The sequence below is a fragment of the Polynucleobacter sp. MG-28-Ekke-A2 genome, assembly GCF_035012985.1.
Classification (GTDB): Bacteria; Pseudomonadota; Gammaproteobacteria; order Burkholderiales; family Burkholderiaceae; genus Polynucleobacter.
Window position 1 is genome coordinate 1 of record NZ_JAYGQU010000010.1, and the last position, 54,497, is coordinate 54,497.

Genomic DNA, 54,497 nt, shown 5'->3' on the forward strand with positions numbered 1-54,497 from the left:
GAATACATCCACTACTACAACCATGATCGAATCAAGCAAAAGCTAAAGGGATTAAGTCCGGTGCAATACCGAACTCAATCCCTCGTGCTAACCTAACTAAACTGTCCAACTACTGGGGGTCAGTTCATTCGGGTGGCTTTTACTTTTTCTATACTTCTATTTATTACTCAATCCAAGTAACAAACTCTTCTTTAGGCTTCCTGACTTTTTTCAAGTTAAGTAACCAGTCTTCGTCTGCCTTTCTATATCCTAGCGGCAGCATGACAACACTGCGTAAACCTTTTGCTTTGAGGCCGAGGATTTCATCGAGGGCTGCAGCATCAAAGCCTTCCATTGGCGTGGAATCTACCTGCTCGTAAGCTGCTGCAATGAGGGCAGTACCAAGTCCAATATAAGCTTGCTTTGCAGCATGTGTGTAGTTGGTTTCAGCATCTCTTGCGGTGTAACCACTAAGCAGCTTCTGGCGGTAGATGTCACCAGCTTCGCTTTTGAAATTGCGCAGCTTCTCGGTCATATCAAATGATTGATTGATTCGGTCTGCCGTGTAGGTATCCCAGGCAGCAAAAACGAGCAAATGCGAAGAGTCGACTACTTGGGTTTGATCCCAGGAGATTGCTTTGATCTTTTCACGAATCGCTTTATTGGTAATCACAAGTACTTCATACGGCTGTAATCCACTAGAGCTGGCAGTTAAACGAATAGCCTCCAGTATTTGCTCTACCTTATCCTGCGGTACAGACTTTGTGGAGTCCATTTTCTTGGTGGCATAGCGCCACTGTAATTTGTCAATTAAGCTCATTTTGATTTCCTTGGATTTAATATAGCGATAGATGGCACAGTGTAATTTATAACGGGGGCTAGTGCTAAACGAGCTAATATGTAGCCATTCAATCTCAAAAGACCGGAACATGAATCAAATTGAAATTATTCGAGATGTCAGTGATGTGATGGATGCGCTTGGCGTCGCCGTGGTGTCAATCGGTGTCTTATGGGGCCTCTTCTGTTTTGCAAAAGGCCTGATTACTCAGACGGCCGATATTGCTTATAAAACCTTTCGCATACAAATCGTGCGCTCGCTCATTCTGGGGCTCGAAGTCTTAGTTGCGGGTGATGTGATTCGGACGGTAGCCATCAGTCCAACGTTGACTAGTGTGGCGGTATTGGGCGCCATCGTTTTGATTCGTTGCTTCTTAAGCTGGTCCCTGACTTTAGAGATTGATGGCCGCTGGCCATGGCAAGCGCCTAGATCAGGTCAATCAGAATAAGTAATATTTGTCTTTAAACGAGAAAGGGAGTCGATAGACTCCCTTTTGTTTTGCTGCCGATTGATTATTGCTTAAGCAGCAACTGCTTCTTCTGGCTCAGTAACCGATGAGCGAATGAGGTAATCAAATGCCCCTAGCGAAGCTTTAGCGCCTTCACCCATTGCAATAATAATTTGCTTGTATGGTACGGTGGTGCAGTCACCAGCAGCAAATACACCCGGTAACGAAGTTTCGCCTTTGGCATCAACGATAACTTCGCCATGCTTGGAAAGATCAATGGTGCCTTTGAGCCAATCAGTGTTAGGTAACAAGCCGATTTGGACAAAAATACCTTCCAGATCAATTGTGTGCTCAGTATTGTTGGTGCGGTCTTCGTAGCGCAAGCCGTTGACCTTGCCATTGGCGCCCAATACTTCTTTGGTGAGTGCGCTCATGATGACAGTTACGTTTGGCATGCTAGCCATCTTTTTCTGCAACACTGCATCCGCACGCAATTTATTATCAAACTCGATGAGCGTTACGTGGCTAACAATACCTGCCAAGTCAATAGCAGCCTCAACGCCAGAGTTACCACCACCAATCACCGCTACACGCTTGCCTTTAAATAAGGGGCCATCACAGTGAGGGCAATAGGCAACTCCTTTGCCGCGGTATTCTTGTTCGCCAGGAACATTCATCTCCCTCCAGCGAGCACCGGTGCTGATGATTACGGACTTGCTGGTAAGGACTGCACCATTGGCTAATTCCACTTCAAGACCATGATTCGTTTTGCGCAAGGCATTGGCGCGCTGCAAGTTCATGATGTCGACTTCATAGCTCTTCACGTGTTGCTCAAGTGCTTGAACCAATTTAGGTCCTTCCGTTTCTTTTACGGAAATGAAGTTTTCAATACCCATGGTGTCCATAACTTGTCCACCAAAACGTTCAGCCACAATGCCAGTGCGAATACCTTTGCGTGCTGCATAGATCGCAGCAGCGGCACCTGCAGGTCCACCGCCAATGACTAAAACGTCAAAGGACTCTTTGGCAGAAAGTTTTGCAGCTTCTTCTTTAGGGGTTGAGGTATCTAATTTGGCCACAATCTCTTCAACACTCATGCGGCCTTGACCAAATACTTCACCATTCAGAATGACAGTAGGTACAGCCATGATTTGGTATTGATCTACCAGGCCTTGGTAAAGCGCGCCGTCCACCATCTCATGGGTAACATTTGGATTGAGGGCTGCTATTAAGTTCAGCGCCTGAACAACATCAGGGCAGTTGTGGCATGACAATGAGATGAAAGTCTGAAAGTTGAGCTTGCCATCTAATTTAGTAATGCGATCAATCACCTCTTGTTCTACTTTGGCTGGGTAGCCGCTAGCCTGCAAAATAGCCAAGATGAAAGACGTCATCTCGTGACCCATTGGTAAGCCAGCGAAAGTAATGCGGGCGTCTTGATCAGCCTTGCTGACGGTAAAGCTAGGAATATGCTCACTCTTACCGTCAGTTTTTAAGCTGATCTTGTCAGACTGCTCAGCTACTTCATTTAAGAGCTCAAGCATCTGCTTAGAGCTGTCGCTGTCATCTAGGCTGGCTACGAGAACGATCGGGCTAACAATCTTTTCAAAGTATACCTTTAACTGAGATTTGATATTGGTATCGAGCATGATGATTTCCTTGGGTATTTTTTTAGGTGAGTCTATTGGGCAGGATCTGGTCCTCTCCAATAGACTCTCCGAAGAGAGTCTATGGATTACTGATTCAACTTAGATTTTGCCTACGAGATCCAAAGATGGAGTCAATGTTGCTGCGCCTTCTTTCCACTTAGCTGGGCATACTTCGCCTGGGTGTGCTGCTGTGTACTGAGCGGCTTTCAACTTACGCAATGTTTCAGAAACATCACGAGCGATTTCATTTGAATGAATCTCTGCTGTCTTGATGATGCCTTCTGGGTTGATAATGAATGTGCCACGCAATGCCAAACCAGCTTCAGGAATATGAACACCGAAAGCGTTTGTCAATGTGTGTGTTGGATCGCCAACGAGTGGGAACTTTGCTTTTCCAACAGCAGGAGAAGTCTCGTGCCACACTTTGTGTGAGAAATGAGTATCGGTTGTTACGATATACACTTCAGCACCCATTTTTTGGAATTCAGCATAGTTCTCAGCTGCATCTTCAATTTCTGTTGGGCAGTTAAAAGTAAAAGCTGCTGGCATAAAAATCAGAACTGACCAGTGCCCCTTGAGGGACTCATCAGTAACGGTTACAAACTTGCCGTTGTGGAAAGCTTCGGTTTTAAAGGGTTGAACTGCGGTATTAATAATGGACATACTGTGCTCCTAGTGTTGGTTAATCAATTTCTTTAATAACTACTGCAACTGAATGAATTTTGAACCTCAGTTGTTTATTTGTCTAATGAATAAATTAGATCTTTATGATCGAATTTATAGATAACTACTCATTTGGGGGCGTATTGGGTGCTAAAGGTGTCTTGGCTAACACTTTTGACTCTAATGTTTAGGTTTTTTATAGCTTTTAGAGTCTTGCAGGCTAATTTTCGGCTTATAGTGCTTTTAATGGCCTAAAAAGCTTATCTTTACTGAAATTGGAGAAATGACATGAGTTTTATCAAACAAGGGTTAATAGCCTTATCCATCGCAGCGATTGCGCTATTAAGTGCCTGCGTCACCGAAGGGAAATACAACCAATTGGACCAGGCGTATAGCCAGCTCCAACAGGCCTATCAAGGCGATGAAGTGGAAATTCGCCAATTACAAGGTGAGTTGCGCATCACGATCCGGGACAAAATCCTGTTTCCAGAGGGCGGTTATCGCTTGAATGCTAAAGCTGAACAGGTATTGGCAAAAATGGCGCCAACATTATCGGGCTTTAAAAATACCAAGGTAGTGGTTCGCGGATATACAGACAATGTGTCAATTGGTGCTGAGTTGCGCAATCAAGGAATTACTACCAATCTCGATCTGTCATCGAAGAGAGCGGATAACGTAGTTGACTACCTCATTCGTAAGGGCGTAAGTCAGGGTCTTATTTCTGCGCAAGGCATGGGTGAGTCTAATCCAGTTGCTTCTAATGCAACTCCAGAAGGTCGCGCTCAGAATCGTCGCATTGAAGTTACTTTGGTTGGCCCAGGTAATTAATTCGTAGCTTATATAAAAGGATAAACAATGAAATATTTATTAAGACTTTGCGCAGTAGTAACAGTTGCATTGGGATTAGCTGCTTGCTCGGGTACGCCTGATGTCAAAACATCTTCAGCAGATTTTATTAAAGTAACAAATGGTATTTTGACTAGTAGTTATGGCAAGACTATTTATACCTTTGATAAAGATCAGGCAGGCTCAGGCAAGTCAGAGTGCGTATCAACCTGTGCGACGAACTGGCCCCCAGTCTATGTGGAGCAAGGCATTAATCTCTCCGGTGACTTTTCCTATATCAGTCGTAACGATGGTCAGAAGCAGTTGACCTATAAAGGCAAGCCACTGTACTTCTTTGTTAAGGACAAAAATCCTGGCGATAAGACGGGTGATAACGTCAATAATGTTTGGCATGTTGTAGCGCCGTAATCTGCAAAATATTTAAAGAGCTAAATGTAATTAATGCCACCTTAGGGTGGCAGCGCCTTTTTATGAAATTATTTTTATTGCTCATCATCAGTTTTTTTGCTTCAGCAAGTTATGCAGAGGACTTACTGGTTCCCCTCTCAAAATTTGATAATGATTCTCAGCAACTGACGAACAGCAAGGTGTTAGAGTTTTGGGGTTATCACAATTACGACGGTAACGATAACTATCAAAATATTTTGAAGTTGCGCTACTACAATCCCTTGGAGGCAGGTGATTGGCGAGGGCGTATACGTCTCGATAGTTCTTACGCATCCAATTACAACTCCATTTCGTCCGCCAATAATTCAGGGCAATACAGTGCCGGCAACACCATGGTTACTATCTGGGGGCAGGATCGAACTTTTCTTAAGCCATTGGGTGCTTTGGTTGGTGGTCGCGTTGTATTTCCATTTGGTAATAACGGGCAGTGGGCGGTTGGTCCGCAATTAGGGTGGTCATTTATTCCTGAGGTCGATAGCCTGTTGGGTGTGACCGATTTCTCGCCCCTATTGCGCTATATGTACGGCTTTGATACTAAAAACAACAGTCAGACCATTAACCCCAATCAACCTGCATTGGTCAGAAACCTGCAAATATTCCCAACTATTGGCTTCCAGCTATCTCCAAACACAATGCTGCGTTTTTGGGATGAAAACGGTGCGGTTTACAACTCTGCTGGAGGGGGCTGGTTTGTGCCGATTGATGCTATGGTGACCCATCGCCTCACTAAAGACTGGGTATTTGCAGTGGGTGCTAGTAAACAAGTGGTTCAAAGTTATCACCAGTACGACTGGTCTACCTATGCGAAGATCTCCTATAACTTCTAGAGCGCAGGTCTTTTACGGTTAAGCCTACAGACTATAATTAGTTCCAAAATTAGCATTAATAACACTCCTTTGCAACCACATATCCAATAGAACGTTTATGAATAAGAAAATTCTTGCATTTCTAATAGCTACATCTTCAATCTTCATTTCTGTAAGCGTTGCTCATGCAGAAGAGAGTCTGTCACCACTTCCAAAAATTTCAGATGAGTGGCGCTTTGAGGTGACTCCTTATTTATGGGGAGCTGGAATCTCTTCTACGCTCTTTTATAACGATCGCTATCTCAATACCGCAAAGCTTTCTACAAGTAACGTACTTGGAGATCTCAAGTCCGGCGGTATGATTTCTGCAGAAGCGCATTACGGTAACTGGGGCATCATGGGTGACCTCGTTTCAGCAACTTTGCAAACTACAGGTAGCAATACTGTAGTGGTTCCGACTCGCAAATATGGGGGCGTTCCGGTTCAGGCTGCCGATAAAGTAACGATGCAGCAAAATATTATTACTGGTGCCGCTACTTATACTGTTCTCAATAACCAAAGCATATATTTAGATGGCTTGGCGGGTGTGCGTGGAATTATGGCAACTGCAACAGTTGCCTTGAATTTGTCAGCCGATGGAGTGTCTGCTGGCGCCGTCGACTCTAAATCAGTTTCTACTGCCGATCCAATTGTTGGTTTCAAAGGTCGTTACCGAATTGCCGACTCTACTTGGTATATCCCTTTTTATGCTGATATCGGCGGCGGCGGCGGCACGACCAACATGACTTGGCAGGGCGTTCTTGGGGTGGGTAAAACATTTGAAAAATGGGTTGATGTATCTCTTGCCTACCGCACCATGTACTACGACATGAAGGGCGACGGCCTGCTACAAAAAACTACCTTTAAGGGCCCGCAGTTAGCCGCAACCTTTAAGTTCTAATTTTCAATTCATCATAAATAAAGCATGAGTCATACATTAAAAATAGCGATTATATTGGCAGCACTTGGAGTTATAACCACTTCAGTTAATGCTCAAGAAATTCCAGCACGTGCAGGCACAATTGCTGCTGAGAAATCGGGCGAAGTAAGTGTTTCCGCTAACCCAGCAGTAAACAGCGTTGATATTGCCAAGAAATTGGCAAATCCAATCGCTAATATGATCTCTGTGCCACTGCAGTATGAATTTAGTCGTGGCGTGGGTAAAAACCAAGGCGGCTCAGAGCAGTCGCTCCTATTTCAGCCGGTAGCTCCATTTAATTTGGGCGGTGGGGATGTCTTTATCGTGCGACCAATTGTTGCGGGTGTGAGAGAAGTTAGTGTTCAAGATGCTTCAGGCAAGTCATTCTCTGGCTATGGCATTGCTAGCGTAACTCTCGAGTCTTTCTATGCGCCTAATACCAACTCATCTTGGATTTGGGGTATTGGCCCCTATGCTCAATCACCATCAGGCAATAGTGGTAAGTTTGGCTCACAGCAAACTGGTGCTGGTGTGACTGCTGTAGTTTTGAATCGTGAGGGCCCATGGACTTATGGCTTGCTTGGTTATCAATCATGGAATGTGGGTGGTAATCCAACTTTTGGCACACAAAATAATTTGTATGGACAGCCTTTTGTGGCCTATACCAACAAAGAGGCTTGGACTTATACGGTGAATATGGAAGCGCTTTATAACTACGATGCTCACCGTACCTCTAACCCTCTTTACGCTGGCGTCTCTAAATTAATGGTGTTTGATGGTGTCCCTGTTTCTTTCGGTGCAGGCCCAATGTATTACGTGAGCAACACCCCTGGCGGTCCATCTGGTTGGGGTGCTCGTGCAACAGCAACACTAGTTATTCTGAAGTAATTCACTGTAGAAGCTATAACTTATAAAAGATGGAAAGTAAATTATGAAACAAAAAATGTTTAGAAAAGTATTGGCTGCTTCAGTTTCAGTTACTTTGGCATTTGCTCCATTGGTGAGCAATGCCTGTACTAGTTTCTTACTCAAAGGGAGTGATGGCGGCTATGTTTATGGCCGCACAATGGAATTTGGTTTGCCTTTGAATTCTCAGTTAACGACTATTCCAAGAGCTTATGCCCATCAGGGAATTGGTGTTGATGGTAAATATGGTTCAGGCCTGAATTGGAATTCTAAGTATGCTGTAGTCGGAATGAACGCACTTGGCTTGCCTGAGCTTGTCGACGGCATGAACGAAAAGGGCCTCATTGGAGGCGTACTTAACTTCCCTAATAGCGCTGCTTACCCAGCAGTAACTCAAGCTGAGTCATCCAGTAGCATCAATTCTGTTCAGGTGCTCACTTACGTGCTGACAAATTTTGCTACTGTTGATGAAGTGAAGGCTGGTCTACCAAAGATTAAAGTCAATGGCGCTAAGTTAGCTGTTTATGGAAATCAGACTCCACCGGTGCACTATACATTGCACGATGCCAACGGTAAAAGTATCGTAGTAGAGTACTCCAAAAATGGATTATCTCTTATGGATAATCCAACGACTGTATTAACAAATGACCCTCCGTTTCAGGACCACCTCAATAGCATTGGAAACTATGCCAATCTCTCTAAGGTAGAGAAGCCACCACTAGTCATTAATGGAGCTACTTACGCAGCACCGAGTTCTGGCAATGGATTGCATGGTCTTCCTGGCGACTTCCTGAGCCCAAGCCGTTTTATTCGCGCACTATTTCTATCCAACTCAGTGCCAACAAACTTTACCAACGCTCAAATGGACGGTGCTGCTTGGCACATTCTAGGAAGCTTTGATATTCCTCCTGGATCAGTGACCTTGCCAGCTAGTAATCCTTATGGTGGCGGCACTGGCGGTTATGAGGTAACTGAATGGAGCATTGTGGCCAACAATAAAACCATGGTTTACAACGTCAAGATGTTTGAAAACAATAATACGTATGCATTTGATTTGAAAAAAATGGATGTGAATGCTAAAGAAATAAAGTATGTCAAATTAGCTCAGCCTAAGATTTTGGTTCCAGTGAATTGACTGATTTAAGTTAAGACATCTGATATTGAAAAGAGGCTCGCTTGTCGAGCTTCTTTTTTTAAAAGATTGATGATTGCAATTGAAGCATAGTTAGTATTTTATAAATGAAGGTTTGATAGAGGCCCCCAGTAAACCTAAAGTCTAAAATTATTTATGCCGGTGTATTAGGTCTTTTCTCAAGTCTAGCTTCAGCGGTTCAGTTGCTTGATCCACCATCAACACCTAAGGTCACTGATATCACTGTGTTTGTGGCTAAAAAAATTGTCACGATGGATCCGGCGATTCCGAATGCAACCGCTGTTGCTGTTGCGGATGGGCGTATTTTGTCCGTAGGCTCTTTGGAGGATATGAGGCCTTGGACAAGCAAGTACCCTACGCAAATTAATCGGGATTTTGCTAATAAAGTGATGTACCCGGGATTCATTGAGCCACATGCACATCCTTTGTTGGGCGGTATTTTGTTCAACAAACCATTGCTGACACCATCGCCAATGCCAAATCCATGGGGGGCAGTATTTCCTGGGGTTGCTAATTTACAGTCAGCAATGACACAGCTCAAAAAATACTCTGATGACATCAAGGATCCGAACAAGACTCTGTTGGCATGGGGCTTTGATGTGGTTGCTATGGGAAAGATGCCTGACCGCCAACTTTTAGATCAGGCTTCTAGTACCAGGCCAATTGTTGTTTGGGACGCTTCTGGTCACGATATGTACGTCAATAGCGCTTTCATCAAGTTCTATGGCATCACACCTGACAAAGTCAAGAATGTGAAAGGCATAGGTATTGATAAAGATGGTCAATTGAACGGTCAGTTTTTGGAAATTCCTGCAGTAACTTATATTTTGGGTATTGCTGGAAAAGATATTCTCAATCCGAGTGAGATTCCGACTGACTATTTATATATGAGCGATCTCATGTAGCAAGGCGGAATCACCACTTCTGGCGACTTAGCTTTTGGAACATTGAATATTGATATGGAGCTCAAGATTGCTAAGGCTTTTAGTCAATCCTCGGCAGGTGCTTTACGAATTGTTCCGGTCGTTTACGCGGAGCCTTTTATTCAGAAGTATGGTGATAAGGCGATTGCAGAAGCACAGGCCCTACAACAGCAAGATAACGACCGTTTGATATTCCAAGGCGTGAAGTTTTATAGTGATGGCGGTTATTTGCCAGAGACCATGCGCATGCAACATCCAGGTTATACCGATGGCAGCCTAGGATCATCAAACTACAAGTCAGCTCAAGACTTTGCTGCTGCAATGAGGCCTTGGTGGGATGCTGGCTATCACATTCACATTCACAGTAATGGCGATATTGGTAATCAAAATTCGATTAATGCTTTGCAGTTAATGATCGATGCCAAGCCGAGATTTGATCATCGTTACACAATTAACCACTTTGGCATTCCATCGACTGCAATGGTAATGAAGATTAAGGCTCTTGGCGCAGTAGTCAGTGCCAATATTTCTTATATTTCCGAGCGCGCTAAATTGGAGTATCCAGCCTTAGGTATGGATCGTGTGTCTTATGCGACTCGACTAGGTACCTTAGTTCGTAATGGTATTGTTACTTCCATTCATTCGGACGCGCCTGTATCTGCCCCTGTGCCATTAAAAGAGGCATGGACTGCAGTAACTCGTAAGGATGTGTATAGCGATGGCAAGGTGTGGGCTCCAGCGGAGGCGGTAACCGTCTCTGATGCGATGAAGATGATTACCATTAATGCTGCTTACACATTGGGTGTAGAAGATAAGGTCGGAAGTATTGAGGCCGGTAAGTTCGCGGACTTTGCAATTTTGGATGCCGATCCGCAAGCTATTCCCGCAATTAAAATTAAGGATGTTGGAGTGTATGCGACAGTCTTAGGCGGTAAAGTCATCCCTGTATCAGAAACCAAGAAGCCCAGACCCTTAGATTAATACCCTCAATTGAGACTGACTATTTAAACCTTATCAATCACCTAAATATGACCAATACACATCATTCTTTTTTGAAATGCTTTGCCTTAACTTTGCTAGCGGCATGCTTTCTAGCTGGCTGCCAATCGACCGGTCAAAATGGCAAGCCACTCACTACTGCAGAGATTATTCAAAAGCGTGACGCTACATTAAAGATGTCAAAGACGGGTCTTGATGCATTGATCAAGCAAAAACCGGATGTTCAAAAAGAAATTGATCAGGCGGCTGGATATGCAGTCTTTACGACTACCAATGTCAATATTGTCTTGCTGGTAGTAGCCCGTGGCGAGGGTGTCCTGTTTGATAAGCGTCGCAAAGAACCTATTTTTATGCAAGCGCTCAAAACAGGTGAAGGTTTGGGGGCTGGCTATCAAGATCAGTACCAAGTGGCGATCTTTAAGACCCCGGGTGCTATCGATCAGTTTTTGTTGACTTCGATTGATGGTCGTCGTGGTGGCATCGATGTAGATGCAAATTTTTCTGCTGGTTCTGGTGGTACGATTCGCTCCTTTAATCCCGAAATTACCTTCTATACAGTGGGACTCTCAGGATACGATTTACAAGCTAACTATGGCGGCACGCTCTATTTAGTAGATCAACAGATTAATAGTGCGGCTACTCTAGACAGTCTTCCAAAGAAGAAGCCCGACTCAAAGTAAGAAATAGAGTGTATTGATCTCTAAATGCTGATGGAGCCCCAGCTAGTAATAGCCGGGGCTTTTCTTTTGCCTGTATCTGGTAGATCTACTGGTTTTTCTCTATAGAAACCCGCCTGAACCAGAGTAGATTGGTATCTGGGATTACCCATCTGAAAGGTTGATATGAGCAAGAAATCACTTGATATGAATGCAATGCCAGGACAACAAAGAGCTATTGATGCGACTAAGGCAGCTGGGCGCGTGGCGATTGAAAGTGCTCAGGCAATCGCACAGATTAATCAGCAGGCGACACAGGAATTAGCCGGCATGATTCAGAAGAGGGTATCTGAGCTAATGAAAACTCAGAACCCTCGATCTGCATTTGAATTTGTTCATGCCGAAGTGCTGCAGGATGCTGCTAAAGAGATCTCTCAATATCACAACCAATTACTTCAGGTGCTTAAAAGCGGTAATCAAGAGCTCGCTGATATTGCTGAAACCATGATTCAAGAATCTAAGGCAGATTTAATTCACTTTGTAAATGATGCAACGGATAATGCGCCGCTTGGTAGCGAGGCTTATGTCTCTGTATTCAAAACCTCATTTAACAACGCATTGCAAAATTTTGAACTGATTCGCGCTGCAATGGCGGACTCATTTACAAATTTTGAGAAGAACGTCGAGAATGTTGGCAATCTCGCCAGCCCAAAAAGCACCTCAAAAAAGAAGGACTAGAGATTTAATATTGCTTCTGAAATCGCAGGGCGGTCTTAATGGTCTGAAAGTGAATATCCACCGTAGATATCATTTCCTTTCCGTAGCCGCCCGCCATTGAAAACGCGATGGGTAGTTGTCTATCCAAGGCATACTGAAATACCGCCTCATCCCGTAAGCGCATTCCTGCTGTACTGACATTCAGCCTTCCTAGGCGATCACTTTCATGGGGGTCTGCACCAGCTAAGAAAATGAGGCAGTCTGGCTTGAAGCGTGAATCCAGTTGATCTAGGGATTGGCGCAGGGCATGTAAATAGGTGTCATCTTCGCAGCCATCCTCTAGACCCAAATCAAGATCGCTCTCTTCTTTTTTAAAAGGAAAGTTATTTTCCCCATGAATAGAGAGGGTGAAAATAGAATCATCATTTTGCAGTATCGATGCAGTGCCATTTCCTTGGTGCACATCTAAATCAATCACTGCAATCTTCAGGGATGAGCTAATCTCTTTTTGTAAAGTGCGGGCTGCAATAGCGGAATCATTAAAAACACAAAACCCACTACCAGAATCTCGATATGCATGATGGGTGCCGCCCGCAAGATTGGCGGCAATACCTTCTCGTAAAGCAGTTTTGGCTGCCGCAACCGTGGCGCCTGCTGAACGACGTGAACGTTCCACCATCTGCCCACTCCATGGAAATCCAATCTCTCTTTGCTCTTGCGGAGAAAGTCTTCCTTCAATGACTTTAATGAGATAGCTTGGATCGTGAGCGAATAGGATTTGGGTATCTGTTGCGGGCGGTGCTTCTACAAGCTCAATATTTTTTTCTCCACTCACCAAATCACGTAATCGAGAATACTTTTCCATCGGAAAGCGATGCCCCTCTGGAAGTGGCAATAAAAAATGGTCGGTATAAAATGCCTTCACGCTTTTACATTTCCCTTGAATATTCTTTCAGGATATTCAAGGGGACAGTCTCTAGGGCTTTGATGTGAGTGCTTTCAAGTTTGATGGATGGCGCGCATTGGGCATTGAATGCCTCTACCCAGCGATTGATACATAGGCACCATTGGTCACCAGCCACTAATCCTGAAAATTGATACTCTGGTCTTGGGGTGATGAGGTCATTTCCTTTTTGCAGGCTAAATTGTAAAAATTCATTTGTCACAATGGCACAAACTAAGTGACTACCCACATCCTCTTCATTAGTTTTGCAGCATCCATCCCTAAAAAACCCTGTTAGGGGATCGAAAGAGCAAGGAATGAGGGGTTCACCGAAAACATTCAGCGCAACTTCTTTTTGCATAGCAACCTTAAAAATATCCGTGTCAGCCAGTTTATTGAATAAGCCGTAAACTTGCTGAACAATGACCCAATTAGAAAAGCTCACCTTGTTTTACGATGGCGCTTGCCCGTTGTGCCAGGCGGAGATTCTCTTTTTATCGGGACGCAATCAGCACAATCTATTGGGCTTTGTCGACATTAACTCAGAACAGTATGAACCTCAAAAGGTGGGGGTATCCTGTGAGGCTGCATTGGCAGCGATGTATGGCCAGTTTGCTAGCGGCAAATTGATCCAAGGCGTCTCAGTTTTTCCTGAGGCCTATCGTCGTGCAAACTTACCTCGTATGGCCTGGCTCTTTTCAAGAAAGCCACTTCAACCATTCTTGAAATTGGCATATCTCTTTTTTGCTAAGAATCGGCATGTGATATCTAATCTCTTTGGGCCAGTAGCGTTACGTTTAGTGAAGACTCGTTCGAGGGTGTCACAGAAATGAAGAAAGCCTATCCTCTTCTCATCGCTGCTCTACTGAGTTGCTTGGCATCGCTCAGCTTTGCTCGCGATCCATTGGAAGTGCCACCATATTTAAGCACTGCAAAACTACAAGGAAGCGGTCGACTGACTTGGTGGGGCCTACATATATACGATGCTTCTTTTTATAGGGTGGGCTCACTATCCTCATCTGAGTTTGCATTGGATATGCGCTATCAAAAATCCTTCTCCGGTAAATCGATTGCCAATCGGAGCGCAGAGGAAATGAAGCGCACTGGCGTACCTGATGATCAGGCTGCCCTTTGGGGTAAGGAGTTGGCGTCATTCTTGCCTAATGTTGAGTCAGGGCAGACTTTGACTGCTATCTATTCCCCTAAGCAAGGAACCGTTTTTTATCATGATGGCAAACAAATCGCACAAATACCTGGGGCAGAGTTTTCAAAGGCATTTTTTGGAATTTGGTTAGATCCTAAAACAAGCGCCCCTAAACTGAGAACAGAACTATTAGGACAGACCTGTCCGCCACCACTTTTTAATGAGGCTTGTTAAGTCATGAAATCCCCTTTTACACGCTTGATGTTCATAATATTTTGTGGAGCGCTTTTAGTATCATGCTCTTCACCTCAGGTTTCTCAATATGCGGCTGAGAAACCGGCTTTAGACCTGAGTGAATACTTTTCTGGAGCGATTGATGCCTATGGCATCTTTACTGATCGAAGTGGCGAAGTTAAAAAGCGCTTTACTGTACTGATCAAAGCAAATTGGACGATAGTTGAAGGTAAAAAAGTCGGAACTTTGGACGAACGTTTTGAATACTCTGATGGCACAAAGCAAACGCGCATCTGGACGCTAACTGAGCAATCTCCGGGTAATTACATTGGTAGGGCTGATGATGTGGTGGGTGATGCGCAAGGTCAGCTTGCCGGAAATGCGCTTAACTGGACCTATACCCTTGCTTTGCCGGTGGATGGCGCTATATATAACGTGCAATTTAATGATTGGATGTACTTAATTACCCCCAAGGTAATGCTCAATAAGGCCAAGATGAGTAAGTTTGGGATTGATTTGGGTGAGGTGACTTTGAGCTTCTACAAGCGCTAAGCAAAAGCACCGGATTTGTGTCACACTTTCTTGGAAGTCGCCTTTGGGCGCCTCATCCAAGGAGATCCAGATGAATCATAAAATCAAGCAAATTTCAATTGCTTTATCCGCTGTGGGAATGTTGTCATTAGTGGCATGCCAATCGATGGAGCAAGGCGCCGGGCAAAAAGCCAGCGCTAGCCTTGATTCAAGGTCAGGCTCACAAGCCAAGGGTGAAGTGGTATTCATTTGGCAAGGAGATGATGTTCTCATCAATGGTAAGTTTTCTGGATTAAAGCCAAACTCAGAGCAAGGCTTTCATGTTCATGAAAAAGGCGATTGCTCTGCTCCGGATGCAACCAGCGCAGGTGGTCACTTCAATCCTGAAACAAAATCTCATGGCATGCCAAATAGCGGCATGAATCATGCAGGAGATCTGCCCAACATTAAGTCCGATGCCAATGGCAACGCAACTTACACTGCTAAGTTACATGGATTTGCTGTAAATACAGGCCCAACTGGAATTGTTGGTCGCTCTGTGGTTGTGCACAGAGACCCGGATGATTACAAATCTCAGCCTGCAGGAAATTCTGGCCCACGTATTGCGTGTGGCTTGATTAAGTAATCGCATCTATTCATTAAATTAGTTTATACAGGGCATTTCATGAGAATCGAAGATACCGATCCAGCGCGACATGCAGGGATTGAATATCCAATGGAGGTGGGTGCTCCAGTATTTGCGCCCATTAAAGTTACTGAGGAAAAAGATAAGGCTGTTAACGTAGCTCGCCAAAATGCCAAGCTTGAGTACGATCGCATTATGGAGCAGGCTGAAGTCTTGATGAAGCAGGCCAAAGCATTACAAGCAAGACTAGACGCTACGGAGATGGTGCATAGCGCTAAATTTGGCTTTAATCCTATTCACGGAAAAATTTACCATCTCTACTTTGACGGTAGAAATAACACTAATGTATTGATTCAGAATGGTCCAAAAGAATGGAGTTGCGGAATTCCAGACGGTTGGACTTATTCGATGGCAGTAAAGAAGTTGGGTGACAGTACTTGGGCGGTAATTGAAGAGGATTCTGTTGGCGCCCTTACTGTATGATGTTTTTCTCTATATAAAAATAATTGGGTGATCTGTGACAAAAGCTCGAGTCGTTAGTCTTACTGAACTAGGTAGTGCAGACGTAATCAAAGTGATTGATAAAGAATTGCCACCACCTGCAAAAGGTGAAGTGCAGCTCCGTCAAACTGCCATCGGATTTAATTTCATTGACGTATATCAGCGCTCAGGCATTTATCCATTAGAGATGCCTACGGGCCTTGGGCATGAGGCTACAGGTGTAGTTGAGGCTTTGGGCGAAGGCGTCACTGATCTAAAAGTGGGTGATCGCGTCGTTTATATGAATGCCGGGATTGGCGCTTATGCAAGCGCACGTAATGTAGCGGCTGACAAATTGGTTATTCTGCCCAGCACTATTTCTGATGAAGTAGCCGCAGCCGTTTTCTTTAAAGCAATGACTGCGCAATATCTTGTACAGAAAACCTATCAAGTAAAAGCGGGTGATGTAGTGCTGGTGCATGCAGCTGCTGGCGGCGTTGGTCAGATTTTGGCTGGTTGGGCAAAAGCATTGGGTGCATTTGTTGTTGGCACTGTGGGTTCGCCAGCAAAGTTTTCTGCTGCTAAGGAAGCGGGTTGTGATGCTGTTGTTGATTACTCTCAAGCAAATTGGGTTGAAGAAGTGCTTAAAGCCACTGGTGGAAAAAAAGCCAATGTAGTTTATGACTCTGTTGCTAAAACTACTTTCTTAGGCTCTTTAGATTGTGCTGCTCCTTTTGGAACAGTCGCTTTGTTTGGCGCTGCTTCAGGCCCAGCTCCAGAAATTCAGCCAGAGATCTTAAATAAGAAGGGCTGTCTGTTTTTAACTAGACCTTCTGTATTTCCACACAACGCTACTGCAGCTTTGTTAAAAGAAAACGCTAAAGCAGTATTTGATGCCATTGCCAAAGGGCATGTCAAAGTACAAATCGGCGCTAAGTTTTCTTTGGAGCAAGCCGCTGACGCGCACCGTGCTGCTGAGGGACGAAAAGTTTCAGGCGCCATTGTGATGATGCCATAAGCTTAAGTGTTCCTATGTACATAGGCCCCGTTTATGCGGGGCTTTTTTTATGCATCAATCAGACGTAAGATAGAAGTATGAAATCACTTTTAAAAATACTGATCGCTACTCAACTAATTTTATTGAGTTCTTTGTCCTTCGCACAAATTCCTGAGACACAGCATTCACAGGGAATTTCTTACATCACTGGTGGCGTAGGTGAGAGTGAGATGGTTGCGATTTTGGCTGATGCAAAGCAATGGCCATTGCTATTAGAAATGTCTCAAATAGAAAATGGCAGAGGAGTCTGGATCTTCGGAGCAAGTATCAAAATCATGAGTTCTCAAAAAAAGTTCATTTTTGATGCCCAAGCAGATGGACCTTATATGCTGATTAATCTTGAGTCTGGTGACTATGTGATCGAGGCAACTTATCAAGGGGTGGTTCAAAAGAGGGTGCTTTCTATTAAATCCGACTCACCACAAAAAGTTTCTCTTTTCTGGAAATAATGCCTTGAAAATTGACGCTTTGCGTCATAAGCCTAAACATTCAACTTGGTCTATAGTTTCTTGATTACTACAATCATCAGGAGATGAATGAATGAAATGCTTTTCAACTAAAAGCGGTTTGGGTGTATTACTTTCAGCAATATTAGTTTCAACAGCCTCACTCAGTAATGCGCAGAATTCTCCAGCGGTCGGTGCTCAGGGTAAGGCTGAGGCGCTATGGCTTGGACAGGCAGGTTTCCGGATTAAATCTCCTCAGGGAAAAATGATTCTGATTGATCCCTGGATTACTGGCGGACCCAAGACGCCGCCGATCTATAAGAATGATTTGGCAGCAATTGGTCCGATTGACGTATTGCTAGTCACGCATGCTCACGTTGACCATCTTGGTGATGCGCCAGCTATTGCTAAGATGAATAACATCAAGTTATATGGTCCGGCTGATATGGTGACGTAACTACTTTGGGAATTCTGCCAGCAGACTTGGGTTATCGCTTTAATAAAACGGGTCGCGTAACACCTGCGCCTGGAATCAAGGTTACTGCAGTTCAAGCAGAGCACTCTTCTTTATTGGTTTGGAAAAATCCGGCTACAGACAAAATGGAGTCACATCCCGCCGGCGAGCCTATGGGCTTTATTATTGAGCTTGAGAACGGTTTTAAGATTTGGCACATGGGCGATACCGGCTTGTTTAGTGACATGAAATTTATTGGTGAACACTACAAGCCTGATCTAGTGATGGTTCCGATTGGAGGAAATTTCACAATGGCTCCTGATGATGCTGCCTTTGCATTACGCACATGGATTAAGCCAAAGATGGTGATCCCAATGCACTACAACTCTAACCCGATGACTAAAGGTACGTTAGCCGAGTTTCAGGAGGCTATGAAGGGTAGCAATATCAAAATTATTCCGATGACTGAGGGTGAAACAGTTCAATTCTGAGGAATATCGAAGAATGAGCCTAAACCCCACAGAATTTGTGGGGTTTTTTATTGGATTTACTTGTATTTAGTTTGTATTAGTACTAAACTAGTTCTAACTAGTACTTTAAATAGGATTTATGAACTTTTTACCCGCCCTGAGAAACCTCGTTTCTTCATATCAAGCATTTGAGCGTTATTCAGCTCCGCATATAGCGGCAATGGGTTTAACAATGACCCAGTTTGATGTGATTGCCACATTGGGAAATCAATTGCCAATGACCTGTAAAGAGTTGGGAGAAAAAACATTGGTTACTAAGGGCACTCTAACTGGTGTCTTAGAGCGATTGGGGGCCAAAGGTCTTATTCTTCGAGAGACAAATTCTGAAGATGCCCGTAGTCAACTCATTGGATTAACACTAGAAGGTCAGTCTGTATTTGAAAAAGTATTTCCGGAGCATTTAGAGTATCTAAGTAAAGCATTTAAAAAATTATCGTCAGATGAATTAAAGCAGCTCGAAGAATCACTCAAGTTGTTGAAAGACATCTTTTAATCAAGTTGAAAATTTGAAGGAGAATGTAATGACTAAAGTAGCTGTCGTATTTCATAGTGGATATGGACACACCGTAAAGCAGGCTGAGGCTATTGCTAAAGGCGCTAATGGAACATTGATTGCCATTGACGCTGAGGGCAATATTACTGATGAACAATGGGCGACAATTAATGATGCTGACGCGATTGTGTTTGGCTCTCCAACCTATATGGGTTCGGTTAGCTGGCAATTTAAGAAGTTTGCTGATGCTAGTTCTAAGCCATGGTTTTCACAGCAGTGGAAAGACAAAGTCTTCGGTGGTTTTACGAATTCAGCAACGATGAATGGGGATAAGCATTCAACCTTGCATTACTTCTTTACTTTGGCTATGCAGCATTCTGGCCTTTGGGTTGGTACTGGATTGATGCCTTCGAATTCGAAAGCAGCTAAGCGTGATGACATTAACTACGTAGGCTCATCTGCAGGTGCAATGATGCAAACACCATCGGATGCAAGTGCTGATGAAGTGAATGCGGGTGATTTAGAGACTGCAAGGCTGTACGGTGAGCGCATTGCAAAAATTACCAAGCAGTTGCGCGGCTAATGAATAAAGTCAGATACACCTCAATTGCCATCATCTTACATTGGGTGATGGCGCTTTTGATATTTGCAACATGGTCAATTGCAATTGCTGTGGCTGATATGCCATTAAGCCCAGTCAGAATTACAGGAATCAGCTGGCACAAATGGCTTGGTGTCACCATATTCTTTTTGGTGGTGCTACGTTTGTTGTGGCGCGCAATTCAACCTGCTCCTGCATTAAACATCGCAATGCCAGCATGGCAAGAGCGTGCAATGAAGCTAACCCATCTTGCACTGTACTTACTAATGCTTCTGATTCCGATTGTGGGCTGGTTAATGAGTTCCGCTAAGGGCTATACCGTCAACTACTTTGGCTTATTTGAATTGCCGGATTTGGTAGATAAAGATAAGGCACTTGGCCATCAGCTGAAAGAGATCCATGAGTTTCTGGCTAACGGCTTAATGGCTTTGGTTGGGCTTCATATTTTGGCTGCACTAAAGCATCAATTTATCGATAAAGATGGCTTAATAAGCCGCATGACCTTTGGAGGCTCTACCCATGAAAAGTAAATTCTCATTACGTTTTGAGATATTGGCACAAGCTTTATTAGCTATGCTATTTATTGGCGCTGCAAGCTCAGCTTATGCGGTGGAGTATTCATCTATTGATGCCGCGAAAAGCAAAATTACTTTTACAAGTAAATTGATGGGCTCAAAGATCTCTGGAAGTTTTGGAAAATTTTCAGGGAAGGTTGTATTTAACCCGGACGAGCCAGAAAAAGCGAAGGCCAATCTCATCATTGAGATCTCTAGCTTTAACGCTGGTGGAGAAGAGTTACAAGAAGAAGCAAAAGGAAAAGACTGGTTTAGTACAAAGCTCTTCCCAACTGCAAGCTATGTTACTGACTCTGTTAAGTCCACAGGCCCTAATAGTTTGGATGCCCATGGAACCCTAATCATTAAGGGTAAAGCAGTACCACTGTTGATTTCTGTCAAGTATCAGCCGCAAGGCAAGCAGATGGCCTTTGATGCCAGCTTTCAGGTACTGAGGTTAGATTTTGGCTTAGGTGCTGGAAATTGGGCAGATACTTCCGCGGTTGCCAATGAGGTGCCAGTCAATGTTCACTTAGTCTTAAATCAAAAATAGTTTTACAAATTAACTTATCTAAACTCATTTTTACTAACTTAGTTATTCAATTTTTAATCAGGAGAATTACATGAAATCAAAATTACTTATCGGTTTATTTGCAACAATTGGTCTTAGCTCTGCTTTTGCTGCGCCAGTAACTTATGCTACTGATGCTAACCATACCTTTGCACAGTTTGAATATAACCATTTAGGATTCTCTAAGCAGACTAGCCGCTTTAATGCAGTTGCTGGAACTGTAACAATTGATCAAGCCGCGAAAAAAGGCAGTGCAGATATCACTATTGATACGAAATCTGTTGATACAGGATCTACTTTGTTTAATAGCCATATTCAAAGCGAAGACTTTTTATCTACCACTCAATTTCCTACTGCTAGCTTTCAATCAAACGATATGATTTTTAAGGGCGACAAACCCGTGGCTTTAAAAGGTGTGTTGACATTGAAGGGTGTAAGTAAGCCAGTTACTCTAAATATCACTAATTTTGAGTGCAAAAAACATCCAATGTCAGGCGTTGATTATTGCGGTGCCAATGCCGAAACAAAAGTTAAGCGCACAGAATTCAATATGGGTAAATACGCGCCGAACGTAGGTGACGATGTAACCATCATGATTGCTATTGAGGGCTCTAAAAAGGAGTAATTCCTTTTGTTGGGCTGATGTCCTCTGAAAAACCACCTACGGGTGGTTTTTTTTCTTGGTTGACTCGGCTTATAATTACATAAGTAATTGAATTAAATGGGATTATTCCTTTAACTCCACTTTTGCTGGTTTGACAGCTCTTAGGGGCTCTTGGACAATGCTATGGGTGGTTGATTCAAGCCCCAAGCCCTCATGACAGTCGATACTCATTCCTCCTCCAATACACCGCATTTGATGCTCGAAGCTCGTAGGCTGACTTGTATTCGTGGGGAGCGACAATTATTTCAGAATCTGAATCTCATGGTAACGGCTGGAGAGTGCCTGCATGTGCGCGGCGAGAACGGGGTTGGGAAAACCAGCCTACTGAGACTCCTGACGGGACTCTCTAAACCAGATGTGGGAGAAGTTCTTTGGAATCATCAGTCAATCGCCAAAGATCCCTCTACATATCATCGTGAACTTTTATTCCTGGGGCATCGTGATGCTCTTAAAGAAGATCTCACTGCATTGGAAAATCTGCAGTTGTATGCAGTGCTTGATGATATTCAATTGCCACACGATAAGGCCCTAGCAGCGCTCTGGCGTTTTGATTTGCGTGGGCGTGAGAGCTTGCCGGTCAGTTTTTTATCTGCTGGACAAAAGCGTCGGGTCTTAATGGCTCGCATGTTGACACGTCAAGCCAAGTTGTGGATCTTAGATGAGCCATTTAATGCGCTTGATATTCATGCCGTACAAGATTTACAAGGATTAATAGCGGAGCATGTGGAGCAAGGTGGTTTAGTCGTGCTGACTAGCCATCAAGCGGTGGATCTTCCGCGTGTGAGGGCGCTAGATCTATGAATGCTCTGCTCGCAATCATTCGCCGTGATTTGCTCTTGGTCATGCGCCGCAAAAGCGAGGTACTTACGGCTCTCTTCTTTTTTGTTGTGGTGACTAGTTTGTTTCCATTGGGTATTGGTGCGGATTCTGCTTTGCTGCGTAAGATTGCTCCAGGCGTTCTTTGGGTTGCAGCCCTGCTATCCACACTATTGGGGTTGCAGCGCATGTTTGCCGCAGACTACCAAGACGGCGCTTTAGAGCAGCTTGCCTTGTCGCCGCAGCCTATGGTCTTGTTAGTAACTGGAAAAATTATTGCCCATTGGATTGTGAGTGGACTACCACTCGTGCTCTTGGCCCCGATTATTGGCATTCAGTTTGATCTGGATGCCAGTTCTTTGTATGTACTGATGGGAACTCTAGTATTAGGTACCCCAGTGCTATCCTTACTAGGCTCCATAGGTGCAGCGTTGACCTTGGGTGTCAGAGGTGGCAGCGTGTTATTAAGTTTATTGATACTGCCGTTATATATCCCAGTTCTTATTTTTGGTGCTGGCGCCGTATATGCCAATAGTGTGGGCTTGGATGCCTCGGGCCATTTTTCATTGCTGGGCGCGTTATTGATTTTGGCTTTAGCATTTGTTCCTTGGGTAAGTAGTGCTGCTGTAAAGATTGCAATTGAATGAATCCGATAAATACTTTTTCTAATCACCGCTTAGTTAACTGGTTTAAGTTATCTAGCCCCAGCACTTTTTATCCGGTGGCGGGTAAGCTCACCCCATTCTTCTGGGCCTTGGCTTTTTTATTTGGCGCCGCTGGTTTGTGGGTTAGTTTCTTTGTTGCGCCGGTGGACGCTGTGCAGGGGCAGGGCTATCGCATTATCTTTATTCATGTACCCGCATCCTGGATGTCGATGTTTATTTATTTAGTCATGGCCACATGGGCAGGACTAGGACTGGTCTTTAATACGCGTTTGTCTGCCATGATGGCGCAGGCTCTTGCCCCTATAGGTGCTTGGATGGCATTTTTATCTTTGTGGACCGGGGCATTTTGGGGTAAGCCCATGTGGGGTGCCTGGTGGGTTTGGGATGCTCGGCTTACTTCAGAATTAATTCTTCTCTTTCTGTATTTGGGCTTTATTGCATTGCGAGCTTCTATTGATGACCCTCGCCGTGCCGATAAGGCGAGCGCAATTTTGGCTTTGGTAGGCGTTGTAAATGTACCGATTATTTATTTCTCAGTGAAATGGTGGAATACCTTGCATCAAGGTGCCTCCGTTTCACTCACAAAAGCCCCGGCGATGGCACAAACTATGCTCTGGGGTATGTTGTTGATGGCTTTATGTCTTTGGATGTACACCGTTGCAGTCACCTTAATGCGAGTGAGGGCAATCATTTTGGAACGTGAAGCCCATGCTGATTGGGTGAGACAATCAATTGAGGTGAAAATCTGATGTGGAATAGCCCTTCTGAGTTTTTTGCCATGGGCGGCTACGCACTGTATGTGTGGAGTAGTTTTGGTGTTTGTGTGCTGATATTGATATTGGAGCCCCTCATGGTGCGTGCTCGCTTTAGAGCAATCGTACGTCGGTTGAGGCGAGAGCAATTAGCCAAGCAGTTTGATAAAGAGATTAGTAAGTGAAGCCTAGATATAAACGTGCATTAATGATTATTGCAGCGCTGATCGTAATTGGTGTAGCTGCACTCTTAATTTTGAATGCACTTAATAGCAATATTGCTTTATATGTCACTCCAAGTGAAGTGTCAGCAGGCAAGGCGCCTCAAAGCCAGGCTTTTCGAATTGGTGGCATGGTGAAAGACGGCTCTTTAAAGCGCGATGGTCTAACCGTGCACTTTGTGATTACTGATCTGGTGAAAGATATTCCAGTAGCATATACAGGCATCCTTCCTGATTTGTTTAAAGAAGGTAAAGGTGCCGTGATCCAAGGTCGCATGAATGCCAATGGTGAATTTATTGCTAGCGAAGTACTGGCTAAACATGATGAGAACTACATGCCTCCTGAAGCCAAGCATGCCTTAGAGCAAGCTCAAAAAAACGGAACGAATAAATGATTCCTGAGTTTGGGCATTACGCACTAGTTCTGGCGCTTTGCATTGCTCTCATTCAAGGGGTTTTGCCCTTGCTGGGCGCGCACTATGGCCGACGCGACTGGTTGGTGCTGGCAAGACCTGCTGCGCAAACGGTCTTCTTATTATTGGCGATTGCTTTTGGAATCTTGGCTTGGAGTTTTTACGCCAATGATTTTTCTGTGCTTTATGTTGCTGAGCACTCTAATTCACAGCTACCGGTGATTTATCGATTAGGCGCAGTATGGGGTGGACATGAAGGATCGCTCTTGTTGTGGATTTTCTTACTGGCTACCTGGACCATTTTGGTTGCTCAGCTTTCTAAAGCATTAGATGACTTTATGGTGGCGCGAGTAATTGGTGTTTTGGGGCTGGTCACTAGTGGCTTACTCCTGTTTGTTTTAACAACCTCAAATCCGTTTGAGCGTTTATTGCCAGCCGCTCAAGATGGCCGCTCATTAAATCCACTCTTGCAAGATCCGGGCTTAGTATTTCATCCGCCAATGTTGTACATGGGTTACGTCGGTTTTTCAGTGGCTTTTGCATTTGCGATTGCCTCCTTATTGTCCGGAAGATTGGATGCAGCTTGGGCTCGTTGGTCACGTCCTTGGACAACCGCTGCCTGGGTTTTCCTGACCCTCGGTATTGCTTTGGGTTCATGGTGGGCTTATTACGAACTGGGTTGGGGCGGGTGGTGGTTTTGGGACCCTGTTGAGAATGCTTCGTTTATTCCTTGGCTCGTGGGTACTGCCTTATTACATTCTTTAGCAGTTACTGAAAAGCGCGGTGGCTTTAAGAGTTGGACTGTGCTCTTGGCGATTACCGCCTTCTCTTTATCGCTACTAGGAACCTTCTTGGTACGTTCAGGCGTTCTGACCTCAGTTCATGCATTTGCAACCGATCCAAGGCGCGGCATCTTTATTCTGATCTTCTTATCACTCGTAGTTGGTTCGTCCCTGGTGCTGTACGCATGGCGTGCGCCTAAGAGTTCGATGGGCGGCAAATTTAGTTTGAGCTCCAGAGAAACATTGATTTTGCTTGGTAATGTCTTTTTAGTGGTTTCTGCCGGATCTGTTTTGCTAGGCACCCTATATCCATTGCTAATTGATGCTTTGCATCTAGGTAAGATTTCTGTAGGCCCTCCTTATTTCAATAGCGTATTCGTTCCCATCATGGTGCCATTGCTGGTATTGATGGGTATCGGCCCATGGGCAAGCTGGAAGCAGAGTAATTTAATTGGCATCATTAAGCGTTTATGGATTGCAGGCGCAGTTGCTCTGATTGCAGGCGTTGGAATTCCCTTAATCATGGGGCAATTTACTTGGCTTGCAGGCATGGGCTTCATGTTAGCTTTTTGGGTCATGGCTTCGGGCTGCATGCAAATCGCTCGCCAAGCTAAAGCAGGAAAACCAACCCGTTCCTTTATTGGCATGCAAGTAGCGCATCTAGGTATTGCCGTTTTTGTTATTGGCGTCACAATGGTCGGCGCTTATCAGGAAGAAAAAGATGTGCGCATGTCCGCTGGCGATACAGTAAGAGTTGGCGGGTATCAAATCCAGCTTCAGGGCGTTAGCGCTGCTCGCGGTCCGAATTACCAGGCAATACGTGGCACATTCCTGCTATCTAAAAATGGCAGCGAACAGATCAGTCTTTATCCAGAAAAGAGAAGCTACTTTTCATCGACGATGCCGATGACTGAGGCAGCGATTGATGCTGGGCTCACCCGCGATATCTATGTATCGCTAGGCGAGGAGCTGAATGACCAATCCTGGGCAGTACGTGTTTACTATAAGCCTTTTGTGGATTGGATTTGGGGTGGTTGCCTGTTGATGGCATTAGGTGGCGTGTTGGCTATGTCGGATAAGCGCTATCGACTGAAGTTAAAGAGCAAGTTCGCATGAAAGCAAAATTTTTAATCCCCCTGATCTTGTTTGTAGGCTTGGTAGTCTTTTTGGCTATTGGCTTAAATCGTGATCCACATGAGGTCCCATCGCCTTTAATTAATAAGGCCGCTCCTGCGTTTGAAGTGCCTCAATTAGCCGATGCTAATAAAACATTTTCACCGGCAAGTATGAAGGGTCAGGTATGGATTCTGAATGTTTGGGCATCCTGGTGTGTAGCTTGTCGTGAAGAACATCCGGTGTTGGTTGAGCTTTCCAAGTCCCAAATAGCGCCAGTGATTGGTTTGGACTACAAAGATAATCGTGAAGATGCTGTAGCGATGCTGGCAAAACAAGGTAACCCTTACACACTCTCCGCCTTTGATGGCAATGGACGTGTTGGTATTGATTATGGTGTCTATGGGGTGCCTGAGACTTACATCATCGATAAGGCAGGAGTGATTCGCTTTAAACACATTGGCCCATTAACAGTGGATTTATTGAATCAAAAAATTTATCCTATGTTGAGTGAGTTAAAGAAATCATGAGGCGAATTTTATTAATCGCCGTTTGCGTATTTAGTTTAGGCAACGCGTTTGCTAAAGATGCTGCACCACTCGCGGATGATCCTGTAACAGAGCAGCGCCTCATTAGTATTTCAGAAGAAATGCGCTGCCTAGTTTGCCAGAACGAGTCTTTGGCTGGCTCACGTTCTGATTTAGCAAATGATTTGCGTCGTGAAATTCGGATATTGATCAAAGAAGGTAAGAGCGATGATCAAATCCGCTCGTTTATGGTTGAGCGCTATGGCGATTTTGTACTGTATCGCCCGCCAGTGAAGCCAGTGACCTGGTTGCTATGGATTGGCCCATTTGTTATTTTGGGTCTGGGTATTGCTGGTTTATTAATCTATTTAAGACGTAGAAATAGTAGTCTGCCTGATATCACGCTGACTGATACTGACAATCAAAAAATTGATGCACTTTTAAATGCAAGCGATAAGAAAGAGGGATGAAATAAGTGACTAGCTTTTTGATCCCTGCTTTTTTACTCCTGGTTCTGGTGTTAGTGCTATTGCTGCGCCCCTTCATCTTCCCCGCAAAGAGCTCTGCGACATCGCGTCGTCAGATGAATGCCACCATATACCGAGAAGAGTTGGATAAATTAGAGGCCGAACATACAGCTGGCGTAATTACTTCTACTGATTATGAAATTGCGCATGCTGAAATGCGTCAGAGACTCTTTCAAGACACCATTGAAGAAGATGACCGAGAGGTTGCGGGCTTTTCAAAGAAGACTGCAATTGGGCTGTGTATCTTTATTGTTTTGCTCTCCTCGGCGCTGTATTTCTCCTTGGGGGATGTTGTTCGAGTAGCCCGTAACAATTCTGAAAAACCAGTCACCCAGGAAGGTATCGAAAAAATGGTGGCTGAATTTGCCATCAAAATGGAAAAAGATCCTGGCAACTTAAAAGGCTGGGCGATGTTAGCTCGCTCCTATCGAATCTTGGGCCGTGATGAGGATGCTGCCAAGGCATACGCACGTGCTGGTAGCTTTATTGATTCTGATCCGCAATTGTTAGCCGACTATGCAGATGTATTGGCAAGCAATGCAAATGGGAGTTTTGTTGGGAAGCCTTCGCAGTTGATTAATCAAGCCTTAAAGCTGGACCCCAATAACATGATGGCACTTTGGCTTTCTGGAACCGCATCTTATAACGCTAAAAATTACAAGGCAGCGGTGCAGTCCTGGGAGAAGCTTGCGCAACAACTTCCGCCCAATACGGATGAGGCGCGTGCTATTCAAGGATCGATTGCTGAGGCGCGCTCTAAAGGTGGTCTGACTGCTTCAGTGCCGGTTGCTCCAACCGGAAAAGGCATTAGCGGCAAGATTGAATTATCTGCTGACCTGAAATCTAAGATTAAGCCTGGCGACATTGTGATGGTAATTGCACGTAAACCTGGTGAGCGCATGCCTGTTGCTGTCTTGAAGGTGCCTGCAACTGACTTTCCAATGAGCTTTATATTGAATGATTCATTAGCCATGAATCCCAGTGCGCCTCTCTCTCAATTATCTGAGGCGAGTGTCGAGGTGCGCATTTCTAAGACTGGGATGGCAAAACCGGAAGTGGGGGATTTAATTTCTTCAGTGCAGACAATTAAAGTCGGCACAACTAATGTTCGCCTACTAGTCGACCAAGTTCGCCAGTAACGTTTTAGCCTCTACCCACAAATGGCATATTGGTTGCCATAATCGTCATCGATAGAATATTACTTTCTAGTGGCAGTTGAGCCATGTGCAGCACTGCCTCGCCAACATGATTAACATCCATACGTGGCTCTACCTTAATGGATTGATCTGCCTGCATGATTCCAGCAGCCATACGCTCAGTCATTTCTGTGGCGGCATTGCCGATATCGATTTGACCGCATGCGATACTAAAAGGGCGTCCATCTAATGCAATAGTTTTGGTTAAGCCGCTGATGGCATGTTTAGTTGCCGTGTAGGGTGCTGACATTGGACGAGGTGCATGTGCAGAGATCGAACCGTTATTAATAATTCTGCCACCTTGTGGAGATTGCGCTTTCATCATACGAATCGCTTCCTGTGAACACAAGAACGCACCACAGAGGTTGGCATTCACTACATTCATCCATTGCTCATAACTCAGGTCCTCCATTGGTATGGCAGGGGCTCCCATACCAGCGTTATTGAAGAGCACATCAATGCGACCAAATTTATTGCTAAGTGCTGTAAATAGCTTTTTGACTTCATCGGGTTTGCCGACATCGCAAGCAACCGCTATACAGTTACTTTGATTACCACCAATATCAGTAATAGCCTTTTCTAATTTATCTAGATTGCGTCCAGTAAGGACCACTTGATAGCCTCCCTTGAGGAGGGCTTTGGCAGCTGCCCGCCCAATACCAGTTCCTGCACCGGTGACTAGGGCTACCTTGGTTTTTGCTGAATTCATCATGTTCTTTGGGGCTGCTTAAAAGTATCATCTTATCGTGATTTATTAGGCTTGATTTGAAACCTTTGCCTATTGCTTTGCTCGGGGCATAATGCAAAAAACAAAGAGATTTCCATGAATTTCATCAAAAGACAAATTTATAACCCCTTGGCCCTAACAGCAGTCTTTTTTGTCCTGTTAACCATCCTTTTTGGCGTATTGTGGGTTTTAGTCCCGCCACCACCAAAGTCAATCGAGATGGCTACAGGTTTTCCTACGGGGCTGTATTACCAGTTTGGTGAGCGTCTAAAAACGGAAATAGCTAAAGAGGGTGTTGATCTTAATGTGCGATCTACTGGTGGGACCTTAGATAACTTAGCTCTTTTAAATGACCCCAAGTCTGGGATTGATTTTGCAATGGTGCAGGGTGGGGTCGCCAATCTGAATGAATATCCAAAATTAGTATCGATTGCAGGCATGTTTTACGAACCTACTTGGGTTTGGTATCGCGATGCTGCATTTAAAACTGATGGTGGTCAACTCACTATCTTGAAACAATTAAAAGGCAAGAGAGTTTCTATAGGCAATGAAGGAAGTGGTACTTTAGTGCTCGCTAAAGATTTATTGCGAGTTAGTGGCATTTCTGAAAATGAGATTAAGCTGGAAAAACTTAAGCCAGATGATGCTATCGAGAAATTAAATAATGGCCAATTAGATGCCGTATTTATTGTGGCTGCAGCTGAGGCGCCGATTTTGCATAAGTTTTACTCTGTACCCGGTATTCGTTTGATGAGCTTTGACCAGGCAGATGCTTATACCCGCAACTTAACCTACCTATCTAAAGTGATTGTTCCTAGAGGTTTGTTGAGTATTGAGTTTGATCAGCCACGTCAAGATATTCAGGTAATGGCCCCTACTGCTACTTTGGTTGCCTATGATAATGTCAGTCCGGCCTTGGTATCGCTTTTGCTTGGGGCTTCCTACGATATTTTGAAAACCTATTCTCGCCTACAAAAAGTGGGTGAGTTTCCATCTAGCTCAGGCTTGGATTTCCCCTTGCATGTAGATGCAGAAATCTATTTAAAAGATGGGCCTTCATTCTTACATCGCCACTTACCATTCTGGACAGCGGTGTGGGCTGGACGTTTTGTCAAAATTGTCATTCCATTATTGGTTATTCTGATTCCGCTATTTACTTATATTCCGTCGACTAAGAACTTCTTCTTACGATTGAAGTTGGCTCAGGTATATGAAGAGCTCAAGGTGATTGAGAAGAATGCCCAAAATCCAGCGCTAAAAGAAAAGAATTTCAAAGATCTTGAGGATATAGAGAGGCGCGTTGGAAATATCAAGGTATCCATGTTGGATGCTAAAGAGCTATATGATCTCAAAGGGCATGTAGGTGAAGTCCGTCACCGCCTGAATTTGGTTCATTAAAGGGATCTGGAGATGAATAGGCTAATTCAACATCTATTTTTGGCTTTAGGCTTGCTTGCCTCTATTGAAGTTCAGGCACAGACCTACCCAAGCAAGCCTATATCCATGGTGGTTCCTCAGGCAGCGGGTGGCACTAATGATATTGTTGCGCGTTTAATTGCGCCATCATTTGGTGAAGCTATTGGCGCCTCGATTGTGGTTGAAAATAGACCAGGTGCTGGCGGTAATATTGGTACCCAAAGTGTTGCACGCTCACCTAAGGATGGCTATACCTTACTGCTTACCATTAATAGTGCGCAAGCTATTAATCCTTCTTTATATAAAAATCCTGGCTTTGATCCTGTAAATGATTTTGTGCCTTTGTATTACATTGGGGCAACGCCTTATGTATTAGTTTCTCCACCGGGATCTCCTTATAAAACATTGGTGGATGTTGTGGCTGCGGCTAAGAAGAGGCCTGGAGAATTGTCATATGCCTCAGCAGGTAATGGCACGATTAGTCACTTATTAGGCGCTATGCTTAATGCGAGCGCTGGCATTGAAATGCAACATATCCCTTACAAGGGGGTAGCCCCCGCAATTAATGATGTATTAGGTGGACAAGTACCACTGGCATTTGCGAGCTTACCCTCTGCACTCAATTACATTAAAGCAGGGAAGCTTCAGGCGATTGCGATTAGCTCTGCGAAGCGTTCTAGTGCTGCGCCTGAAATTCCAACGATTGCAGAAACTTATCCTGATTGTATTGGTGAGGTATGGGTAGCCATCTTTGCCCCTGTTGGCGTTAGTGCGGATGTAATAAAGAAGGTACAGGCAGCGATGGAGAAGGCCCTATCTAAATCAGAAGTGCGTGAGAGGCTATCTGCACAGGGCTTGGATCTTGCACCCGTTCCAACTAATAAGTTGAGCGCTTTACTAAAGGATGAGTTGGCTAAGTGGGCAAAAATTGTGAGGGAATCTGGAGCGCAGTTGGATTAACGCTTTTTTGCTGCTTGACCTAAAATAGACCCATGACAATTACTGGCGTTGCGCCTACACTGACCCCCTTAAAGCAGATCGATCAAGCTTTGCGTGATGACGGCTTTGCTGTGGTGTCTGCTGAGACGGTTGCTGAGTTTAGTAATGTAGATCTGTCCAAGCTTCAAGATCTCACGAAGTATTGGGAAAACTTGCCCCGCGATCCTTATTTAAAAGATGGTGGGCGCTATCGCTTTCGTCGACATGCTAGCTATGAGATTAAAGGTGATGAGCTCACATTGGTTCCACATCGTGCACACTGGCAATCACTGGATTACAACGCATTGCATGGTGGAATTGAGCGCTGGTTTGAGCCTATTCAAGGTGAGTTATTAAGTAATACTGCTTGGCAATCTGTCTTGCTCGGGCTTGCGCATATCTTGAATAGCCAAAAGCCTGTGAATACTTGGTTTGTTGAAGCACATCAATTTCGAATTGATACTACTGATGGTATCGGACGTCCAACGCCTGAAGGTGCTCATCGCGATGGTGTTGATTTTGTAGCAGTCTTCTTATTGGGTCGAGAGGGTATTAAAGGTGGCGAGACCAGAATATTTGATACCTCTGGCTCCGCAGGATTGCGTTTCACCCTCATTCAACCTTGGTCTCTTTTGTTAATGAATGATCAACGCATGATTCATGAATCAACCCCAATTCAGCCATTAGCAAAATATGGTTATCGAGATACCTTGGTTCTCACTTACCGCTCTAATGGTTTTCAAGACTCTCCAAATCGAAGTCAGCAATAAGCCTGCTCATTTACTCTGGCTCCATGCCAGCTTCTTTAATCGCTTTGGCCCACTTAGCAGTTTCTAGTTTGATCTTTTGGCCAAGGGCTTCAGGCGTTCCTGGCTGAGTTTCAAAACCATTTGCAGAGAGTCGATCTGCCAAATCTTTTGATTTAGCCGCATTGTTGATTGCTTGGTTTAGTTTGAGAATAGCGTCCTTTGGCATGCCTGCAGGCCCAAATGCCGCAAAGAATGAGATGAGTTCATAGCCTTTGATACCTAATGCTTCATTTACCGTAGGTAACTCTGGAATAGCTGGTGAGCGCTTCAAAGAAGTGACGGCTAAGCCGCGGATTTTGCCTGCTTGTACTTGGGGCAAAGAGACTCCAAAGTCGGATGTGAACATATTCACCTGACCGCCAATTAAATCAGTCATAGCATTGGGGCCGCTCTTGTATGAGACCCCAATCATTTTGATATCAGCAAAGCTTGCCAGCATTTCTGATGAAACGCGCTGTGATGTACTTGCATAAGCAAAAGTCATTTTTCCTGGATTGGCTTTGGCTAGAGAAACAAACCCATTGAGTGATTTAGCAGGCACATCATTATTGATGGCAATAATGAGTGGAGCAGATCCAAAAAATCCAATGGGAGCAAAGGCGGTGTCTTGGTTATAGGGTAAATTTTTAACCAAGCTCTTAAGGGCGGCATTGGTGCTATTGGTTCCGAACAGAATCGTATAGCCATCTGCGGGGGCCTTAGCCACAAAATCTGCACCAATTAGGCCATTTGCGCCAGGGCGATTTTCAACAACTACGGGCTGTCCTAGTGACTCAGACATCTTTGCCGCAAAAGCACGTCCAATTTGATCGGTTGTGCTGCCGGGTGCAAAAGGAACAATCGCTTTAATGGGTTTGGAGGGGTAGCTATCCGCTGATGCTAGGTTACTTGCGAAGCCAATAATGAGGCCGGCCCCGATCTGCAATAAACGAACTATCAAAGATTTGCTATTCATACTGTCTCCGTCATGTTTTCAGTAGTGTAGCGGGTCTAATTCGTTCTGGGCGAGTAGAATGAGTTCACGTTTCTACTGACTAAATATGCGCTTTCGTTCAGCTGGCTATACCCCTCTTATGCTTCTAGCGCAAACCTGTGCTTTATTAGGTTTTGCTTGCTACGCTGTCGTGTTAACGACTTTGCAAGAGGAGTGGCATCTCAGTAATTTGCAGTCGGGCCTGATTGCGAGTGCTTTCTTCTTTGGTTACATGCTTGCCGTTCCTTTAGCAACGGCTTTAACAGATCGGGTGGACGCGCGTAAGGTCTATTTAATAGGCGGTCTCACAGCAAGCTGTGGTCTTTTAGGCATGGGTTTGTTCGCTTATAACTTTTGGACGGCTCTACTTTTTATGGCTCTAAATGGCGCTGGTCTTGCTGGTACCTATATGCCTGGCCTGAAAATTTTGTCTGATCGCATCCAGTCTGGTGAGTTAACGCGGCACATCGCGTTCTATACCGCTTTCTTTGGTATTGGTACTGGATTTTCGTATTTATGTTCTGGTTGGATTTTGAATGCGCTTGGTTGGCATTATGTATTTGGTTTAATTGCCTTGGGCCCATTTAGCGCATTTCTGATTGTCTTGTTGCTAATTCCAGCGCTTCAGCATGAAAAATGGCAAGGGCCAATCAATATTCGTCTGCACGATATCTTTCCGGTGGATAAATGGAAGTTGGTTTTACAAGACAAAAATGCATCAGGCTTTATTTTTGGATATACCGCTCATACTTTGGAACTCTTTGCCTCAAGAAGCTGGATTGTTGCCTTCTTTGCTTTTTGTGCAGTTGCTTCTGGCGAAGATTTTTTCCTAACGGCTACGACTTTAGCTGGAGTGATTAATTTCTTTGGCGTGCCATCTTCCATATTGGGTAATGAAATTGCTTTGAGAGTAGGGCGTCAGAAATGGGTATGCATTGTGATGCTGACTAGTGCGGTATTAGGGATTGCATTCGCTTGCTCAACTGGCCAGTCGTGGTGGTTGATTGTTGCTCTGGCTATTGGGCATGCCATATTCATCATGGCAGATTCCTCAACGCTCACTGCGGGCTTGGTAATTAGTGCGCAAGAAAATATCAAGGGCGCTGCAATGGGTCTGCACTCATTGATGGGGTTTGGTGGCGGCCTATTGGGGCCTGCCATTTTTGGTTTCGTCTTGGATATTTCTGGTTCTCGTACTTCACAAGTTGCCTGGGTATGGGCATACGTTGCCGTAGTCATGTGGGGCGTTCTATTTGTAATTTATGAACGGCGTCGAGGTTGGGGTAGTTCAGCACGATCATGAATGATCGGATAACCAATATTATTCCCGAGCAAAGAGTCCAGTTGCAGTTCACCAATGAGTCTAATTGCCGAGGACGGAAAACGTGATGTTCTACCTTGGCAATTTAAGGGGTACCTGCTTAAGAAATACGGCTACCAACCCAGTAAGCAAAACTCGCACACAAGGCGGTAACAAAACTGCCCCAGGCAATATCAATGAAAGCCAATTGTGTTGGAAAGTTTCTAACCACCGCCAGATTAGTGAGGTCATAGGTCATGTAGCAAAACAGGCCAAACAAAGCGCCATATTGCAGTGCATATATCCAAGACTGTTTTGATAATGCCGGAACAATCACAAAAATACAGACGCCCAAGGCGTAAATCAGGTAGAAGGCGAGTCCAGCCAGAAGCTTAGGTTCGCTGGCCATTAAGTCACCCATCTCATTGCGATAGAGGTTTTTTGCGATTCCCAAAAGCCACACTAAATCGATTGCAATGAGGGCAATTAAAAACGAGAGGTAGATAGCAAAATTCTTGATCAATTAAGTTACCTTTATTCTTTTATAGGCTAATAATAAGTATTATGATGGAAAGAGCAAATGAGTAGTTCAATTTAAAGGGAGTCAACATGTTTAAGCATTTATTGGTGCCAGTAGACGGTTCAGATGTTAGCAAAAAATCTTTAAAGAAAGTCGCCGCACTTGCTAAGGCGGATGGCGCTGCAATTACGTTGGTATATGTTTCTGATCCTACGCCTCCGATGGTTTATTCAGATAGCACCATGGGTTATGGAATTTCGAAGAAACAGCACTCAGAAGCTTGTGCAGCTTATGCGCAGGATGTATTTAAGAGGTCGACAACCGCACTGGGAGCTGGCGCTAAGGTGAAAAGTCTTCACATTGAAAATAGCAACCTATCTGAAGGTATTTTGGCTGGCGCAAAAAAAGCGAAAGTGGATGTGATTGTGATGGCGTCTCATAAGCGTACAGGCATCAAAGGGATCCTGTTAGGTAGCGAGACTCATGAAGTCATTGTGCATTCCACATTGCCAGTATTAGTTCTGGGTTAATTTGCTTAGCCTCAAGTTAAAAGGGTCCAATTGGACCCTTTTTATTGCAGCAGCATTCTTGAATGTATTTAGTTGGGCTTAATAGGGCTACCTAGCAGAAGCATCTCTCTAGTTAGCTGCCCACTCTCGTTATCGCGCATGGACCATAAATCAAGTTGGGTTTTGGAGCCATAGGGGTCTACATAAATCCCATTTTTTCTTAATTCAAAATGAAGGTGTGGCCCCGTTGATCTCCCGGTTGTTCCTACGTAGCCAATTTCCAAGCCGCGCCGCACTTCGTTACCCAACTCAAGCTCTACGTTGTAACTGCTCAAGTGTGCATAGTATGTGTGGTAATTGCCCGGATGCTCTAAAACAATTAAGTTTCCAAATGCACCGCTAAAGCCTATGTGCACTACTTTGCCATTGGCAACACTAAAAATGGGGGTGCCGATTGGGGCAGCATAGTCAATCCCCATGTGGGCACGATAGCGTTGCTTTGTTGCTGACGCCTGGGTTGGGACTGTTGACGCAGGATTCTTACTACGCTTACTCGAAGATGCTCTTACCATGCCAACTCCCCGAGAAATACGGCGATAGCTTAATGGGTTAGTCCAGAAGAAGCGCTCTAGTGATTCTCCGGTTCCGGTAAAGAAGCCTCCAGGAATATCATTGCGCTCCATCCAAAAAGCATTCGCATAAACGTCTTTGGTGGTGGGGTCAATAATTTCAGCAGCCCAAATTTGCGCCCATCTTTCTCGATCACCAAAGTCAACAATCAAGCGCACAACGCTGTTGGTATTTTCAAGAGAATTATTTTCTTCAGGGTAGATTTGCTTGATCAGGGAATTTAATTCCCAAACCAGCTCAACTGGCAATTGATCGCTTACTTTTCGAGTGTCATACAAGACATCTCTCAAAGGAATGCGAATCTCGGATAAACGCTTGGACTCATCTTTGAGATAGTCTTGCTGAATTAAAAACCCACCAACAGCTGATGGTGTAAATGTCCATACTTCAGTTTTGCTATCTTGGATTGGGCCATTCATGATGCTCAATGAGTCGAAACGATTACGACTTCCAAAGGCAACCGCATAAGGGATGCAATCTCCACGCATGTGATCAAAAAATGTTTTGGTCTGATTTTTGAAGAATTCAGCGAACTGCCGATTATCAATGCCTACGCTAGCCGGCAGGCTATCTTCATTAAAATTACGTCTTAGACATCCTTGGGCTACTCGATAGTCAAGGTTTGCATCGCTATCGAGCATCAATTCATCTGGGGCTTTTCGCTGAAATAGCGATGGGTTTAGGCTCATGCTATTGGTTTTTGAGCCGGTACCCGCTGATTTATCTTTGAAGCCAACCTGCCTGCTGGTTTGAACGATAATTTTCTTGCGCGCTTGGGTTGTGCTTTGGGTTTGGCTACTTTGGACTTGAGCTGCATAAGCCAAGCCCGGAGTTGAGCTAAGAAAGGCGCAGCCAGACAAAATGATTACCCCCTTAGTAAACAGGGACCCAAGAGATGCTTTTTTATTCACCCCTCAATTATCTAATAATGTGAGAGCATCTCTGAATAAATATGCTGTGCTGCAGCAAATCAGATTTAATCTTGATCTGGGGCTATTTTGAGAACTTCAAGGGCTACTTTCAGTCTTTGCTCATAATTTTTCTTTACAAGGGCCGCCTCATCGGCTGGCCAAGTTCTAAAACCAGCACCTTTAGCAATGTCAGTTTTGCCACTTTTAACTAAATTTGTTGCACAACTTGGCGGTTTGAGAATGTTGGAGAGTGAATATATCAACTTTGCAGCAAATCTAATTCACAAGATACCTGTTCGGATATCAACAACTCAGCTCATTTTCGCCATGTGTATTTGTAGTGGAGTGGGCTAATTAATCATTGTTCGTGCCCCTACTAGCAAATTAAATTCTCGATACAATCAATTTTTATTAAGGAGTTTAGATGCCGATTATTGAATCCATCCAAGTTGCCTCTGTTGCAGTGCCTTTGGATAAAGTTACTTCATTTTCCACTCGTACTGTTTCCGAGCGTCACTATTGCCTGGTAAAAGTTCGTGGCATGGATGGTAATGAGGGTATCGGCTTTTGTTATGTCGGTAGTGCCGGCGGAGATATTGCCAAACTTGCCGTTGAGCAATTGCTAGCGCCAAAACTCATTGGCCAAAATAGTCACCGCAGTGAAGGTCTCTGGATGGAGATGTATAACGAATCTATTCTCCAAGGTCGTGCAGGTGCAGTAATGCGCGGCATCTCGATTTTGGATACGGCTTTGTGGGATTTAAATGCACGCTCAGTTGGTTTGCCTTTACATCAATACTTGGGTTCAGTGGTTGATGATCGGGTGCCAGCTTATGCTAGTGGTGGTTACTATCTTGAAGGTAAAACGCCTGCCAAGTTAGGCAAAGAAATGGAGTCTTACGTAAAGCAGGGCTTTAAGGCAGTCAAGATGAAGGTGGGGCGTTTATCACCATCGGAAGAGGAGGCGCGTGTAAAGGCGGCTCGCCAAGCGGTAGGTGACAATGTATTGCTCACTCTTGATGCGAATAATGCCTGGCGCGATCTACCTACGGCTCTCGAGTATGTGCGTCGCTTTGAAGCATACAACCCGTATTGGATTGAAGAACCTTTTTCTCCAGATGCGATTGATTTACATGCTGCCTTGGCGCGCCAAACCAAAATCAACGTTGCTACCGGTGAGATGGAGGCGGGACGCTGGCGTTTTAGAGAGTTGATTGATGCTGGTGGAGCTGCCATTCTGCAATCTGATGCGGCTGTCTGCGGAGGTATTACCGAGTGGAGAAGAATTTCTGCATACGCTGATTTGAAGGGTGTCATAGTTTGCCCGCACTGGATGCATGATTTGCATGCACCATTGGTGGCATCTACGCCTAATGCACGATTTGTCGAATTCTTCTTAGATGATCAGGTGCTGAACTTCCGAAGATTGATCAATAAGCAGCTGACATTTAAGAATGGGGACTTGATTTTGCATAAAACCTCTGGCCTGGGTTTCGAGTTCGATGAAGCTGCTGTCAAGAAATATGCAGGTAAAGCTGCCTGGACCAAGATCTCTTAAAATAAGCAACTACTGGAAATAATAAGGCCCGCTCAAGCGGGCCTTATTATTTTGAGGATGTGATCCGTCCGCCTATCAGGTGTACCTTAAGAAGATCTAGGATTAAGTTTGAAATGGGTAATCGTTTGAGTTACCAGTACCAAGCCAAATCCAACAAAGCCAACTAAGTCCGCCTCTGTGGAAGGGTAGGCAAGAGCAACCCCAGAGATCACCATGATGATTCGCTCAAAGATCTTGGTTTTCTCAATAAACCAACCTTGTAGTCCACCGGCTAGGCAGATGATTCCAACAACGGCCGTGAAAGAGACCCAAGCAATTTGCATCCAGTCCGCCTGCTCTAGAGCGCTGATTGATCCCATTAATAACAAGCTAACGCCTGACTTATCTAATACAAACATAAATGGAACCAGAATGGCTGGAGCAACATACTTCCAAGTTTGCAAAGTGGTCTTGTAGGGATTACCTTTGCAAATCGCAGCTGCAGCAAATGGCGAGAGTGCAGTCGGTGGCGATACTTCCGAAAGTACAGCGTAATAGAAGATAAACATGTGGGCTGCAAAAGCAGGCACGCCTAAATTAATCAAAGCAGGCGCTGCGATTACCGCACAAATAATGTAAGAGGCTGTTACTGGAACAGCAAGGCCAACCACCCAAACCACGAGAGCGGTAAAAATAGTTGTCAGCAAGAGCGAGCCACCTGCATACTGAATCACAATCGAGCTAAATTTTAGGCCAAGACCGGTTAAGGTAACAGTACCCACAATGAGACCGGCACCAGCACAGGTGGCAGCGATAGCTAAGACACCAGTTGAACCAGTTGCAAGCGCCTTGGTCAGATTAGAGTTGTACAGGCCAGAGAGAATGGGTTCTTTGCCTTTAAACCATGCCCATGGAATGATGGCGGTATCTTCACGCAACATGCTGGATAAGGCCGAAACTACTGTCGCCCAGAATACGGACATGACAGGGGAGAAGCCCATCAGCATAAACACCACAATCGAGATGAGGGAGAAGAAGTGAAACCAGTATTTCTTGGTGAGTTGCCAGGCTGTTTCAGCAGGCTCAAAATGAATATTTTTCATGCCATATTTGCGTACATCAATTTCGACCATCACAAATAAGCCAAGATAAAAAAGGATAGTTGGAATGGTTGCCATCAGCAATACATCTAAATAGGAGATTTTGAGAAAATCTGCAATCAAGAATGCAGCTGCGCCCAGTACCGGAGGCGAGATAATGGCGCCAAGACCGCCTGCTGCCAAAAGGCCGCCAGCAGCATTTTTCTCGTAACCCACTTTGTCCAGCATGGGGGCTGCAACTGAGCCAACCGTAACAGTGGTAGCAACGCCCGATCCAGAGGGTCCGCCGAGCAAGAAGGAGGACATTACGATAGTTCTGCCAACCCCAGAAGATTTTCCGCCCATTGCTGCGAATGAGAAATCAATAAAGAACTTTCCTGCGCCAGTAAATTGCAAGAAAGCGCCGAAGATGGTGAAGAGAATAATGAGGGTTGCAGAAACATCAACGGCAGTGCCATAGATGCCTTCTAGAGTCATATACATGTAGCCTACTAGACGATCAAGATCATAACCTTTATGAGTCCAAGGGGCTGGCAAGTAGTTGCCAAACAATGCATAGAGTAGAAACAGGATAGTTACTGTAACCAAGATCATGCCATTGGTTCTGCGCACACTTTCTAAGATTAGGAGAATTAATGCAATGCCCACCATGACATCGGTAGAGTTAGGCGCAGTATTGCGGTCCATAAAATCATCGCCACCACTCAGAATGTAATACGCGATGGCTACCGAGATAAGTGCGCAGACAATATCCCAAGGCATGAGCCTGTTTTTAAAGCGAGCCGCAATGGGGAAACTTAGAAATACGAGAAATAAAACCAGAGCAACGTGAATGACCCGCAACTCTTGTGTTGGAACGATTGAATACGCGGCATATAAATGAAAGAGTGACATGCCTACTGCTACTAGGGTGATGAACTTCGCCAATAGTCCCTTGTAGTCATTGGAGTCCCCTTCCTCTTGCTTGATAAAGGCATCTAGTTTTTCTTGGGTTTCGTTGTCAATAACGTTTTGATTCATGTCTCAACCTCTATATTTATTTTTATGTACTACTTTATTTTTTCACTACCGTAAAACGAAAGGGGTGAGATTGACTCACCCCCGATAAAAACATTAACTTAATTGAGTTTGACGTTCTTTTCTTTAAAGTACTTAAGTGCCCCTGGATGAAAATCAACAGGGGTTGATTTTGTTTTCTGGTTTTCTAGGCTGACGCTCATAAATTCTTGATGAGTGCGCACTAATTCCAATTTGTTATCAAAGATCGCCTTAACAATTTTATAGGCCTGATCGTCAGGCATATTGGCATTGACTACCAAAATATTGGCGACTGCTGCGACTTTATTGTCTCTAGCCATGCCGCTATAAGTAGCCTTTGGAATGGTAGTTACAAAGTAAAGGTTGCCATATTTTTTATTCATGGCCGCCACCTCTTCGCCAGTGTCGACCATCACAATCTTGGTTCCTGGCGTATTGGCTAAGTCGGTTACGGCTGCTGTTGGTAATCCACCCACCCAGAAGAATGCATCAATTTTGCGGTCTTTAATAGCGTTAACGGATTCGGCAACACTCAATCGCTCACGCTTAACATCCTTGTCTTTATCAATCCCCGCAGCTTCTAGTAGGCGAAATGCCATGACTTCCGTTGCGCTACCAGGAGCGCCAGTGCTAATGCGCTTACCTTTGAGGTCTTTCATGGACTTGATACCAGTAGAGTCCACTGTTACTACGTGCATCAGGTTTGGATAAAGAACTACTAGAGTGCGTAAGTCCACTTTTTTGCCAGCAAACTTACCTTCGCCAATCTGAGCATCTTTAGCGGCATCAGCCATGGAGAAACCAACGTATGGCTTACCAGTGCCAATGAGATTTAGGTTATCTACCGAGCCCCCGGTCACCTCTGCAGTAGCAGACATACCAGGAACTTTGCTTGACAGAACAGATGCAAGACCACCACCCATGGGGTAGTACACGCCACCTGTACCGCCAGTTGCGATGGAAATGTTTTGGGCGCTAACACTCGCGCAAAGAAGGCTAAGTGATAAGGCAATGATTTTGAGTAGCTTCATTGTTGTCTCCTAATTAATTTTTTATATTTTGAAATTACAAACCTGGCATGCTGAAGTTAATTGCTTTGAGCTCGCTGAGAAGTTGCGCTTGTTGCTCAGGGCTTAACTGCATCAATGGTGGGCGCACTCTGAGCCACTCAGAATCTTTGGTGTAATGGGCTACGGCAGTCTTCATACCAGCAATCATTTGGTACTTGGCAAAAATTCCACGTACTTGATCCAGGTTTGCTTGAAGAGCATCAGCGTTTGATTCTCTCCAGTGTGCTGCTAAATCGGCAATGGCTTTTGGGTTGACGTTAGCGGTGGCGGAGATGCAGCCAACACCGCCAGCGCGCAAGGCACGCATGAGGAATACTTCGCTGCCTGCATAAACGCGAAAGCCTGAAGGCGCTAGTAATTTAATAACCGACTCTGTGTAGGACCAATCGCCAGAGCTGTCTTTCATACCAACAACAGTCTTTGGATATTCTTTTGCTAAGCGCTCAAGCAAAGAGAGACTTAAGGTCACTTTAGTAACTGGTGGAATGTTGTAGATATAAATCTGCAAAGCAGTGCTACCTACTTTTTGAATCACCTCAGAAAAATAAGCGAATAGACCATCATCAGTAACATCTTTGTAGTAGAAGGGCGGCAACATTAATACGCCCGCGCATTTATGGTTGACTGCATGACGTGTCATATTGACAGTAGCATCAATCGATGTTGCTCCGGTGCCTGGCATTAAGTGCTCAGGCTTTAACCCGCCCTCTACTAATGCTGTTAAGGTGCTCATCTTCTGCGGAGCAGACATCGAGTTTGCTTCTGAGTTCGTGCCAAAGATAGCCTGCCCAACACCATTAGCTTCTAGCCATTGGCATTGTTTTAATAACTTAGGAGCATCTGGACTGCCGTCCGCCTTAAATGGGGTGATGACAGGCGATAGCACCGCTGGCAAGGTGGAAGGGTGCAGAGAAATCGTCATGCTGGCTCCGTTTTTAGTTACTTACTTCAGATGGAAGTGTTTGTTGGTTAAAGAAGGCTTCTAAATTATCTACGGCTAAGTTGGTCATGGCTATCCGTGTTTCCGAGGTAGCGCTCCCAATGTGCGGTGTTAACAATACATTATCAAGTGTTAAAAATTCATGACTTGGGTTAGGTTCGCTCTCAAAAACATCCAAGGCTGCACCAGCAATCTTTTTATGTTGCAGTGCATATAAAAGTGCCCCCTCATCAACCACACTTCCGCGGGCAATATTGATTAAATATCCTGAGGGCCCTAAAGCTTCTAGAACCTTGGCATTAATCATGTTGTCTGTATCGGAGGTTGCTGGGCAAGCTAAAAATAAGATGTCGCAGGCCTTGGCTAATTCTTGAGCATCTGGATAGTAAGCGTAGGGCAAAGATTTTTTATTGGGCCCTGAATACGCTATCTCAACTTTGAATGGCTCTAAACGTTTAGCCAGATCTTGCCCAATACGACCCATACCAGCGATACCCACTCGTTTACCAGCCAAGGTGGTGGTGAGCCTAAAGGGCGCTTTTGACCAAGCAGTGCTTTTGACATATTCCTGAGCCTCGGGCAGTTGGCGCAGTAGGGCTAGCATCATGCCAATGGCCAGTTCGCATACGGCATCGTTTAGGACGCCAGGGGTGTTGCTTGCTTTAATCCCTTGTTCTTTGAGATAAGCCAAAGGAAGGTTGTCGTAACCAACCCCACAAGTGGCAACCATACGAATACTGGGAATCTGTTTAACTAGGGCCTCAGGCAGCTTGATATTGGAGCGAATTAAAATCGCCTGAAAGTTTCCGGCAGGAGCAGGCGCTTGAGGATCGGGATGATGAAAAGGGGTAAAGCGCCGATCTATTTCTGCCTGCATAATTTCAGGGAAATGGCCGACCTGTAGCACCGAATTGACGGGGATCATGTCTCGCTAACTTTTTTATTGAAATAATGGCCCCATTGTAAGCGGATTTTTCAGAAAAAGTCCTTCCCCTTTTAGGAGAGTATTCATGTTATTTACCCCAGCTGAAACCAAGGTAATTATCGTCGGTGGTGGCACTATGGGTGCAGACGTTGCGGCCGTTTGTGCACGTGGTGGCTGTGCAGTCCAGGTGGTGGAGCCAACTACAGAGCGACGAGCCCTCCTGCCGGATTACTTTGCAAGCACCATGTCGGATCTTGGTTATGAGCATCGTATTCATTTACTGTCTGTTGCGGGTTCGCTTGAAGAGGTTGATTGGTCTGATATTGATTTAGTGATTGAGTGCGTGCCTGAGCGTTTAGATATCAAGCGAGAGCTATTTACTAAGTTGGAAAAATATGCAAAGCCTGAGGCGGTATTGGCGAGCAATAGTACGAGCTTTCCAATTAGTCAAATTGCCAGCGGCCTAAAAACATCTGCTCGTATGATTGGTTTGCATTTCTTTATGCCTGCCCATTTAGTACCTTGTGTGGAAGTGGTATATGGTGCAAAGACTTCGCCAATGGTGGGTGAAAGCCTCTCACGTTTAATGACAGCGTGTGGCATGGTGCCTGTTACTGTGAAAAAAGATCTTCCGGGATTTTTGGCTAATCGTTTGCAGCATGCTTTATCGCGTGAGGCTTTTTCAATGGTTGATGAAGGCATTTGTACACCAGAAGATATTGATAAAGCCGTTCGTTTTGGCTTTGGCTTTCGCTACATCGCAGCAGGCCCAGCCATGCAGCGAGATCATGCTGGCCTTGAGGTGCACGGTGCTGGAGGTGCAACCATCTATCCAACCTTAAACAATTCACCAACGATAGCGAAGTGCTTGAGTGACCGCATTGCTAGCGGCAAGTTTGGCATGAAAACTGGCGAAGGTTTCTTCACCTGGACTGCTGAAACGATTAAGGCTGAACGTGAACGCTATCAAGAAGCGTTGCGTGCTGGCCTAAAGATTATTCAGAAAGATCTTCCTGAAATTAAATAGCAACTAGTTGTTTAGTTGCTTACTAAGAAATATCTTTCAGATGGAGTTTGCTTAGGTGCGGGGCGAGTCGATAAGTAATGAGGACTATGGCAATTGTTGCGACCCCACCAAATACGATGGATGGCACTAAACCGATCATGCTGGCAGCAATGCCAGACTCAAGCGCACCCAATTCATTAGATGAGCCAATGAATATGCCATTAATGGCGCTAATTCTGCCGCGCATATGATCTGGTGTGGTGAGCTGCATGATGCTGCCACGAATCACCACTGATATTGAGTCAAAGCATCCAGAGATAAATAGAAAGAATGCGCAGAGCCATAAATTGCTGGAGATGCCAAAGGCAATAATCGCTGCACCAAATCCTGCCACTGATATCAGAAGATATTTTCCTGAGTCGTTTAGCACGGGACGCCGAGCAAGGTAGATTCCGGTAATCACTGCCCCAGCCGCGGGCGCAGCACGCAATATTCCTAGGGTTTCTGGGCCCGCATTGAGTACCTCCTTCACAAAGGCTGGAAGAATAGACACCGCACCACCGAAGAGAACAGCAAACATATCGAGCGCCATGATGCTCAAAATAAGTTCATGTTTTCTGACGTAATGAAACCCTTCCAAAAAGCTTTTTAGAAAGTGTTTAGATAAGCCGCCCGATTTTTCTTGGACGGCAGTAATGAAAGTAATTCCGTATAAACCAACTGCTCCACAGAAGGCAGCGAGCAGATACGTCCATTCAAGACCAGCAAAGCCAATCATCAGTCCGCCTAATCCTGGGCCCGCTACTACGCAGATCTGAAACGCTGAAGATGCATACGCTGTATAACGAGGCAGTTGATCTCTCGGAATGATTTGTCCGAAAAGCGCCTGATAGGAGGGCCTTAATAAAGCGCGCCCAATACCAATAAATGCCACTGCGGTGTAGATCAATGGAATCGGTGGGCTAAGCCATCCCAATGCGATGACGGTTAAAAATAACCCAACCGCAATATGAATGAGGCAGGCAATTGCAGCAATCCACTTACGGGAGTGGTGATCAACCGCATGACCTGAATATAGAGCCAGCGCAAAGTAGGGAACAAGCTCTGCAAGACCAATCAGCCCGAGTGAAACTACGCTATTGGTGATTTCGTAAAGATGCCAACCTACCGCTACCATTGTAATTTGGTAGCTTAGGGTTGCGCCAACGCGGTACAGCAGTAGGGTTCTAAAGGCTTTGCCGGGATTCATGAATTCCCTCTATTTTAGAGGAGAAGAGGATTATTCTTAAAGGATGAAGAAAATTATTCGAGTCTGGGATCTACCAATCCGCTTATTTCATTGGTTGCTGGTGGTTTGTATAGCCGGTAGCTTTGTGACAATCAATCTGGGTGATGAATTCATTCAATGGCATGCTTATTTCGGTTACAGCATTTTGACCTTGTTGATCTTCAGGATTGTCTGGGGTTTTGTTGGGTCTACCCATGCGCGCTTCGCCTCTTTCTTGCCGACTAAAAAAGCGATTTTTGATTACTTAAGTGGAAGTTCGCCCCGCGTTCTTGGACACAACCCCATTGGTGCAATTTCTGTATTTGCACTGATTTTTGTTTTATGCGTTCAAGTGCTGACTGGCTTATTTGTTGATGATGAGGTCTCCTTTCAAGGGCCACTAGCAAAGTATGTGTCTGGTTCGATTTCTTCATTTTTATCGGAGATTCACGAAGGTAATCAAGTGGTGATTTATACCCTGATTGCAATTCATATTGCAGCGATTTGGTATTACAAAAAATTTAAAGGTGAAAATCTGATTAAGCCAATGATTAGTGGCGACAAAGAAATCGACTTAAGTGAAGAGGCTCAGTACTTGCCTACTGACTTGAGTCGGGCCTCCAAGGATGGAATGCTACAGCGCGGTTTCGCTTTATTGGTTTTAAGTGTGATCGCGGTAGTAGTGGGTTATTTGATTACGAAATAACGATCAAAAAAATTACTTATTTCTTTTTGAAGTCATCATGGCAGCCTTTGCAGGTTGCTCCTACTGCACCAAAAGATTTTTTAATACTTTCTAAGTCGCCTGACTGAGCGGCTTTATTGAGATCAACAACAGCCAATTGCATTTTTTCTGCAGCAGCTTTGAACTTTGCATTGTCTGACCACACCTCAGGTTTTGCTTTGCCGCCTTCAGTGCCAGGACCAAAAGCTTGCCAAGGCAATGTAGACATCATTGCTACGATCTCCGCATTTTTGCTCACATCGTCTTTGTTATAGGGTGCCGCACCTTTAACAACAGCACCAATTCTTCCGAAATGAGTTCCAATGACTGTCATGACGCTTTGACGATATTCAATTGCTTTTTCTGCATTTTGAAATTGAGCAAATGCAGCGCCTGCGCTAATCGCTAAAGCAGTTGCAGTACCTGCTAAAACAAATTTCTGTAGTTTCATGTTTGCTCTCCCTTGATCAATTGGACTGCTTATTTTTAGCATATCCCAGAATAGCAGTTTTGCCCACTTAAAAAATCATTCTGAGGGGAGTCATTAGGAGATTAATGATGCCCAGGAAAAAGCTGCTGAGGGGCTCCATCCATAGGGTGCCAATAATTCCAGTAAAGACTAGACCGAGCACAATAAAGAATCCCCATGGCTCTAATCTGCCCAGGGCGATGGATTGGCGTGCTGGCAAAAGGCCAGCCAAAATTCTTCCACCATCCAGGGGTGGTAGTGGAAACAGATTAAATACTAGTAAACCGATATTCCACATTACACCTGCTTTTGCCATTGAAGTCAGGAAGGGCTCATCAATTCCAAAGCCCTGAACCAGGACCCAAAAGACCGCCCAAATGATTGCCTGTATGAAATTCGATCCCGGTCCCGCTAAGGCAACCCAAATCGAGTCAATTCTGGGGTTTCTGAGTCGCCCAAAATTGACCGGTACCGGCTTGGCATACCCCACCAAAAAAGGAGACCCCGTCAGAATTAAGACGAGTGGAATCAATATGGTACCCACAGGGTCTATGTGTTTAGCGGGATTGAGGCTCACCCTTCCCAGCATGTAGGCGGTGTTGTCGCCGAACCTGCGGGCTGCGTAGCCATGGGCTGCCTCATGGATAGTGATGGCAAAAATTAGGGGAATCGCATTAATTGCGACAGCTTGGATAGAATAGTCAGTAATCATGGCAATATGATATCCATAGGAGCTCAAAGTGACTGACGAAAAGAAACCCGATTCAAAAACCCCAGCAAAAGCGCTAGCGGCGAAGCCGCCAGCACGTCCACCCGTACCCAAAGGACCCTCTGGCCCAGCTGGAAGGCCTCAGGCAGGCTTTGGTGGGGGAAAAGGCATGATGCGCAAGGCTGGTCGCGGTCGATAGTGGATAATTACCCTATTCATTAATGAGTTTATAGAGGATTTAGCATGAACGAATGGCATAACGAATCTAAAGAAGAGATCAACAAAAAGATCATTACATTGGTCGTGATGTTGGCCGCTGCTACTAGCTTGGCTATTTTGTTTGCCTTGGTTGCGGCTCATACAGGTTACGTATTCGGTTAATCAGTATTAATGACTAGCCATCGCCAACCTGCAATATTTGCTGGCCATGGCAGTCCGATGTATGCCATAGAGCCCAACTTCTATACAGCGGCATGGTCAGCTCTTGGAAAATCATTAAAGCGTCCTGACGCGATATTGGTGATTTCAGCGCATTGGGTAACCCGAGGAGTTTGGGTTACTGCAATGGCTAAGCCAAAAACAATTCATGATTTCGGTGGCTTTCCGCAAGCACTGTTTGATGTTCAATATCCAGCTCCAGGTAGCCCTGCATTAGCTGATCGTGTGCAAGAATTATTGAGCGTCCCTGTCGTACTTGAAGAGAATGAATGGGGTATTGATCATGGCGCTTGGTCGGTTCTGAAATACATGTACCCCAATGCAGATGTGCCTATAGTGCAGTTGAGTCTCGATGGTGCGATGTCAGCACGTGAGCACTATGAGCTTGCTAAGGAATTACGCCCCCTGCGCGATGAAAATATTTTGATTTTATCTAGTGGTAATGTGGTGCATAACTTGCGCACCATTCATTGGCAAGAGGGTGCTGAGCCTTACCCATGGGCAAAAGAATTCAATGATTTTTTTGCTTCAGAAATGCGCGCCAATCATCATGAGGCATTGATTGACTGGGAGCATTTTGGTGATGCAGCACACCTATCTATTCCGACCGCAGAACATTATTGGCCAGCCTTGTATACCCTGGCCTTGCAGGAAGCGGGAGAGCAGGCCAAAATCTATACAAATGGAATTGAGATGAGTTCAATTAGCATGCTGGGTTTTTCAATTCAATAACAAGAGCAGATTATGTGGCTTCCTATCTTTGCAATCTTTTTTGGAGCGGGCTTCGGCGCTTTATTAAGAGCTGGCTTTAATTACGCCACCGTAGGGATGGCTTCTGCGCTGCCATTGGGTACTTTTATATCGAATATGGTTGGCGGATACTTAATTGGGATTGCAGTTGCCTTCTTCGGTAACAATCCAAGCCTTTCTCCAGAGTGGAAACTTTTAGTGGTCACTGGTTTCTTAGGAGGTTTGACTACCTTCTCAAGCTTTTCTGCTGAGGTGGTTGGCTTTATGCAGCGCGGGGAATTTACCTGGGCTTTGGGCACAGCCCTACTTAATCTAGTTGGCTCACTTGCGCTCACCTTTTTGGGGATCTTGACCTACCAGGCTTTTAAATAAAATTGGGGGCACTAAGCCCCCAATGCCATTCAAAATTGAATTCCTTACTCCGGCTTGATATTAGCTGTTTTTACAACAGCACTCCATTTGGCACTTTCAGCTTTAATCAGGCTGGCAAATTCAGCTGGACTCCCTCCGCCAATCTCATTCCCTTGAGAGAGTATGAGTTCGCGTAGTTGTGGATCTCTAAGCGCTTCATTTGCAGCGGCATTTAATTTATCGATGATAGCCTTTGGCGTCCCCTTAGGCGCAATCAAGCCTTGCCAATTGAGAACCTCAACCTTGGGATAGCCAGCTTCAGCAAAAGTAGGTATGTTCGGTAGAAGAGGGGAGCGCTTCTTGCTAGTAATAGCAATGGGGCGTAACTTATCGGCTTTGATGCTTGGCATCGCTGAATACATTTGATCAAACATCATGGTGACGTTTCCGGCCATTAGATCGGTTAAACCAGCAGATCCACTCTTATACGGTACGTGAATCATATCGATGCTAGCGCTTTGTTTAAAGAGCTCACCGGATAATTGATGGCTACCTCCAATGCCGCCCGATGAGAAAGTGAGAGTACCCGGCTTAGCTTTAGCGGCCGCAACAATTTCTTGTACTGTTTTATATGGTGAGCTTGGATTGACCACCAGCACCAGAGGCCCTTTTTCAATCAAAATGATAGGCGTAAGATCTGCTTCTGGGTCGTAACGCAAGTTGCCAAAGAGCGTTTTATTAACAGCCATGGGCGCGAAGTTGCCCATCCCAATGGTGTAGCCATCTGGAGCGGCTCTAGAAATGAATTCTGTACCAATGTTGCCGCCAGCCCCCGGTTTGTTATCAACGATGATGGGTTGCTTGAGAATGACACTCATTTTTTGGGCAATCTGACGACTGCGTGAGTCTGCGCCACCACCGGCACCATAAGGAACAATGAAATTAATGGGTTTGCTGGGGTAGTTATTTTGCGCAAAAGCAGCGGCAGAAAATAAGGTAATTAGACTTATTAAACAGACTGAAAAGTTCTGAATGAGTCGCATATTTATCCTAAGAAAAGTGATTTAAATAAAACCCAGAATTCCTAAAGCGCCGCCAATTGCAATGAGATAGAGCGGATGCCAGCGTGTGAATAATGTAAAGCCGATAGTCGCAAGGGTCAAGGCGTAGGCTGCCGCGCCATGGTTAATTTGAATAGCAATTTGCCATGCAGAAGAGAGAACCAGCCCAATAGCTAGTGCTGCCGCTGCGTATTGAATAGATTTCTTCTTGATAGGATCTTGAATACCCATAATAAAGCGCTGCAAAAAATAAATCAGGATGGATGAGGGCCATGCAATTGCCAGTGTGGCAATAAGCGCACCTAGTACACCATAAATATGCCAGCCTAATAGCGTGACAGTCATAAAATTAGGGCCGGGTGCTGCTTGCGCTATAGCAAAGTAATCTGAAAAAGTTTGCAGATCAATCCAATGCTCTTGATAGACGGCTAAGTTCAACAACTCTGGTAGCAATGCATTCACGCCTCCAAACGCAACAAGCGAGAAGGCGGATAGTTTCAGAAAGACACTAAAAAGCATACTCATGAACTAAGCGCTTTTTTACGTGCCAAGAACAGTGCCAGCGGTAAAACAGCAAGCACAACCCAGCCCAGACCGAGATGAAAGAAGGTAACTGCACAGATGGTGATGACCACTACTAGCAGCATCAGAGGAAAGCGAAACTCATCGCGCAGCATCTTGAAACCAGTTGAAGCGATGAGACCTACACCTACTGCAGAGATGCCTCGCAATAGTCCTTTCACTGTATCCAAATAGCTGTAGTGTTGATAGAGCGTGGCAAGTAACAGCACAATGGCAATTGGTCCGAGGATCAGACCAAGGACTGCAGCAGCAGCTCCCCTTGCTCCCGCAAATCGAGAGCCAACGCAAACAGCGAGGTTAACAATATTGGGGCCTGGAACGATCTGGCAAATACCAAGGATGGCACTAAATTCCTCGGAAGTCAGAATTTTGTCCCGCTCAACTAGGGTTCGTCTGGCCCAAGGGAGAACACCACCAAAGCCTGACATGCCAATTTTGCTAAAACTGATAAATAGCTGTGACGGGGTTAGGTTATGCATCGAGGGCGCTGTTTATTAATAAATTATTGAGGCTTAAAGGGGTGTGGTACTGGTTTATTTTCTAGCCATGCTTCTAGAGTTTCTGTAATGCCTTTTGAGAAAGTCTCAAAAATTGGTTCAGCAATAAAGCCTAAATGAGGCGTCACTAAAAGATTGGGAGTGTTGCGTAGTGCATCTTTTTCAGGAAGGGGCTCAACATCAAACACATCCACCGCTGCTTGTCCTGGTCTACCTGCGGCAAGTGCCTTTTGGAGGTCGGGCATATTAATGAGTGCAGCACGTGAAGTGTTGATTAGAACTGAATCTGTACGCATTAGCGCCAATTGATCGGCGCTAATCAATCCTTTAGTGCCAGGGCCTGCCACTAAATGCATTGATACGACCTTAGAGGTTTTGAGTAACTCATCCAAGCTAACGGCTTTTGCATTTTCAGCGGCTGCACGTTCTGGGGTCATGCGCGGGCTCCAGGCTACAACCTCCATACCAAAGGCGGCGCCAACGCGCGCCACACGACTGCCAATAGCGCCTAAACCCATGATGCCTAAGCGTTCGCCAGAAAGCATTGGCAGGAGAGAGAATGCATCGCGCCAGCCACCAGAGGCAATCAGTTTATTTTCTTCAACCAGACGCTTAGATGCACCCAGAATCAAAGCCCAAGTAAGCTCAGCGGTAGTTTCTTTGGAGGGTCCACCGGGTGTGCAAGCCATGGGAATGTTTCTTGAAACCAAGGCCGGCGCCTCAAGAGTGCCATTGCGTTCGCCAGTAAACATTAAAAACTTGAGTTTTGGTAAGCGCGCGATCATCGCCTCATTGAAGGGCGAGCGATCTCTTACGATAGCAATTGCGTCGGCATCTTTTACTGCTTCATATAAGGCTTCATCACGCAAAGGCTCATGGTAGATGGTGAGCTTAGCTTGTTGATCTAACTTATCCCAGTTAGAGAAGCGACGTAGAGCGCGCTCATAATCCCCAAGAATAACGATGTTCGGTAATGAAGCCATGGATAAAAAACTTTCAGTTGAAATTAGTCTGGAGTGCAAAGGCTTAAGATTTGCTTGAGGTCTGGCGCTTGTCCTAACTTCCAGAGTGCGGAAATCAGTTGACGGGTTTTCTCTTTTCCAATCACTGGCTCGGCCAAGCTTGTAAATTTTTGCTCCAAGTTTGCATCGCTCATTGGGTTTTCTACTGAACCAATCGCATTCTTTACGAAAATATGCACTTCTTTGCCATCCTTAAGGAAGGCTTTAACGTCCACAGATGCTTCACTAATAGAAGTATCGGTAGTCGCATTCACCTTAGCGCGCAAAGCTACAACGTCAGGACGGTTAACGATGTCATCTGCATATTCACCTTCACCTGCTTGACCAAACATCAAGCCTACAGCACAGCCGTGATACACGCTGAACTTGCCTTCCAGTCCATCCTTAGGTGTTTTCTTGCCAGTTAATTCCAGTACCAGTGGGTGAACACGCAACTCAATGCGTTCAACCTCTTCTGCCTTGACACCTTGGGCGCGTAATTGGGCGCAAGCATCAATGGCTGGGTGAATCACAATTCCGCAAGCAAAAGGTTTGTAGGTATTTAGGGAAATCTCAAAAGATTTTCCGAGGGCGCGATCAATTTCTGACCAGTCACACTTAGTAGAAACGGTTTGCATATAGCCACGACCCGCTTCAAGCGCTTTAGAGCTTGCAGTAAAACCATGTTTTGCCAACAACGCAGAAAGTTGACCTGCACGTGCAGCGCCACCCGGATGAAAGGGTTTGGTCATCGTGCCAAATTGCTCGCGCATACCAACCGGTTGTGAGGCAGCAATACCCAGAGCCATAATTGTTTTTTGCAGATCAAGACCCATTAAGCGTGAACATGCAGCAGCAGAACCCAACATCCCTGTGGAGCCGGTGATATGCCAGCCACGATGGTAGTGATCTGGATACATTGCATTACCGACTCGACAGGCAACATCAATGCCTAGAACAAGAGAGTCAATCATTTGGCGACCATTGGCACCAATGTGTTCGCCTAAGGCTAGGATTGCAGAAGCCACTGGGCCAGCTGGATGAATCACGGTTTTGAGGTGGGTATCGTCAAAGTCAAAAGTATGTGAGCTAATACCATTAATCAAAGCCGCTCCACCCATATCTACTTTATCTTTGCGACCGAGAATGCTGGCTTGTGGGGCTGGCTGAAATTCACGAATAGCGGCTAAAGACGATTCAACGCTCTCATGATTGGCTGCGCCAATCGCACAACCAAGCCAGTTTAAGAATGTACGATGCGCTTCGTGCTCAACCTCTGGAGTCCATCCTTGGCTTGGGTGAGTATTAACAAACTCCGCCAAAATTTTGGTGACTGGTGGTGCATTGAGATCGGCTGCTGCAGCAATAGCGTGAGACATATCAATTTCCTATGAATAAGTATGAATATTTTTTAAAGAAGCGAGGGTTGAAAAATCAATCGATTTCAATATTGCGGTCTTTGGCAACCTTGGCCCAGCGCGCAATATCTTCTTTGATGTAATTAGTAAATTGAGGGGGCGTCATGGGCATTAAAGTCATCGCCTCGCTCGTCATTTTTTCTGAGAAGTCTGGTAGCGCCAATACTTTATTGAGTTCGGCATTGAGCTTGGCAACAATGGCCGGTGGTAGATTAGCTGGGCCCACCAGTCCATACCACTGTTGACCATCAAAGCCGTTAAATCCCAATTCTTTAAAGGTTGGGATATTGGGGGCTGCAGTACTGCGTTTAGCACCAGTCACAGCAAGACCACGAACACGATTGGTGTTGATATAAGGGAGGGCAGCAAATAAGGTTGGAAACATTGCCTGGGTCTGTCCGGCCAGTAGATCTGTGTAAGCAGGGCCTACGCCACGATAAGGCACATGCACCATGAATATTCCAGCTGCTAGCTTTAATTGCTCCATACCCAGATGCGTCAAAGTGCCTGGACC

70 protein-coding genes (1 of these 70 running past the window's edge) are annotated in these 54,497 nt (G+C 45.0%); 47 read left to right on the plus strand and 23 right to left on the minus strand.

Features of this window, described 5'->3' with window-relative positions; genetic code table 11:
* On the plus strand, nt 1-96 hold a 96-nt coding region (locus VC188_RS07405; protein WP_216123889.1), incomplete at its 5' end, for an IS3 family transposase.
* Nucleotides 97-163: 67 nt separating this feature from the next.
* Here VC188_RS07405 and VC188_RS07410 read toward each other — a convergent pair.
* Nucleotides 164-799: an NAD(P)H-dependent oxidoreductase gene (locus VC188_RS07410; RefSeq protein WP_323483521.1), complete on the minus strand. Its 636-nt coding sequence runs from the start codon at nt 797-799 to the stop codon at nt 164-166.
* A gap of 109 nt (nt 800-908) precedes the next feature.
* Between VC188_RS07410 and VC188_RS07415 the strand changes: the two genes are divergently transcribed.
* Nucleotides 909-1,265, plus strand: a complete 357-nt coding sequence (locus tag VC188_RS07415) for a DUF1622 domain-containing protein (protein ID WP_215361887.1) — start codon at nt 909-911, stop codon at nt 1,263-1,265.
* Between the two features lie 71 nt (nt 1,266-1,336).
* Here the strand turns inward: VC188_RS07415 and ahpF are convergent, their stop codons facing one another.
* Together ahpF and ahpC are read right to left on the minus strand one after the other, a co-directional pair.
* On the minus strand, nt 1,337-2,914 hold the full coding sequence (ahpF, locus tag VC188_RS07420; RefSeq protein ID WP_323483522.1) for an alkyl hydroperoxide reductase subunit F: 1,578 nt from the start codon (nt 2,912-2,914) through the stop codon (nt 1,337-1,339).
* A 99-nt stretch (nt 2,915-3,013) separates the two neighbouring features.
* Nucleotides 3,014-3,577 (minus strand): alkyl hydroperoxide reductase subunit C, encoded by a 564-nt coding sequence (gene ahpC / locus VC188_RS07425; RefSeq protein ID WP_072584055.1) that lies wholly within the window; start codon nt 3,575-3,577, stop codon nt 3,014-3,016.
* A 288-nt stretch (nt 3,578-3,865) separates the two neighbouring features.
* On the opposite strand from ahpC, the gene VC188_RS07430 reads away from it, so the two are divergent.
* The 10 genes from VC188_RS07430 to VC188_RS07475 all read left to right on the plus strand — a co-directional run bounded on the left by VC188_RS07430 (nt 3,866) and on the right by VC188_RS07475 (nt 12,009).
* Nucleotides 3,866-4,405, plus strand: a complete 540-nt coding sequence (locus VC188_RS07430; RefSeq protein WP_323483523.1) for an OmpA family protein — start codon at nt 3,866-3,868, stop codon at nt 4,403-4,405.
* Between the two features lie 27 nt (nt 4,406-4,432).
* A complete protein-coding gene (locus tag VC188_RS07435) occupies nt 4,433-4,831 on the plus strand; it encodes a hypothetical protein (RefSeq protein WP_323483524.1) in 399 nt (132 codons plus the stop codon).
* A 62-nt stretch (nt 4,832-4,893) separates the two neighbouring features.
* Nucleotides 4,894-5,697 (plus strand): hypothetical protein, encoded by an 804-nt coding sequence (locus tag VC188_RS07440; RefSeq protein WP_323483525.1) that lies wholly within the window; start codon nt 4,894-4,896, stop codon nt 5,695-5,697.
* A 97-nt stretch (nt 5,698-5,794) separates the two neighbouring features.
* Nucleotides 5,795-6,616, plus strand: coding sequence for a hypothetical protein (locus VC188_RS07445; protein ID WP_323483526.1), 822 nt, complete (start codon nt 5,795-5,797; stop codon nt 6,614-6,616).
* 24 nt (nt 6,617-6,640) lie between these two features.
* Nucleotides 6,641-7,522 carry a hypothetical protein gene (locus VC188_RS07450; protein ID WP_323483527.1) on the plus strand — a complete coding sequence of 294 codons (882 nt, stop codon included), beginning with the start codon at nt 6,641-6,643 and terminating at the stop codon, nt 7,520-7,522.
* A gap of 43 nt (nt 7,523-7,565) precedes the next feature.
* Nucleotides 7,566-8,675, plus strand: coding sequence for a choloylglycine hydrolase family protein (locus VC188_RS07455; protein ID WP_323483528.1), 1,110 nt, complete (start codon nt 7,566-7,568; stop codon nt 8,673-8,675).
* Between the two features lie 200 nt (nt 8,676-8,875).
* A complete protein-coding gene (locus VC188_RS07460; RefSeq protein ID WP_323483529.1) occupies nt 8,876-9,598 on the plus strand; it encodes an amidohydrolase family protein in 723 nt (240 codons plus the stop codon).
* Between the two features lie 54 nt (nt 9,599-9,652).
* The gene (locus VC188_RS07465; RefSeq protein ID WP_323483530.1) at nt 9,653-10,597 is read left to right on the plus strand and encodes an amidohydrolase family protein; all 945 of its coding nucleotides are present in this window, start codon (nt 9,653-9,655) and stop codon (nt 10,595-10,597) included.
* A gap of 47 nt (nt 10,598-10,644) precedes the next feature.
* Complete coding sequence (locus VC188_RS07470) at nt 10,645-11,295, plus strand: hypothetical protein (protein WP_215320711.1); 651 nt, start codon at nt 10,645-10,647, stop codon at nt 11,293-11,295.
* A 162-nt stretch (nt 11,296-11,457) separates the two neighbouring features.
* Nucleotides 11,458-12,009 carry a phasin family protein gene (locus VC188_RS07475; RefSeq protein ID WP_323483531.1) on the plus strand — a complete coding sequence of 184 codons (552 nt, stop codon included), beginning with the start codon at nt 11,458-11,460 and terminating at the stop codon, nt 12,007-12,009.
* A gap of 4 nt (nt 12,010-12,013) precedes the next feature.
* On the opposite strand, the gene VC188_RS07480 is transcribed toward VC188_RS07475, so the two are convergent.
* Entirely contained in the window at nt 12,014-12,913 is a 900-nt protein-coding gene (locus VC188_RS07480) for a histone deacetylase (RefSeq protein WP_323483532.1), read from the minus strand.
* A gap of 4 nt (nt 12,914-12,917) precedes the next feature.
* The gene (locus VC188_RS07485) at nt 12,918-13,292 is read right to left on the minus strand and encodes a DUF2237 family protein (protein ID WP_215322345.1); all 375 of its coding nucleotides are present in this window, start codon (nt 13,290-13,292) and stop codon (nt 12,918-12,920) included.
* 61 nt (nt 13,293-13,353) lie between these two features.
* On the opposite strand from VC188_RS07485, the gene VC188_RS07490 reads away from it, so the two are divergent.
* From VC188_RS07490 to ccmI, 23 genes are all read left to right on the plus strand, one after another.
* Nucleotides 13,354-13,764 (plus strand): DUF393 domain-containing protein, encoded by a 411-nt coding sequence (locus VC188_RS07490; protein ID WP_323483533.1) that lies wholly within the window; start codon nt 13,354-13,356, stop codon nt 13,762-13,764.
* Nucleotides 13,761-14,309 carry a chalcone isomerase family protein gene (locus VC188_RS07495; RefSeq protein WP_323483534.1) on the plus strand — a complete coding sequence of 183 codons (549 nt, stop codon included), beginning with the start codon at nt 13,761-13,763 and terminating at the stop codon, nt 14,307-14,309. Before VC188_RS07490 ends, VC188_RS07495 begins: the two co-directional genes overlap by 4 nt.
* Nucleotides 14,310-14,312: 3 nt before the next feature.
* Entirely contained in the window at nt 14,313-14,861 is a 549-nt protein-coding gene (locus VC188_RS07500) for a DUF3833 domain-containing protein (RefSeq protein ID WP_323483535.1), read from the plus strand.
* An 82-nt stretch (nt 14,862-14,943) separates the two neighbouring features.
* Nucleotides 14,944-15,465: a superoxide dismutase family protein gene (locus VC188_RS07505; protein WP_416350500.1), complete on the plus strand. Its 522-nt coding sequence runs from the start codon at nt 14,944-14,946 to the stop codon at nt 15,463-15,465.
* Between the two features lie 39 nt (nt 15,466-15,504).
* Nucleotides 15,505-15,948, plus strand: coding sequence for a DUF2452 domain-containing protein (locus tag VC188_RS07510; RefSeq protein WP_215320700.1), 444 nt, complete (start codon nt 15,505-15,507; stop codon nt 15,946-15,948).
* Between the two features lie 34 nt (nt 15,949-15,982).
* Nucleotides 15,983-16,963, plus strand: a complete 981-nt coding sequence (locus tag VC188_RS07515; RefSeq protein WP_323483537.1) for a quinone oxidoreductase — start codon at nt 15,983-15,985, stop codon at nt 16,961-16,963.
* A 77-nt stretch (nt 16,964-17,040) separates the two neighbouring features.
* A complete protein-coding gene (locus tag VC188_RS07520; RefSeq protein ID WP_323483538.1) occupies nt 17,041-17,451 on the plus strand; it encodes a carboxypeptidase regulatory-like domain-containing protein in 411 nt (136 codons plus the stop codon).
* 91 nt (nt 17,452-17,542) lie between these two features.
* Nucleotides 17,543-17,905 carry an MBL fold metallo-hydrolase gene (locus VC188_RS07525; protein WP_323483539.1) on the plus strand — a complete coding sequence of 121 codons (363 nt, stop codon included), beginning with the start codon at nt 17,543-17,545 and terminating at the stop codon, nt 17,903-17,905.
* Nucleotides 17,906-17,910: 5 nt separating this feature from the next.
* Nucleotides 17,911-18,393: an MBL fold metallo-hydrolase gene (locus VC188_RS07530; protein ID WP_323483540.1), complete on the plus strand. Its 483-nt coding sequence runs from the start codon at nt 17,911-17,913 to the stop codon at nt 18,391-18,393.
* A gap of 118 nt (nt 18,394-18,511) precedes the next feature.
* On the plus strand, nt 18,512-18,925 hold the full coding sequence (locus tag VC188_RS07535; protein ID WP_215320693.1) for a MarR family winged helix-turn-helix transcriptional regulator: 414 nt from the start codon (nt 18,512-18,514) through the stop codon (nt 18,923-18,925).
* A 28-nt stretch (nt 18,926-18,953) separates the two neighbouring features.
* Complete coding sequence (locus tag VC188_RS07540) at nt 18,954-19,508, plus strand: flavodoxin family protein (protein ID WP_215320691.1); 555 nt, start codon at nt 18,954-18,956, stop codon at nt 19,506-19,508.
* A complete protein-coding gene (locus tag VC188_RS07545) occupies nt 19,508-20,056 on the plus strand; it encodes a cytochrome b (protein ID WP_215320689.1) in 549 nt (182 codons plus the stop codon). Before VC188_RS07540 ends, VC188_RS07545 begins: the two co-directional genes overlap by 1 nt.
* A complete protein-coding gene (locus VC188_RS07550) occupies nt 20,046-20,633 on the plus strand; it encodes a YceI family protein (RefSeq protein ID WP_323483541.1) in 588 nt (195 codons plus the stop codon). The genes VC188_RS07545 and VC188_RS07550 overlap by 11 nt, the downstream gene beginning before the upstream one ends.
* 70 nt (nt 20,634-20,703) lie before the next feature.
* Nucleotides 20,704-21,276: a YceI family protein gene (locus VC188_RS07555; RefSeq protein WP_323483542.1), complete on the plus strand. Its 573-nt coding sequence runs from the start codon at nt 20,704-20,706 to the stop codon at nt 21,274-21,276.
* A 192-nt stretch (nt 21,277-21,468) separates the two neighbouring features.
* A complete protein-coding gene (gene ccmA, locus VC188_RS07560) occupies nt 21,469-22,116 on the plus strand; it encodes a cytochrome c biogenesis heme-transporting ATPase CcmA (protein ID WP_251368456.1) in 648 nt (215 codons plus the stop codon).
* Nucleotides 22,113-22,778, plus strand: a complete 666-nt coding sequence (gene ccmB / locus VC188_RS07565; RefSeq protein ID WP_323483543.1) for a heme exporter protein CcmB — start codon at nt 22,113-22,115, stop codon at nt 22,776-22,778. The genes ccmA and ccmB overlap by 4 nt, the downstream gene beginning before the upstream one ends.
* Nucleotides 22,775-23,545, plus strand: coding sequence for a heme ABC transporter permease CcmC (gene ccmC / locus VC188_RS07570; RefSeq protein WP_216154514.1), 771 nt, complete (start codon nt 22,775-22,777; stop codon nt 23,543-23,545). The genes ccmB and ccmC overlap by 4 nt, the downstream gene beginning before the upstream one ends.
* Nucleotides 23,545-23,733, plus strand: coding sequence for a heme exporter protein CcmD (gene ccmD, locus VC188_RS07575; RefSeq protein WP_323483544.1), 189 nt, complete (start codon nt 23,545-23,547; stop codon nt 23,731-23,733). Before ccmC ends, ccmD begins: the two co-directional genes overlap by 1 nt.
* Nucleotides 23,730-24,164, plus strand: a complete 435-nt coding sequence (gene ccmE / locus VC188_RS07580; RefSeq protein ID WP_215320677.1) for a cytochrome c maturation protein CcmE — start codon at nt 23,730-23,732, stop codon at nt 24,162-24,164. The genes ccmD and ccmE overlap by 4 nt, the downstream gene beginning before the upstream one ends.
* Complete coding sequence (locus VC188_RS07585) at nt 24,161-26,080, plus strand: heme lyase CcmF/NrfE family subunit (protein ID WP_323483545.1); 1,920 nt, start codon at nt 24,161-24,163, stop codon at nt 26,078-26,080. Before ccmE ends, VC188_RS07585 begins: the two co-directional genes overlap by 4 nt.
* Nucleotides 26,077-26,607 carry a DsbE family thiol:disulfide interchange protein gene (locus VC188_RS07590; RefSeq protein WP_215320673.1) on the plus strand — a complete coding sequence of 177 codons (531 nt, stop codon included), beginning with the start codon at nt 26,077-26,079 and terminating at the stop codon, nt 26,605-26,607. Before VC188_RS07585 ends, VC188_RS07590 begins: the two co-directional genes overlap by 4 nt.
* Complete coding sequence (locus VC188_RS07595) at nt 26,604-27,074, plus strand: cytochrome c-type biogenesis protein CcmH (RefSeq protein WP_216192338.1); 471 nt, start codon at nt 26,604-26,606, stop codon at nt 27,072-27,074. Before VC188_RS07590 ends, VC188_RS07595 begins: the two co-directional genes overlap by 4 nt.
* 5 nt (nt 27,075-27,079) lie before the next feature.
* Complete coding sequence (gene ccmI, locus VC188_RS07600; protein WP_323483546.1) at nt 27,080-28,270, plus strand: c-type cytochrome biogenesis protein CcmI; 1,191 nt, start codon at nt 27,080-27,082, stop codon at nt 28,268-28,270.
* Nucleotides 28,271-28,274: 4 nt separating this feature from the next.
* On the opposite strand, the gene VC188_RS07605 is transcribed toward ccmI, so the two are convergent.
* The gene (locus VC188_RS07605) at nt 28,275-29,036 is read right to left on the minus strand and encodes an SDR family oxidoreductase (protein WP_416350501.1); all 762 of its coding nucleotides are present in this window, start codon (nt 29,034-29,036) and stop codon (nt 28,275-28,277) included.
* A gap of 114 nt (nt 29,037-29,150) precedes the next feature.
* Between VC188_RS07605 and VC188_RS07610 the strand changes: the two genes are divergently transcribed.
* The 3 genes from VC188_RS07610 to VC188_RS07620 are packed head-to-tail and all read left to right on the plus strand — an operon-like array spanning nt 29,151 to nt 32,218.
* On the plus strand, nt 29,151-30,452 hold the full coding sequence (locus VC188_RS07610; RefSeq protein WP_323483548.1) for a TAXI family TRAP transporter solute-binding subunit: 1,302 nt from the start codon (nt 29,151-29,153) through the stop codon (nt 30,450-30,452).
* A gap of 12 nt (nt 30,453-30,464) precedes the next feature.
* Nucleotides 30,465-31,430, plus strand: a complete 966-nt coding sequence (locus tag VC188_RS07615; RefSeq protein WP_323483549.1) for a tripartite tricarboxylate transporter substrate binding protein — start codon at nt 30,465-30,467, stop codon at nt 31,428-31,430.
* A gap of 32 nt (nt 31,431-31,462) precedes the next feature.
* A complete protein-coding gene (locus VC188_RS07620) occupies nt 31,463-32,218 on the plus strand; it encodes a 2OG-Fe dioxygenase family protein (RefSeq protein ID WP_323483550.1) in 756 nt (251 codons plus the stop codon).
* 10 nt (nt 32,219-32,228) lie between these two features.
* On the opposite strand, the gene VC188_RS07625 is transcribed toward VC188_RS07620, so the two are convergent.
* Nucleotides 32,229-33,212, minus strand: a complete 984-nt coding sequence (locus VC188_RS07625; RefSeq protein ID WP_323483551.1) for a tripartite tricarboxylate transporter substrate binding protein — start codon at nt 33,210-33,212, stop codon at nt 32,229-32,231.
* Nucleotides 33,213-33,297: 85 nt separating this feature from the next.
* On the opposite strand from VC188_RS07625, the gene VC188_RS07630 reads away from it, so the two are divergent.
* The gene (locus tag VC188_RS07630) at nt 33,298-34,533 is read left to right on the plus strand and encodes an MFS transporter (protein WP_323483552.1); all 1,236 of its coding nucleotides are present in this window, start codon (nt 33,298-33,300) and stop codon (nt 34,531-34,533) included.
* A 118-nt stretch (nt 34,534-34,651) separates the two neighbouring features.
* On the opposite strand, the gene VC188_RS07635 is transcribed toward VC188_RS07630, so the two are convergent.
* Nucleotides 34,652-35,053 (minus strand): DUF2177 family protein, encoded by a 402-nt coding sequence (locus tag VC188_RS07635; protein WP_323483553.1) that lies wholly within the window; start codon nt 35,051-35,053, stop codon nt 34,652-34,654.
* A gap of 86 nt (nt 35,054-35,139) precedes the next feature.
* Between VC188_RS07635 and VC188_RS07640 the strand changes: the two genes are divergently transcribed.
* Nucleotides 35,140-35,580: a universal stress protein gene (locus VC188_RS07640; protein WP_323483554.1), complete on the plus strand. Its 441-nt coding sequence runs from the start codon at nt 35,140-35,142 to the stop codon at nt 35,578-35,580.
* A 68-nt stretch (nt 35,581-35,648) separates the two neighbouring features.
* Here VC188_RS07640 and VC188_RS07645 read toward each other — a convergent pair whose 3' ends face one another.
* Entirely contained in the window at nt 35,649-37,100 is a 1,452-nt protein-coding gene (locus tag VC188_RS07645) for a M23 family metallopeptidase (protein ID WP_323483555.1), read from the minus strand.
* Between the two features lie 65 nt (nt 37,101-37,165).
* Entirely contained in the window at nt 37,166-37,363 is a 198-nt protein-coding gene (locus VC188_RS07650; RefSeq protein WP_216154529.1) for a hypothetical protein, read from the minus strand.
* A gap of 161 nt (nt 37,364-37,524) precedes the next feature.
* Here VC188_RS07650 and VC188_RS07655 point away from each other — a divergent pair, with 161 nt between their 5' ends.
* A complete protein-coding gene (locus VC188_RS07655) occupies nt 37,525-38,658 on the plus strand; it encodes a mandelate racemase/muconate lactonizing enzyme family protein (RefSeq protein ID WP_215320631.1) in 1,134 nt (377 codons plus the stop codon).
* A gap of 86 nt (nt 38,659-38,744) precedes the next feature.
* Here the strand turns inward: VC188_RS07655 and VC188_RS07660 are convergent, their stop codons facing one another.
* The 4 genes from VC188_RS07660 to VC188_RS07675 all read right to left on the minus strand — a co-directional run bounded on the left by VC188_RS07660 (nt 38,745) and on the right by VC188_RS07675 (nt 43,710).
* Nucleotides 38,745-40,757, minus strand: coding sequence for a TRAP transporter fused permease subunit (locus tag VC188_RS07660; protein WP_323483556.1), 2,013 nt, complete (start codon nt 40,755-40,757; stop codon nt 38,745-38,747).
* A 98-nt stretch (nt 40,758-40,855) separates the two neighbouring features.
* Complete coding sequence (locus tag VC188_RS07665) at nt 40,856-41,806, minus strand: TAXI family TRAP transporter solute-binding subunit (protein WP_215320627.1); 951 nt, start codon at nt 41,804-41,806, stop codon at nt 40,856-40,858.
* 34 nt (nt 41,807-41,840) lie between these two features.
* A complete protein-coding gene (locus VC188_RS07670) occupies nt 41,841-42,767 on the minus strand; it encodes a dihydrodipicolinate synthase family protein (protein ID WP_323483557.1) in 927 nt (308 codons plus the stop codon).
* 13 nt (nt 42,768-42,780) lie between these two features.
* Complete coding sequence (locus tag VC188_RS07675) at nt 42,781-43,710, minus strand: 2-hydroxyacid dehydrogenase (protein ID WP_323483558.1); 930 nt, start codon at nt 43,708-43,710, stop codon at nt 42,781-42,783.
* Between the two features lie 85 nt (nt 43,711-43,795).
* Here VC188_RS07675 and VC188_RS07680 point away from each other — a divergent pair, with 85 nt between their 5' ends.
* Nucleotides 43,796-44,737, plus strand: a complete 942-nt coding sequence (locus tag VC188_RS07680) for a 3-hydroxyacyl-CoA dehydrogenase family protein (protein ID WP_215320621.1) — start codon at nt 43,796-43,798, stop codon at nt 44,735-44,737.
* Between the two features lie 22 nt (nt 44,738-44,759).
* On the opposite strand, the gene VC188_RS07685 is transcribed toward VC188_RS07680, so the two are convergent.
* Nucleotides 44,760-45,965 (minus strand): MFS transporter, encoded by a 1,206-nt coding sequence (locus VC188_RS07685; protein WP_323483559.1) that lies wholly within the window; start codon nt 45,963-45,965, stop codon nt 44,760-44,762.
* A 43-nt stretch (nt 45,966-46,008) separates the two neighbouring features.
* Between VC188_RS07685 and VC188_RS07690 the strand changes: the two genes are divergently transcribed.
* Complete coding sequence (locus VC188_RS07690; protein ID WP_323483560.1) at nt 46,009-46,689, plus strand: cytochrome b/b6 domain-containing protein; 681 nt, start codon at nt 46,009-46,011, stop codon at nt 46,687-46,689.
* A gap of 16 nt (nt 46,690-46,705) precedes the next feature.
* Here VC188_RS07690 and VC188_RS07695 read toward each other — a convergent pair whose 3' ends face one another.
* Entirely contained in the window at nt 46,706-47,158 is a 453-nt protein-coding gene (locus VC188_RS07695; protein ID WP_323483561.1) for a cytochrome c, read from the minus strand.
* Nucleotides 47,159-47,225: 67 nt separating this feature from the next.
* Nucleotides 47,226-47,888: a site-2 protease family protein gene (locus VC188_RS07700; protein ID WP_215320613.1), complete on the minus strand. Its 663-nt coding sequence runs from the start codon at nt 47,886-47,888 to the stop codon at nt 47,226-47,228.
* 28 nt (nt 47,889-47,916) lie between these two features.
* Here VC188_RS07700 and VC188_RS07705 point away from each other — a divergent pair, with 28 nt between their 5' ends.
* From VC188_RS07705 to crcB, 4 genes are read left to right on the plus strand one after another with little or no spacing between them, the layout of a single operon-like run.
* Nucleotides 47,917-48,084 (plus strand): hypothetical protein, encoded by a 168-nt coding sequence (locus VC188_RS07705; protein ID WP_158009059.1) that lies wholly within the window; start codon nt 47,917-47,919, stop codon nt 48,082-48,084.
* A 44-nt stretch (nt 48,085-48,128) separates the two neighbouring features.
* Complete coding sequence (locus VC188_RS07710) at nt 48,129-48,266, plus strand: hypothetical protein (RefSeq protein ID WP_169709848.1); 138 nt, start codon at nt 48,129-48,131, stop codon at nt 48,264-48,266.
* A 9-nt stretch (nt 48,267-48,275) separates the two neighbouring features.
* Nucleotides 48,276-49,055: a 4,5-DOPA dioxygenase extradiol gene (gene ygiD / locus VC188_RS07715; RefSeq protein ID WP_215320611.1), complete on the plus strand. Its 780-nt coding sequence runs from the start codon at nt 48,276-48,278 to the stop codon at nt 49,053-49,055.
* 12 nt (nt 49,056-49,067) lie between these two features.
* A complete protein-coding gene (gene crcB, locus VC188_RS07720; protein ID WP_215320609.1) occupies nt 49,068-49,445 on the plus strand; it encodes a fluoride efflux transporter CrcB in 378 nt (125 codons plus the stop codon).
* Between the two features lie 44 nt (nt 49,446-49,489).
* On the opposite strand, the gene VC188_RS07725 is transcribed toward crcB, so the two are convergent.
* The 6 genes in view from VC188_RS07725 to VC188_RS07750 are tightly spaced (at most 55 nt apart) and all read right to left on the minus strand, a layout consistent with a single transcriptional unit that may run on beyond the window.
* The gene (locus tag VC188_RS07725) at nt 49,490-50,467 is read right to left on the minus strand and encodes a Bug family tripartite tricarboxylate transporter substrate binding protein (RefSeq protein ID WP_215320607.1); all 978 of its coding nucleotides are present in this window, start codon (nt 50,465-50,467) and stop codon (nt 49,490-49,492) included.
* A gap of 21 nt (nt 50,468-50,488) precedes the next feature.
* The gene (locus VC188_RS07730; RefSeq protein WP_323483562.1) at nt 50,489-51,010 is read right to left on the minus strand and encodes a chromate transporter; all 522 of its coding nucleotides are present in this window, start codon (nt 51,008-51,010) and stop codon (nt 50,489-50,491) included.
* Nucleotides 51,007-51,546: a chromate transporter gene (locus VC188_RS07735; protein WP_323483563.1), complete on the minus strand. Its 540-nt coding sequence runs from the start codon at nt 51,544-51,546 to the stop codon at nt 51,007-51,009. The genes VC188_RS07730 and VC188_RS07735 overlap by 4 nt, the downstream gene beginning before the upstream one ends.
* 23 nt (nt 51,547-51,569) lie before the next feature.
* Nucleotides 51,570-52,547: a D-2-hydroxyacid dehydrogenase family protein gene (locus VC188_RS07740; protein WP_323483564.1), complete on the minus strand. Its 978-nt coding sequence runs from the start codon at nt 52,545-52,547 to the stop codon at nt 51,570-51,572.
* A gap of 23 nt (nt 52,548-52,570) precedes the next feature.
* A complete protein-coding gene (locus VC188_RS07745; RefSeq protein WP_323483565.1) occupies nt 52,571-53,944 on the minus strand; it encodes an MmgE/PrpD family protein in 1,374 nt (457 codons plus the stop codon).
* A gap of 55 nt (nt 53,945-53,999) precedes the next feature.
* Nucleotides 54,000-54,497: the end of a Bug family tripartite tricarboxylate transporter substrate binding protein gene (locus VC188_RS07750; protein WP_255533355.1), read on the minus strand. It continues 507 nt past the right edge of the window; the window shows 498 of its 1,005 coding nt (coding positions 508-1,005); its start codon lies beyond the right edge, outside the window; the stop codon is at nt 54,000-54,002.

Excerpts from the sequence above, each read along its gene's own strand:
- VC188_RS07410 (WP_323483521.1), bottom strand. The coding sequence starts at position 799 with ATGAGCTTAATTGACAAATTACAGTGGCGCTATGCCACCAAGAAAATG.
- VC188_RS07415 (WP_215361887.1), top strand. The coding sequence starts at position 909 with ATGAATCAAATTGAAATTATTCGAGATGTCAGTGATGTGATGGATGCG.
- ahpF (WP_323483522.1), bottom strand. The coding sequence starts at position 2,914 with ATGCTCGATACCAATATCAAATCTCAGTTAAAGGTATACTTTGAAAAG.
- ahpC (WP_072584055.1), bottom strand. The coding sequence starts at position 3,577 with ATGTCCATTATTAATACCGCAGTTCAACCCTTTAAAACCGAAGCTTTC.
- VC188_RS07430 (WP_323483523.1), top strand. The coding sequence starts at position 3,866 with ATGAGTTTTATCAAACAAGGGTTAATAGCCTTATCCATCGCAGCGATT.
- VC188_RS07435 (WP_323483524.1), top strand. The coding sequence starts at position 4,433 with ATGAAATATTTATTAAGACTTTGCGCAGTAGTAACAGTTGCATTGGGA.
- VC188_RS07440 (WP_323483525.1), top strand. The coding sequence starts at position 4,894 with ATGAAATTATTTTTATTGCTCATCATCAGTTTTTTTGCTTCAGCAAGT.
- VC188_RS07445 (WP_323483526.1), top strand. The coding sequence starts at position 5,795 with ATGAATAAGAAAATTCTTGCATTTCTAATAGCTACATCTTCAATCTTC.
- VC188_RS07450 (WP_323483527.1), top strand. The coding sequence starts at position 6,641 with ATGAGTCATACATTAAAAATAGCGATTATATTGGCAGCACTTGGAGTT.
- VC188_RS07455 (WP_323483528.1), top strand. The coding sequence starts at position 7,566 with ATGAAACAAAAAATGTTTAGAAAAGTATTGGCTGCTTCAGTTTCAGTT.
- VC188_RS07465 (WP_323483530.1), top strand. The coding sequence starts at position 9,653 with ATGGAGCTCAAGATTGCTAAGGCTTTTAGTCAATCCTCGGCAGGTGCT.
- VC188_RS07470 (WP_215320711.1), top strand. The coding sequence starts at position 10,645 with ATGACCAATACACATCATTCTTTTTTGAAATGCTTTGCCTTAACTTTG.
- VC188_RS07475 (WP_323483531.1), top strand. The coding sequence starts at position 11,458 with ATGAGCAAGAAATCACTTGATATGAATGCAATGCCAGGACAACAAAGA.
- VC188_RS07485 (WP_215322345.1), bottom strand. The coding sequence starts at position 13,292 with ATGCAAAAAGAAGTTGCGCTGAATGTTTTCGGTGAACCCCTCATTCCT.
- VC188_RS07490 (WP_323483533.1), top strand. The coding sequence starts at position 13,354 with ATGACCCAATTAGAAAAGCTCACCTTGTTTTACGATGGCGCTTGCCCG.
- VC188_RS07495 (WP_323483534.1), top strand. The coding sequence starts at position 13,761 with ATGAAGAAAGCCTATCCTCTTCTCATCGCTGCTCTACTGAGTTGCTTG.
- VC188_RS07500 (WP_323483535.1), top strand. The coding sequence starts at position 14,313 with ATGAAATCCCCTTTTACACGCTTGATGTTCATAATATTTTGTGGAGCG.
- VC188_RS07510 (WP_215320700.1), top strand. The coding sequence starts at position 15,505 with ATGAGAATCGAAGATACCGATCCAGCGCGACATGCAGGGATTGAATAT.
- VC188_RS07520 (WP_323483538.1), top strand. The coding sequence starts at position 17,041 with ATGAAATCACTTTTAAAAATACTGATCGCTACTCAACTAATTTTATTG.
- VC188_RS07525 (WP_323483539.1), top strand. The coding sequence starts at position 17,543 with ATGAAATGCTTTTCAACTAAAAGCGGTTTGGGTGTATTACTTTCAGCA.
- VC188_RS07535 (WP_215320693.1), top strand. The coding sequence starts at position 18,512 with ATGAACTTTTTACCCGCCCTGAGAAACCTCGTTTCTTCATATCAAGCA.
- VC188_RS07540 (WP_215320691.1), top strand. The coding sequence starts at position 18,954 with ATGACTAAAGTAGCTGTCGTATTTCATAGTGGATATGGACACACCGTA.
- VC188_RS07545 (WP_215320689.1), top strand. The coding sequence starts at position 19,508 with ATGAATAAAGTCAGATACACCTCAATTGCCATCATCTTACATTGGGTG.
- VC188_RS07550 (WP_323483541.1), top strand. The coding sequence starts at position 20,046 with ATGAAAAGTAAATTCTCATTACGTTTTGAGATATTGGCACAAGCTTTA.
- VC188_RS07555 (WP_323483542.1), top strand. The coding sequence starts at position 20,704 with ATGAAATCAAAATTACTTATCGGTTTATTTGCAACAATTGGTCTTAGC.
- ccmA (WP_251368456.1), top strand. The coding sequence starts at position 21,469 with ATGACAGTCGATACTCATTCCTCCTCCAATACACCGCATTTGATGCTC.
- ccmB (WP_323483543.1), top strand. The coding sequence starts at position 22,113 with ATGAATGCTCTGCTCGCAATCATTCGCCGTGATTTGCTCTTGGTCATG.
- ccmC (WP_216154514.1), top strand. The coding sequence starts at position 22,775 with ATGAATCCGATAAATACTTTTTCTAATCACCGCTTAGTTAACTGGTTT.
- ccmD (WP_323483544.1), top strand. The coding sequence starts at position 23,545 with ATGTGGAATAGCCCTTCTGAGTTTTTTGCCATGGGCGGCTACGCACTG.
- VC188_RS07585 (WP_323483545.1), top strand. The coding sequence starts at position 24,161 with ATGATTCCTGAGTTTGGGCATTACGCACTAGTTCTGGCGCTTTGCATT.
- VC188_RS07590 (WP_215320673.1), top strand. The coding sequence starts at position 26,077 with ATGAAAGCAAAATTTTTAATCCCCCTGATCTTGTTTGTAGGCTTGGTA.
- VC188_RS07595 (WP_216192338.1), top strand. The coding sequence starts at position 26,604 with ATGAGGCGAATTTTATTAATCGCCGTTTGCGTATTTAGTTTAGGCAAC.
- VC188_RS07605 (WP_416350501.1), bottom strand. The coding sequence starts at position 29,036 with ATGAATTCAGCAAAAACCAAGGTAGCCCTAGTCACCGGTGCAGGAACT.
- VC188_RS07610 (WP_323483548.1), top strand. The coding sequence starts at position 29,151 with ATGAATTTCATCAAAAGACAAATTTATAACCCCTTGGCCCTAACAGCA.
- VC188_RS07615 (WP_323483549.1), top strand. The coding sequence starts at position 30,465 with ATGAATAGGCTAATTCAACATCTATTTTTGGCTTTAGGCTTGCTTGCC.
- VC188_RS07620 (WP_323483550.1), top strand. The coding sequence starts at position 31,463 with ATGACAATTACTGGCGTTGCGCCTACACTGACCCCCTTAAAGCAGATC.
- VC188_RS07625 (WP_323483551.1), bottom strand. The coding sequence starts at position 33,212 with ATGAATAGCAAATCTTTGATAGTTCGTTTATTGCAGATCGGGGCCGGC.
- VC188_RS07630 (WP_323483552.1), top strand. The coding sequence starts at position 33,298 with ATGCGCTTTCGTTCAGCTGGCTATACCCCTCTTATGCTTCTAGCGCAA.
- VC188_RS07640 (WP_323483554.1), top strand. The coding sequence starts at position 35,140 with ATGTTTAAGCATTTATTGGTGCCAGTAGACGGTTCAGATGTTAGCAAA.
- VC188_RS07655 (WP_215320631.1), top strand. The coding sequence starts at position 37,525 with ATGCCGATTATTGAATCCATCCAAGTTGCCTCTGTTGCAGTGCCTTTG.
- VC188_RS07660 (WP_323483556.1), bottom strand. The coding sequence starts at position 40,757 with ATGAATCAAAACGTTATTGACAACGAAACCCAAGAAAAACTAGATGCC.
- VC188_RS07665 (WP_215320627.1), bottom strand. The coding sequence starts at position 41,806 with ATGAAGCTACTCAAAATCATTGCCTTATCACTTAGCCTTCTTTGCGCG.
- VC188_RS07670 (WP_323483557.1), bottom strand. The coding sequence starts at position 42,767 with ATGACGATTTCTCTGCACCCTTCCACCTTGCCAGCGGTGCTATCGCCT.
- VC188_RS07675 (WP_323483558.1), bottom strand. The coding sequence starts at position 43,710 with ATGATCCCCGTCAATTCGGTGCTACAGGTCGGCCATTTCCCTGAAATT.
- VC188_RS07680 (WP_215320621.1), top strand. The coding sequence starts at position 43,796 with ATGTTATTTACCCCAGCTGAAACCAAGGTAATTATCGTCGGTGGTGGC.
- VC188_RS07685 (WP_323483559.1), bottom strand. The coding sequence starts at position 45,965 with ATGAATCCCGGCAAAGCCTTTAGAACCCTACTGCTGTACCGCGTTGGC.
- VC188_RS07690 (WP_323483560.1), top strand. The coding sequence starts at position 46,009 with ATGAAGAAAATTATTCGAGTCTGGGATCTACCAATCCGCTTATTTCAT.
- VC188_RS07695 (WP_323483561.1), bottom strand. The coding sequence starts at position 47,158 with ATGAAACTACAGAAATTTGTTTTAGCAGGTACTGCAACTGCTTTAGCG.
- VC188_RS07700 (WP_215320613.1), bottom strand. The coding sequence starts at position 47,888 with ATGATTACTGACTATTCTATCCAAGCTGTCGCAATTAATGCGATTCCC.
- VC188_RS07710 (WP_169709848.1), top strand. The coding sequence starts at position 48,129 with ATGAACGAATGGCATAACGAATCTAAAGAAGAGATCAACAAAAAGATC.
- ygiD (WP_215320611.1), top strand. The coding sequence starts at position 48,276 with ATGACTAGCCATCGCCAACCTGCAATATTTGCTGGCCATGGCAGTCCG.
- crcB (WP_215320609.1), top strand. The coding sequence starts at position 49,068 with ATGTGGCTTCCTATCTTTGCAATCTTTTTTGGAGCGGGCTTCGGCGCT.
- VC188_RS07725 (WP_215320607.1), bottom strand. The coding sequence starts at position 50,467 with ATGCGACTCATTCAGAACTTTTCAGTCTGTTTAATAAGTCTAATTACC.
- VC188_RS07730 (WP_323483562.1), bottom strand. The coding sequence starts at position 51,010 with ATGAGTATGCTTTTTAGTGTCTTTCTGAAACTATCCGCCTTCTCGCTT.
- VC188_RS07735 (WP_323483563.1), bottom strand. The coding sequence starts at position 51,546 with ATGCATAACCTAACCCCGTCACAGCTATTTATCAGTTTTAGCAAAATT.
- VC188_RS07740 (WP_323483564.1), bottom strand. The coding sequence starts at position 52,547 with ATGGCTTCATTACCGAACATCGTTATTCTTGGGGATTATGAGCGCGCT.
- VC188_RS07745 (WP_323483565.1), bottom strand. The coding sequence starts at position 53,944 with ATGTCTCACGCTATTGCTGCAGCAGCCGATCTCAATGCACCACCAGTC.